Raw genomic sequence first — 57,671 nt, 5'->3', positions numbered from 1 at the left:
CGGCAAGGCGCTTCCCGACGCGAGATCGGAGGTGGCCTACGCGGCCGAGTTTTTCCGTTGGTATGCCGAGGAGGCCGTTAGGGCTCCCGGTGAATTTGGATCAGCACCTTCGGGCACAAACCAGATCATCGTCAGCCATGAGCCAATTGGTATCGCCGTATTGGTAACGCCCTGGAATTTCCCGGCAGCGATGGCGACCCGAAAAATTGCCCCGGCATTGGCTGCAGGCTGCACTTGCATCCTGAAGCCGGCAGCCGAAACGCCTCTGACGGCGCTCGCCATTGGAGAACTGATGCGGCAGGCAGGTGTTCCTGCCGGTGTCGTCAACATCGTTCCCACGAAAAAAGCCGGTCCTGTGGTCAGCGCAATGCTGCATGACAAGCGGGTTCGGAAGCTGTCGTTCACCGGCTCGACAGGCGTTGGCAGGATACTATTGCGCGAGGCCGCGGACCAGGTCGTCAGTTGCTCAATGGAATTGGGCGGCAACGCGCCTTTCATCGTATTCGACGATGCCGACCTGGAAACGGCGGTCGCCGGCGCAATGGTTGCAAAGATGCGCAACGGCGGTGAGGCTTGCACGGCCGCAAACCGCTTCTACGTCCAAAAAGGAATTTCTGCTGACTTCATACGCCGCTTCGCGGAGGAGATGGCAGCGCTCAACGTCGGGCCAGGACTGGCACCGGATACGCAGCTTGGCCCACTGATCACCGATGCCGCGGTCGCCAAGGTCGAGCGCCTGGTAGACGATGCGATAGCCAAGGGAGCCCGGCTGGTAACAGGCGGTAGCAGGTTGAGCGGCGAGGGTTTCTATTATTTGCCAACCGTTCTCGCCAATGTCTCTCCGGACGCGGAGATTCTTCGCGAAGAAATCTTCGGTCCGGTTGCGCCGGTGATTGTGTTTGATGCCGAGGACGAGGTCGTCGATCTGGCCAACGACACCGAATACGGGCTTGTATCCTATATCTTCAGCCGAGACCTCAAGCGTGTGCTTGCGGTCGCCGGCAGGCTGGAAAGCGGCATGGTCGGGATTAACCGCGGTGTCGTTTCCGACGCTGCGGCGCCGTTCGGCGGCATGAAGCAGAGTGGCCTTGGCCGCGAAGGCAGTCATCACGGCATGCTCGAATACCTTGAGACCAAGTACATCGCCGTCACCTGGTAGGTCGTCGCGAGCATGGCCGTTTGCTAGTTAGCAATCATGTACCGACGTCGGCAGGCTCCAAACACGGAACAATGCCGCGGGTGACTGCAGCAAGAATAGGAGAGATAAATGGCGCTACTGAAAACCATCGACCCCAATCCATCCTTCGAGCCGAAGCATAGAACTGCCGAGCCGGAACGCCTCATTGCGGGCAGCCCCGCCTTCAAGACGTGGCTGCAGGACACCGCCAAGGACGGCAAGGTCAATACCGGTGTTTTCGAGGCGACGCCCGGCGAAACGCACTCCATCAAGGGCGAAACATTTGAATTTTGCCATCTTGTACATGGTGTGATCGAACTGACGGAAAAGGACAAGGACCCGGTCATTTATCGCGCCGGCGACAGCTTCGTGATGAAGCCGGGCTACGTCGGGGTCTGGAAGACAATCGAGACGGTGCGGAAGATTTTCGTCACCGTCACCTGACTGTTCGGGCAAACGATGCCTTTTTTAAGGTGCTTCTTCATGCAAACGGAATCGATCGTTCTTGCGCCTTTCGAGGCTCATCATGTGGGCGGAGCCCTCGCGCTGTCGCGTGCAGCGGGTTGGGCGCACAGGAGGGAAGACTGGGAAATGATACGGTCTCTGAGCGAAGGACGCGTTGCGCTCGCCGGCGACCGGGTTGTGGGTACCGCCCTCATGACTCCCTTCGGCGACACCTGCTCTGCCATTAACATGATTATTGTCGATGAAAGCCAGCGTGGCCGGGGGGTGGGAAGAAAATTGACCACCGCCGTGTTGGAACTCGCTGGTGAGCGTGAATGCCGATTGACGGCGACGAATGACGGCTTGCCTCTATATGAAAAACTCGGATTCGTTGCGACGCACCAAATCCTCCGTCATCAAGGCATTGCCGGTCAGGTCGATGCTCCTGAGAATGTTGAGTGGATCGACCCTGGCGCGCTGCCGGCAATCAAAGCGCTCGATCGTATGGCATTCGGGGCCGGCCGTGACGCGATATACAACGTCCTGGCGAATGAGGGGAGTTTCGCCGCCATCCGGAAAGGTGATCGTATCGTCGCCTTTGCGGCAACGCGGTTGTTCGGAAAGGGTGAAGTCGTCGGGCCGGTCGTTGCGGAAAACTCGGAACAGGCGAGGGACTTGCTTGCCTTCATCCTTGCGGGCAAGGAAGGCCGCATTGTGCGAGTCGACATCCCTGAACAGACCGGCCTTTCGTCACAGCTCGAAGACTGGGGGCTGCCTCGCGGGGGCACCGTCGTTGCGATGGTTCGCGGCGCGGCGTGTCGATCTGATACACCGGCCGTTCAAACTTTCTGCCTTGCGAGCCAAGCCATCGGCTAACGTGAAAATCCGAAGTGCGACCCGGCGACATTGGTCAGATCTGGCTGCCACTGGGAAAAAAGCGTCTCACCCCAAAGGCGCCCGCGCGAGTGGCGATCACGAAGATGCACTGAAAATTCCGGCAAGGTCAATTATTCCAGTTCGCGCCAGACAAGACCGCAAACTCTCTTTCATCGGCCTTTACGTGTATGCTGCCCGCCAACAGGGGCGCCCATTCTGACGGGCTGCTCCTTAGATGCAATGCTGGCCTTCACCCACGGCATTGCCGCAGCGCTCGGAGAGCTGGCCGGATCTGAATCTGCGTTGGCGGTTTTCCCCTCTGCTTTGCTGTCGACCACGCAGTAGCCTTGAGCAGGCGCTCCCACTCTCGCAGCATCCACGGCTCCGCCGCCTCGAAATGGTAGCCACCCATGACCTGTTCTTCAGTCGTCGTCTATCATCATTCCAGCGGCACGAGATGCCGGCTGTCGAGGTTTGGACGCTGGAGCAGGTTTGCAAGCGGCACATGCACTTTAATCAGGGGCGATTTCAAGACGACGTAGGTGAAGTACTTGTCAATGCCGATCTCGAAATCGAGGAGCTGCTCCATGATCGTCTGATACTCGTCGATTCCGGCGGTGACAAATTTTACGAGATAGTCGTAGCTTCCCGAAACCAAATGGCACTCGATGACCTGATCGACCTTCTCGATAGCGCTGATAAATCTCGCGAAGTCCAGTTGACGGTGGTTTTTCAGCGTGATTTCGGTGAACACCGTCAGCGTCTGGCCCAGTTTTGCGCTATTGATCTGCGCAGAGTAGCCCTGGATATAGCCCTTCGCCTCCAGCTTTCTTACGCGCAACAAACAGGGACTTGGCGAGAGGTTGACCATTTCCGAAAGCTCGACATTCGTCATTCGGCCATTTGTCTGCAATGCGTTCAGTATCTTGATGTCAATCCGATCGAGTTTCATTGGCTAATTCCCGCTGATGAGGATGGCGCCGGCGAAATGGCTTCCTTGCTTTGTGATTGTTCCAAGTCATCGTCGGCCACGTGTCTCTAGAAATTCGAAGAGTGGATCGCGTCGCAGACGGCCTCGGTAACCTCCCGGGTAGTGGCTGAGCCGCCGACGTCGGGAGTAAGGATTCCGGCGCCGGTCACCCGCTCGACAGCGCGCATGAGGCGGACTGAGCCTTCCCGCTCGCCGAGGTGGTCGAGCATCTGGGCAGCAGTCCAGAATGCGGCAACCGGGTTAGCGATGCCCTTGCCGGCAATGTCGAAGGCGGAGCCGTGGATCGGCTCGAACATCGAGGGAAAGCGACGCTCCGGATCGATGTTCGCCGTCGGTGCAACTCCTAGACTACCGGCAAGCGCACCAGCGAGATCGGAAAGGATGTCGGCGTGAAGGTTCGTTGCTACGATGGTATCCAGGCTCTGCGGCTTGAGCGTCATCCGGACCGTCATGGCATCGACCAGCATCTTGTCCCACGTAACCTCGGGGAATTCCGCCGCCACCTCACAAGCGATATCGTCCCACATGACCATGCCGTGCCGCTGGGCATTGGACTTCGTAACGACGGTAAGCAACTTGCGTCGCCGCGATTGGGCCAAGCTGAAGGCGTAGCGCATGATGCGAGTGACGCCGACGCGGGTGAAGATGGCGACCTCGGTGCCGACCTCTTCGGGCAGGCCGCGATGAGCGCGACCGCCATGGCCAGAATATTCACCTTCGGAGTTCTCCCGCACAATCACCCAGTCGAGATCGCAATTACCGCAATTGCGCAGCGGCGAAGTTATGCCAGGCAGGATCTTGGTTGGCCGGACATTGGCGTACTGGTCGAAGCCCTGGCAGATCGGCAATCTGAGCCCCCACAGGGTAACATGGTCGGGAACATCCGGTGCTCCGACCGCGCCGAAATAGATAGCGTCGAATTTCTTGAGCTGCTCCAGTCCGTCCGACGGCATCATCACGCCATGTTTCTTGTAGTATTCAGATCCCCAGCTGAAATTTTCAAAGGCGAATTTTACGTCGCCGAGTCGGATCTCCAGGCGTGAAAGAACAGTCTGGCCAGCAGCGATCACCTCAGGTCCGATGCCGTCGGCTGGTATGGTTGCGATGGAGTATTCACGCATAAACTTCTCCGCAGCGTTATTTGGCTCAAGTTGACTGCCGGCGACCGTTGCCAGGCATGGGATTGGCGTCGAACTCGCGTCGCCGGCATCCTCAGCGCCGCCTGAGATGCGGTCTTTTCCGAAACGTCACATTCTCAGGGAGCGCTGGTCAGCGTTGATCGAGCAATTTGATCTGGAGATCTTCCCAATGCTCCTGGAATGCATCCCGCGCCGTATCGTAGTGACGGCTCCTCAAGCTGTTGATGAGCCGCTCGTGTTCTTCCGCCATTTCTTCAGCGGTGGAGTAGAAATCCTGCCGCTGTGCGAGAAGAAGCTCGATCTCGCCCTCAAGGTCCGAATAGGTCCGCTTGAGCCGAGGGCTACCGCTGGAGGCGATGATCGCGCGGTGGAAGTCGCGGTCCGCAGCAACCAGCAGGGATCTGTCTGAGGACAGCGTCGACCTGTGCATGACTTCGACCGCCTCCAGCGCCTGAGAGGGGATAATGCCGGTCAGCACGATCAGACGGATGGCCTCGCCCTCAATTGCGCCGCGCACTCGCGTTATATCGACAATATCGTCTGGCCCGAATTCGGGCACCACAAAGCCCCGGTTCGGTATCTGACGCAACAGACCTTGCGTGACGAGCACCTGGGCTGCTGTACGGAATGTGTGCCGCGAGGTCGAATGCTCTTCGCACATCTTCACGTCGCGTAGGAACTCGCCCGGTCGGAAGTCCCCCGACAAGATTCGCCGTCGCAAGGCGTGAGTCAGGATCTCCACTGCGCTGGCGGGCAAAGACTCGACGTTCATCTCTGGATCTTCGGCTCGGTTCTTGGCGGGCAGCGACGGCATGGCTTTGGCTTTGCTCGTTGTTTATGTCGTATACCTACGCCACATGCGGCAGCGCAGGGCAAGGGAGATGATATCGTACCTCCGCGCCGCATGCTGGCGGTTCCTAGATCTGCACCGACCGAAGCGCCTCGTCGACGCCTTCGAGCAAACGCGCCGCGTTGGCCGATGTGAAGATGAGCGGGGGTCTGATCTTCAGGATATGTGCGTCCGCTCCCGTCGCGGAAATGAGGATGCGCCCGTCGCGCAGGGCATTGACCGCCGCAAGCGCTCGGTCCATGTCGGGTGTTTTTCGGTCTCTGTCCGTAACGAGTTCGACGGCGAAATAGAGGCCGGCCCCACGAACATCGCCGACAAATTCGTATTTTTTCTGCAGGCTCCGGAGGCCGTCGAGTATTTCGCCGCCGACCTTGACGGCATTGTCCAACAGGCCTTCCTCGAGAATGGTGTCGAGCACGGCTCTTGCTGCGGCGATAGCGACGGAGTTGCCGCCAAACGTATTGAAGTAGCGCATGCTGGACCCGAATTCGGCAACGAGTTCGGGCCGCAGCACCACGCCGGCAACGGGATAGCCGTTGCCCATCGGTTTGCCCATCGTGACGATATCCGGATCGACCTTATGACGGCTGTGGCCCCAAAGATGGGTGCCGGTCCGCCCGAATCCGGACTGCACCTCGTCGGCAATGAACAGGCCGCCAGCCTTGCGCACAACTTCCGCCACCGGCGCTAATACGTCCGTCGGATCGACGTAGAGACCATCGGAGGAGAAGACGGAATCGGCGATGAAAGCCGCTATGCCGCCGCCATGCCGCTCCATGTCGGTGATCTGCCGCGCAACATCCTCCGCCATCCGCCGGCCGATTTGCTCGACGGGCAGACGATAGGAATCCGGCGCGGCGACCGTGCGAAGATAGGGATCCAATGCCGACTTCCTGCCGAGTGACGGCGAGATTGCCGCCACCGCGCCGCTGTTGCCATGATAGGCTTCCGCCGTGACGATGACGCCGGTTTTGCGTGTGTGGTAACGCGCAATCCGCAAGGCGAGATCGTTGGCTTCCGAGCCCGTGCATGTGAACATCGCGCATCCGGTCCGGCCGAGTTCGCCACCGAACGTATTGATCAGGGCTTCGGCATAGTCCAGCAGCGGCTCCTGCATGTAACGCGTGTGGGTACAGAGTACTTCGAGCTGCTTCTGGATCGCCTCGACGACACGCGGATGAGAGTGACCCAGCGACACCACGTTGTTGTAGGCATCAAGATATTCGTTGCCGTGCTTGTCATAGAGGAAGACGCCCTTCGCACGGGAGATCTCAACCGGCGACTTGTAGAAGAGCCGATAAGCAGGCCCGAGCAGCCTTTGTCGCCTGGCGACATGCGCCAGATCTTCACTTGTGAGATGAGACGTGTCCTGAGGGTTGAAGCCGTTTGGCATGTCGCCACGGAAGCCCTTGGGCAGGGTAGTCGCTTGTTTGGACATTGCTGTTCCTATCGTGTCAGAAGATCGGAAATCTGTGCGGTCGAAATTGAGTGAAACCACTCGAGGTGGGCCCAGCCGGCTTCTGTATTGCGCAGGATATAGCGGCTATTCTCGGGGAAGATCTCTGCGCGCCAGCATGTCAGCAGCGCACGAACCGCAAGGCGTCCCATCGACAGGAAGGGAATGAGCCGGAGCTCCTCATCCGTCAGTTCGGCATGGCGGAGATAACCGCGCAGAACATCGCGCGCTTCGTCGAACAGGTCTCGCCGGTTCCCATGGTCGAATGTTTTTGGCATCTGGTTCATCAACGCCGTGGAGACATCGACGGCGATGGCGGTACGAACCGCATCGCCGAAGTCGATGACGCCGGTCAGGAACTGTGGATTGGTGTGATCGACGACCAGGTTCGACGTATTGAAGTCGTTGTGGAGCACTTGCCGCCGGCACAGATCGAGCTTCGGCTTGATTTCGGCAAACCGCTCGAGCGCACGGACGGTCCAGGCCCGCTTGCCGCCCTCAGGGATGAAGCTCAACAGATCGGTGAGGTCGAGCAGATGGGTGACGTCCCATGCCACCGTCCGGTCGTCTGCGGGGTGCGAGAAATCGGCCATGGAATGACGCAGTTTTGCCAGGATTTCGCCGATCCGTTCACGCTGCGGGGCTGTGCAAGATGTCCGGTCAAGCGGGGTGCCGGCAAGGAAGGTAATAAGACGCACGACTCTCCGCTCGCCGCCACTCGTAGTGACGGTCGGCAAATCCGCCCCGTCGACATCGCGAATTGTGCGGGGAATTGGTAGGTCAGGGGCTCGCTGCTCCAAATGACGCATCAGCGACACCTGGAAATCGAGTTCCTCGATCCGCTCAGAAGGATGAGCGATCTTCAATACAAACTTCCCCTGGGCGGCACAGTCGAGGAGGAACGTGTCGTCCTTTTCTGTTTCAAAGCGAGTTGCCGAGCCGTGCGTGCCATATAGCCGCTCGGCAATTCGTTCGGCTTCCGCAGTGCCCACGGTATGGCACGCCTCGGAAAGCTCAGGGACGCGGGCTGGCCCGCATTGATGCTTGTAACCCATCTTCAAACTCATTCCTGTCCTGCCTCGGAAGGGCGGTTCGATGACCTCAGTATCCCATGCTTCCGTTTTTGTACAACAATTTTTTTCGCTGACGAATGGGATCAAGCTCAGTTTTTCCGATGATTTCAAGCTTAATCGACAAAGAACCCCTCTAGATACAACGACATATGTGGATGCTGAGGGCTGCTTTGGTGGCGAGGCGCACACGTCGTCGGGGAATTTGGGGGGGCGATGGTTCGAAAATTGTTGGACAATCAGTTGCCATTGCCTGAAAGTTATGCCAGTGTGCTCCCACTGGTCGGAATGCAGCGAACACGTCAGATTGATCCGCTTTGGTGGATTGGCCCGGCATCTGAAAAAGCAGAGGAAATTGACCAGATACGAAAAGGTACCTGCCGCGTCCGCATTGGGGTCCGTCGGGACCGCGACCTCTTTAGACAGGCGGCATGCCCGCCAAATGACCTTGGATAGGCACACCCGTGCCATGAAAATTGGAAGGAATACACGCGATGACCCAATTTCGACCGAAGTACGTGACCTTCGACTGCTACGGCACGCTCACCAATTTCGACATGGCCGGCGCAGCGCGACGCGTCTACAGCGAGCGCCTCTCCCCTGAAGCGATGGTCGCCTTCGTCGAGGCTTTCAGGGGCTATCGCCTTGACGAGGTGCTAGGCCCATGGAAACCGTTCGTCGAAGTGGTGCACAATTCGATCGAACGCAGCTGCAAACGTATCGGTATCCCGTTCAAACCCGAAGACGCGCAACGCATCTATGACGAGGTGCCAACCTGGGGTCCGCACCCTGACGTCCCGGCTGGCCTGTCCAAAGTGGCCAAGGAAATTCCGCTGGTCATCCTCTCGAACTCCATGAACAACCTGATCATGTCGAACGTGGAAAAGCTGGGCGCGCCCATCCATATGGTAATCACAGCAGAAGAAGTCGGGGCATACAAACCTCTGATGAAGGGCTTCGAATACATGCTCGACAAGCTCGGCTGTGGACCGGAAGACATTACCCATGTGTCGTCATCCTTCCGCTACGACCTGATGACCGCTTATGACCTGGGCATCAAGAGCAAGGTCTGGGTCAATCGCGGCCATGAGCCGGCCAATCCCTTTTACGAATACACCGAGATCAAGGACATCGGCGGGCTAGCCGCTGCCGTTGGCCTGGAGCCAGCCCTCAAGCGCGCCTGAAAAGCCAAGGTTCAGGCGCCGTTACGACGATGAGACCGGGGCGGTCCGTTCGCCCCTTCTCTATACGTTCGAAGGGGCAAGCATGGCCTTTCACCCTTCCACACCCGTGAGCTGCTGGCGTTAGAGGACGGTGTGATCCGAGCTTGACGCAACAACACGTCGGACTTAGGGCGCGTTTGTTGCGCGGCCGCTATCAATGTCCGCTTTCGAGTACCGAGGCTGTTCCTCAACAACTGTTTTTAGGGGCGCACAGCGGTCGTCCGCGAAGCGTGCGGGGAATGACTGGACCGGGTCGAGCGCGGACATCCGAAACGGCTACAACGCACTTTGACCGTTCACTCGTTCGAGAAGCCGGCTATGCCCTTGATCTCGGTAAACTCGTGCAGTCCGAACTTCCCGTATTCCCGACCGTTGCCGGATTGCTTGTAGCCGCCGAAAGGGGCGGCACTGTCCCAGGCGGCGCTGTTGAGGCGGACGCTGCCGGCGCGCAGCCTGCCTGCGAGCCCTCGCGCTTCCTTTGGATCGCCCTGAATGTACGCAGCCAAGCCGTAGGGCGTATCGTTGGCGATCGCGATCGCTTCATCCTCACTGTCATAACCGATTATCGACAGCACCGGGCCGAAGATTTCCTCCCGCGCTATCGTCATCTGATTGGTGACGCGGGCAAACACGGTTGGGCGCACGTAATAGCCGGAATTGAGGTGCGAAGGGCGACCAGGGCCGCCGGCGACGAGCTCCGCTCCTTCTGCGATGCCGCGTTCGATCAACGCCTGGATCTTGTCGAATTGGGCGGCGCTTGCGACAGGCCCGAGTTCGGTGCGAGGGTCAGATGGGGGGCCGACAACCAGCGCAGACGCCTCCCTCGCAGCGATCGAGCTTGCTTCGTCCATTCGCTCCGCCGGCACCAGCATTCGTGTTGGTGAGGTACAGGTCTGGCCGGAATTGCCGAAGCACCGGCGCACGCCGGCTGCGACCGCGGCTGACAAGTGGGCGCTGCGCAGGATGATGTTCGGCGACTTGCCGCCGAGCTCCTGATGCACTCGCTTGACGGTTGGTGCCGCCGCCTGCGCCACGGCAATGCCGGCGCGCGTAGACCCGGTGAAGGACACCATATCAACATCCGGGTGGCTGGCCAGCGCCGCACCAACCGTAGGTCCGTCGCCCTGAACGAGGTTGAACACCCCCTTCGGCACGCCCGCCTCATCCATGATCTCGGCGAAGATCACCGCGTTGAAGGGAGCAATCTCGGAAGGCTTCAGGACCATCGTGCATCCTGTGGCGAGCGCCGGAGCGACCTTGCAGGCGATCTGGTTGATCGGCCAGTTCCACGGCGTGATCATCGCGACGACCCCGATGGGCTCGTGGATGATGCAGGTGGTCCCCTGCATGTAGTCGAAGGCAAAGGTCTCGAAGGCCTTGAGCGTCTGTTCGAAATGGGTAGCGCCGATGCCGGCCTGCTCGGCTCTTGCCATGGCGAGCGGCGCGCCCATTTCCCGCGAGATGATGTCGCCGAGCTCGTCATTGCGGCGCTTCAGGATCGTTACAATGCGCCTTAGCAGTTCGACGCGCTCTTCCTTGGAAGTCTGCGAGAACGAGTCAAAGGCTCGCCGCGCGGCCGCGACCGCCTTTTCAACGTCGGCGGCACCGCCGAGTGCGATCGTGCCCATCGGCTGTTCGGTCGAGGGATCGATGACCTCGAGTGTTTTCGAAACGGAGGGCTCGACCCATTCACCGTCGATATAGAAGCTGTGGGCGTGTTTCACTGGTGGCTCCCTTGAATGGCTTGATCTATCCTCCCTCACGAATGAAATCGCCCATCCGTCCCGCGGTCGGACTATTTGCATTTGTGAAAGAGGATATGAGAATCGCAGACGTCGAACGGCGATCGGGATGGTGCACTGACCGAAGCTGAGGCCGATCACGGCGCCAGATTGTAAATCTCGGCAAGGTCGCTTAGATCCCAATTACCGCCGGACAGGACCGCACACACCTTCTCATCTGGCTTGACGTCTATGCCGCCGGCCAGCAGTGCTCCTATTCCGATGGAGGCGGCTGGTTCCGCGATCAATTTCGCGTCCTTGGCAAGGGCGCGCATTCCGGCAATGATGTGTTCGTCCTCAACAACAACAATCTCGTCGACATATTTTTCGATAATCGGGTACGGATTTTGACCCGGAACGCTTAACCTCAGACCATCCGCGATCGTGTTCTTTAACGGAAGCGATGTGCGCTCCTTGTTTTTCCGGCTGTAGAAATATTTCGGCGTCAAGGCAGGCTCTGCCCCGATAACACGCACCGATGGCTTGGTTTCTTTGATCGCCGTGGCGATGCCCGAGATCAGACCTCCACCGCCAAGGGGTACGATAACTGTGTCCACATCTTCCAAATCTTCGAGGATCTCGCACCCGATCGTTCCCTGACCAGCCATTACGACCGGGTCTTCGAAGCCGTGAATGACCGCATAATTGTTTCCTTCAGCGATCTCGTAGACTTTTCTCCATCTAGCAGCATTATCACCATCGAAAAGAATGACTTCCGCGCCAAGGGCTTCCGTATTCGCGATCTTGATTTTGGGTGTGGTGACCGGCAGCACCAGCAGCACTTTTACGCCGAGCATCTTGGCTGCGTAAGCGAGCGCCTGGGCGTGGTTCCCCGACGAGGTCGCAATGATCCCATTTGCGATCTCTTCTCGGGGCAGCGAGAGAGCCTTGTTCAGGGCGCCGCGGATCTTGAATGCGCCAGTGATCTGCAGGGTTTCCGGCTTGAGGTAGAGCTGACAACCAGCCGCTTTCTCGATTTTGTCGGCACGCAATAGCGGCGTGTGTCTCACGTGCGGCTTTAGCCGCTGCTGAGCTTCGCGGATGTCCTGAATGGTAGGGTAAGTGCGCATGGTCATTCCTCAAAAAACTGGAAGAAAGTGCCGACATTGTTCGCAATGGCGTTGCGATAAATTTTGCTGGCGGTCGTATTGTCTTGTATGGCCATGCCAGTGGAGTCGAAAATGGTGATTTCGTCATCACCTTCCCGTCCCGGCTTCCTCCCCAACAACACCTCGCCGATTTCGCCGTGGATATCGTCCCTGGCAATGATGTTTTTATCCAGCGGGTGCCAAGTCTCGCCCTTTTGCGTGCATTGTGAAAGCGAGTCGACGATGATTTTGGCGTTTCGGAAAAGCTCCGGATCCAGCTCCTGTTTGCCGCGCTGATCCGTGCCGATTGCAACGATGTGCGTACCGGGTTTTACCCATTCCGCTTCCACAAGGGACCCTTTCCCTCGGGTCGTTGTAATCAAGATGTCGGCCCGCTCGACCGCCTCCTTCTTCGAGCTTGCGACGGTGACGGGAATGCCGAATTCGCGCTCGATATCCGCCTTGTACTTGGAACTTGTTTCGTAGGTGCTGTCCCAGGCGTGGATCTCTTCGATCTTCATGATCTCGTTGATCGCCCGGATTTGCATTCTTGCCTGATTGCCTGTGCCGATCGACGCGATCGTCCTGGCGTTCTTTCTCGCCAGTGCCTTGACGGAGACGGCTCCCGCCGCCCCAGTTCTGAGGCCGGTGATCAAGCTGCCATCCATGATACAAATCAGCGCACAGCTCCTGGCGTCAAAGAGGAGAATGGTACCCATGCTGTTCGGCACGCCGTGTTCCGCCGGGTTGTTGGCGAACCCTCCCGAATGCGCCTTCATGGAGATGATTTCTGCAACTTTATCGTAGCCAAGCTTGAAGTCGATCTCGCCACGCAACGAGGGCAGATGAATCCCGATATAGTCGGGCTGTTCCACCTGATCGCTGCTGAAGGCCCTGTAAGCCTCTTCGACCGCGCCGATGACCTCGGTCATGCTGATGAGCCGTCCTACTTCACGCTTCTTGAGCAACAACGTTTTCATGCGTGACTCTCTCAATCAATTCATCGGATGCGTCGGCGCATTGCGACCCGACCTGCGCTGATCATATCAGGCCCAATGTGAGCCTATTGACCGTATTCGCAGGACCTCAGGCAGATTGTTTTATATCGCACGGCGATTTTGGCAGAGAGTACCGGCAGGCGTATCTTGGAGCTCGAAGCGAGTGCTGGAAGTATCCCGTCACAATGTAATATCGGTGAGTGATTGGGAGCTGACCCAGTCGATCGCTGCCGGCTACGTTGCCCAATGACAAGGTTCCCAGGATTGAACCCGTCCCGCTATGCGAAATCTTTGCGACGCAAGCCCCATACTTCACAGGGGCGCTTCCGTTTCCGCATGAGGAGTTGACCAGTATCTGTCTGCCTCGTCCGCGGATCACCGTGACCCAGCACTCACAAGTGCAAATGATGGTTCCCTCCAGCATTTTGTGCTGATGTTCTGCGGTTTCCGGGCCAATTCAGATGCGAGCGCCGGCTATGATTGATCATAACTTGAACAACTCCCCGCAAAGCAAGGACGACGCGCATGACCACTTTCCGCCCGAAATACATCACCTTCGACTGCCATGGTACGCTCATCAACTTCCAGATGGCGGAGGCCGCACGTGATCTCTACGGCGACAGAATGAGCGAGCAGAAAATGCTGCAATTCATCGCCGACTTTTCTGCGTACCGCCTCGATGAAGTCATGGCCGACTGGAAGCCTTATGCGGAAGTGGTCCATAACGCCCTGGCAAGGACCTGCAAACGAAACGGCATCGACTTCAAGGACGAAGACGCGCAGATGGTTTACGAACGCGTTCCCACCTGGGGGCCGCATCCTGACGTTCCGGCCGGCCTTGCCAAGGTAGCCAAGGAAATTCCGCTGGTCATTCTGTCGAATGCGATGAACTCGCAAATCATGTCCAATGTCGAGAAGCTCGGCGCGCCTTTCCACGCTGTTTATACCGCCGAACAAGCTCAGGCTTACAAGCCGCACTTCCGAGCCTTCGAATACATGCTCGATATGCTTGGTTGCGACCCGGAGGACATACTGCACTGCTCTTCCTCGTTCCGTTACGATCTGATGTCCGCACACGACCTCGGCATCAAAAACAAGGTCTGGGTCAACCGCGGTCACGAGCCGGCCAATCCCTATTACGGCTATACAGAGATTGCCGGGATTTCGGGTCTGCCCGGCGTCGTCGGGCTCTGAAGAATCCTGAATACGTCTGAATATCTCTCTTCCATCTCGGTTTACCGGAGAGAGGCCGAGAAAACGGATCACATCGCGGGGCGAGGTGATTTTAAAAGTCCGGCCCTAAATAACCATCCTGGAGGCGGAAAGGGCCAGCGCCAGCGGCAAACGCCCGACCTTTATGGGGTCGGGCACAGTGGTCCTGGATTCCATCCCGACAATTGCTTTTCGGAAGCATGCTGCCCGACTTCAAACATCGCGGGGCTCTTAGAGGCAGACATCACAGAGATCTTTCCGCGACTCGCCAGTGTCGATCGAGCTTTGCGGCCTCGTCGACATAACAAAGGACCGGTTCCGCGCAGGCTTTCATCATGGCGTCTGGTACGCCATGGGTTATTGCGGCCATCGGGCCAAGCCTTCGACCCATCTCGGAATGCTGGCCGCCGATGCGATCCTCGGCCGCAATCCGATGAAGGGGCTCGACTGGCCGTCCGTCCCGGACGCACTTCGGAACCCCTGGTTCCTGCCGCTGGTCGGCATGTATTACAAGGTGCTGGACAGCGTCGGCTAGAAACTACACTGGCCTTCTGCCATGATCACAGCCCGCCGACCTCGACTCTGGAGCCGTCAAAGAAGCGCGACAGCCGGAAGGGCGTGGGGTCGACGCAAGGCCTATCGTTCGCAACCAAGTCGGCTGCCAGGCGGCCGATGCCTGGGCCAATGCCGAAGCCATGACCGGAACCGCCAGCGGCCAGATAAAGGCCTTTCACATGATCGGACGCCGAGATGACCGGTACCGCGTCCGGTGTGCAATCCACATAGGCGCCCCAGCTGTCGGCTATTTCGATACCTGCAAGCGCCGGGAACTGCTGGGTGGCCGCCTTCAGGATAGCCGTGATCGTCTGGCGGCTCGGTCTGGGATCGAGAACACGGATCCGCTCGAAAGGCGAAAGCGTGTCCCCCTTCCAGCTTGCCAATGCTTCGGGTCCATGAAACATCGATCTCCCAATGCCAATCTGGACCGCCTTCAGTCGCTTCAGAAACATCGGCATGAACCAGCGCGCATAGCGCAGGCCTTGCGGCGTGATATCCAAGGTCGCCCTGCCGCTGATAGCAAGCGTGTAACTGCCATCCAGCCTGCGGGTCAGCGAGCACTCTGGTGTATAGATCGCCTCGCCGAGATTGGTTGTGGGGTGTGTACGAATTGCGGTCTGGCGCACGCTTGCCTGCGGGAACTGCACGCCATATTGGCGGCAGAACAGGGAGGCCCATGCACCGCCGGCATTCAGGACGGCCTGCGAGCTGATGATCCCTTTTTCGGTGATGACCCCAGCCACGCCACCGTTGACGATATCGAGGCCCCGTGCGGCGCATTCCTGATGGATAGTCGCTCCGAACTTGCGGGCACCGTTCGCGATCGTCGGCGCCGCAATGGCCGGCTCGCCCTTGCCATCATCGAGGGAATGGACGCCGCCGAGCCACCGGCGGCCTTGCGCGGGAATTCTGTCATGCGCCTCCCGGGCAGTTAGCATCCTCGTATTGACGTTGAATTGCCGGGCAAGGTCAAGCCATTGTTCCCATTCAGCCAACTGCTGCGGGTTGTCTGTCGCATAGAACAGGCCGCATTGGCGGAAGCCGACGTCTTCGTCGATTTTCGCAGCAAACTGGTCCCACGCCTGCATGGAAATCCCTGAGAGCGGCAGTTCGCGCTCATCCCGATTTTGCCGGCGGCACCAGCCCCAGTTTCTGCTTGACTGCTCACCCCCGACATATCCCTTTTCAATCAGAGCAACGGAGAGCCCCCGCTCTGCGAGAAAAAATGCCGCCGACGCGCCGATAATGCCGCCGCCGATGACGACGACGTCGGCCTTCGCGGGAAGCTCTTGATCGCTCTGTATGCGTTTGAGGAGTGGTGACATCGTGGCTGACCTGAATTCATTAGTCGGAGCTGTTTTCTGCCTGCCGCGCCGGAGCGTCTCGCGCGAGAACGGCGATCGCGTCGATCTCGACGAGATAGCCGTAGTGCAGTTCGGGTACCGGAACCACAGTGCGCGCCGGTCGCGCCTCTCCCAGCCGCGCTGCGTAAACCTGGTTGAAGCGCGGCCAGTTGCTGACGCCAACGATGTAGGCCGTCACCCTGACGAGGTTGGCCGGGCTGCCGCCTGCGGCTTTCAAGACCGCCAGCATGTTGTCGATCGCCTGCCTCGCCTGCGTCTCGAAACTATCATCGGGAAGCGGCGCCCCATCCGGCCGGATCGGGAGCTGCCCCGATATATAGAGATGCTCGCTCGACAGTTTGGCCTGGACATAATGACCTGCAGGGCGGGGCGCTAGATCGGTGTAGATGGTTACGACGGCCGACATCACCAGCCTCCGAAGCGCGGCCAGCATGCCTCAACTGCATGCGAGCCACCGCGGACAATATGATAGACTGAGTGCTGTGCTGCGGTTGCGCAAGCATGGTTCGGCAGGATCCGCATCCTGTCTCCGACCGCCAGATCAGGCAGACGAGCGTCCGATCCGGGTCGCACGGCGATGATTCCATGCTCCTGATTTGCATCGGCAACAATGATGTCGAGATAGGCGTTGCCCTCGAGGTCGCAGACGAGGCCGTATCCCTGATCGACGGCCTGCTTGCCGGTGCCACGGTCCCGCGACAGCGACATCCATCCGCCATCGGTGATGATCCAACCCTTCTCGCGCTGATGACCGATAACCGTCACCAGAACGCTGAGCGCGATGTCGTCGACTTGGCAAATGCCGATGCCTGCCATCACCAGATCGAAGAACACGAACACGCCGGCGCGGACTTCGGTCACTCCAGTGAGGTCCTTCGCGTGGTGGGCCGTTGGCGTCGAACCGACACTTACGACCGGGCACGGCAGACCTGCATGGCGCAGAAGACGCCCGGCATCAACAACGGCCAAGCGCTCGTCTTCCGCATAGCGCTGCTGCTCCGCGACGCCCCCGCCCTTGTAGCTATCCCCAGCGTGGGTCAGAACGCCACGCAGCTCCGCCCCTGCGGCCAGGACCTTGCCGATCTCCAGCAACTGAGGATGATTGGTCGGCACCACACCCGAGCGGTGGCCATCGCAATCGATTTCGATCATGGCTGGGATGCGCATTCCGGCGTCTCGGGACGCCGCGGCAACCGCCTGCGCCTGCTCGAGGCTATCCAGTACGACCACGAGATCGACGCCCTTGGAGCGCAGCTCGACGACACGTGCAAGCTTTGCCGGCGCGATGCCGACCGCATAGATCATGTCGCGAACACCATCGGCCGCGAATTTCTCGGCTTCCTTCAGCGTGGAAACCGTCGCCGGTCCCTCGGGCCCACTCATGACCCGCCGAGCCACGTCGATAGACTTCGCGGTTTTCAGATGCGGTCGAAGCGACACGCCCATGCCATCGAGCCGGTTCCTGAGACGGGTGATATTCCGGTCCATCCGGTCCGCGTCGAGAACCAGACAGGGCGTTTCAAGCGTCTGGAGGGTGGTCGTGGCCGCCAAGCGAGTGGAGGGGTCGAACGTCGTTAGATCCATCTTCTGATCTCCAAATTCGAATCCACCTTGTCGCTAAGCCGTAAAGATAGCAATTAATGGTCGGTGAAGGTTCGCTTCAGCCGGCTGTTAATGGTGACAGCGTAATATCACCCGCGTCAGCCTGAATCCGCGTGAGCACGTCGATCTCCTTCTCGATCTCCAACCGCAGATTGGAACTGCCTGAGAACGCCCCATTGAAAGCCGCAGTGCCGATGGTAAAACCTGCGGCTCCAGATCGTACGACGGCCGCCATCTTTTCAGGACTGTCGATCGATCCGGCAACGACGACAGGCTTCTCGACGGCTTCGCACACGCACGTCATCAACGCTTCGACATCGCCGTTGAAGCGATAGGCGAGCAGATCGAGACCGCTCACACCCTCGATCGCCGTCAATTGCCGGGCACTTGCCACAATTGTTTCGATCGTCCCTTCGAGCCTGCTCGGATGACCAACGATCTTACCGGGGAAGGGATAGTACTGGATGTTCCTCCCAGCGATAATTGGCAGTGCGACGTTCGGTCGGGTTCCACCCATCAAGATGTCGACGCCAAGGTCAACGGCCGCTTGCGCGGATCGGCGCTCACTCTCCTCGTCGAGGCTGACAACTTCCAAATAGAGCGTCGCACCCGCCTTCTTGATCGCCGAAGCAAGGCCCAAAAGTTCATCGAACGGGAGGCCAATATCCTTGAACCCCACATGTCTGATGCCTGCGGCAAGCACATCCTTGAGGCGCTCGGCCGCGTCGGCAACGGTCCGATCCTGGTTGGTCAGCATGAAAATGAAGTCGGGCGTCTGGGGCATCGAAAGCGCTCCTAGATTGCGTTGAGAAGCAGGGCCTGATCGAAGGCATAGCGAAGAGAGGAATGGTCGGCCGTGCCGTGGCCCGCGATGTCGAATGCGGTGCCGTGATCGACGCTCGTGCGAATGAAGGGCAAGCCGATGGTGACGTTGACGCCGTTGTCGATGCCGAAATACTTGACCGGAATGAGCCCCTGATCGTGGTATTGTGCAACAACGATGTCGAACTCGCCCTTGCGGGCCCGCATGAAAATCGTGTCTCCGGGCCACGGGCCGGAAGCATTTATTCCACATTCCTGAGCGCGCTTGATCGCCGGCGCGATGATGTCGAGATCTTCGCGTCCGAACATGCCGTTTTCACCGGCATGGGGATTGAGGCCGGCGACCGCAACGCGGGGGGAGGCTATGCCATAAGCCTTGCCAGCCTTGTGCGCCAATTCGATCGTTCTGAACACCGAATCCTGCGTCACCAGGTCGATTGCGTCGCGCAACGACACGTGGATCGTCACGAGAATGACACGCAACTCGTCGTTTGCCAGCATCATCGCGAACTTGTCGGTCCCGGACCGTTCAGCAAGGATTTCGGTGTGGCCCGGATAATTGAGCCCGCCCTTCTTCATTGCTTCCTTATTGATCGGCGCGGTCACAATCGCCCCGATGTTTCCTGCCAGCGCTTCGTCGATCGCTCTCACGACATAGTCGTAGCTCGCGCGCCCGGCGCGGGCGTCCACCTGACCGATCGGCATATCGTCGGGCAGATCCGAGACGTTGAGTACGGGTATGAGCGTCGTGCCTGGGACCGCCTCGTCGACCGACGCGATGGGCTGCACTTGGAGAGGAAGAGCCAAGGCCCGAACCGCGCGTTCCATCACCTTGGCGTCGCCGATCACCACCGCATGCTCCGGCAGTCCGTCTGCGAAAACGCGCGCGATGATTTCCGGGCCGATGCCGCAGGGATCGCCCATCGTTATGCCAACAGGTTTCTTCATTTCTTATCTCCAAGCCAGAGGCCCCGAAGCAACTCGGCTGATTTCAGCAGGATATTGGACGAGCCGAAGCCGCCCGCCTTTGTGATGATGTGAATAGGGTGGGGGCCGGTTGCGCGGCCCACCGGGATGCCGGGCTCCACCTCGCCGAGGAGTTTAACAGAGCCGATCTCAAGTTCGTTCAGCACGGATTCGGCGGTATCACCGCCAGTCAGGAAGAGTCCGGCCACCGGATGATGCTCCACAATCGCGCGAGCAGCCTTGCCAAGAGCGATTGCGATGGCCCGAGGATTGGCGGAAGCGCCACGGTGCGACGTGGTTAGAATAACATTACCGCTCGTTCCGGATCGTCTGTATTGGGCAGCGGCGTCTTCGGCCGCGAGGTTGGCAGAGGCAGACGCCACGTCGGCGTCGATGATGATCTGCCGGGTGTTGCCAGAGCTCATCAGCCGTGAGCATTGCTCGCGGCTCAGGGGGTTGACGCTGCCAATGACGAAGAGATTGAGCGCCGCCGCCAGGGGCAACAGTGTGGCGTCATCGGCGCGACCCACATATTCTGCCAGTGCGATTGCCAGTCCTGGAGAACCGCACCAAAGGATGGACTTCGGATCCGCCGCCGATTTCACCAGCCGGGCCAGATCTTCCTGCGCTATTGCATCGGCGATCAACAACTTCCGGTGATCTGCGGTCAGTTCGCCGGACTTCAACGCACTGATTTCCGCAAGCCCAAGGTGACGGATTTCCGCCTCTGGGATATCCGGAAACAGAGACCGAAGGTGCGAGTCCGCTATGGGGTGGAGCGGGTCCTTTGCAAACTCGGTTTCCTCCAACGGCACGCCATGAAGAAGCTGGCGTCCTCCTTCAGTGGTTCTTCCACCGGCGGGGAAAGCCGGAGCGACGACTGCGGTGGTCCGACCAGACGCCGCCAGGGCGGCCGTTATCTCAGCTCCAACGTTGCCGCGAATCGTGGAATCAACGGTATTGTAAAGGAGTTCCGCGGACGCCAGGCTTTTTGCTGCCTGCCTCGCCCGATCGGCAGCATCCTTCACGGATGCGGCCCGACTTGCCTTGTTGACAGAGATGATCGCGACATTTTCAGGCGACGATCGCCGGTAGTCGGTGAAGACAAGGCATCTGTGCCCCATGCTCACAAATGGTGAGGCGCCATCCGTTGCGCTCGTCAAATCATCGGCCAGGATTCCCACCCTCAAAATCGCTTTCCTATCGGTTTTTGCGTGACGACGAGGATATTAGCGCTATTGCTTTTGCCGAAAAAACGATCAATTCTGACCGATATCCGTCACTTTATTTCACAGATATGGCCGCACGATTCCCATCCTTATCCGCGCTTAGAGTGTTTGAAGCAGCTGCACGGCATTTGAATTTCGGGCGTGCCGGCGATGAATTGTTCGTCACGCACAGCGCTGTCAGCAAGCAGATCCGCTTGCTTGAGGAAGACTTGGGAGTGGCCCTTTTTGAACGGAGAAACAGGGCCGTTTTTCTAACTGCCTCAGGACGGCGTCTGCTTGGCACCATGAGCGAGGTGTTTCGCCAGATCAGTGAGTGTTGCGATGAAATCAAAGGCGGGGGGTCGGCGCCGCTGGTGCTCTCATGTGAGCCGACTTTCACGCAGCGCTGGCTGATCCGGCGCCTGCCGCAATTTAATGCACTTCATCCGGAGATTGAGGTTCATGTATTGGCCGCCGGCGGCCCTGTAAGCTTCGACAGGAGCCATATCGATCTGGCGCTCCGGAGAAGCGATTTCAGCTGGCCGCCGGAACTTTTCATGGAAACGGTGGTCGAAGAACGTGTCGGCCCCGTTTGCGCGCCAGGTCTTTTGGCTTCCGGCGGCAACGATATCATCTCCTTGCCTCGCATTCATTCGGCCACCCGTCGAGATGCGTGGACGCGGTACATCTCCGACAATCAGATCGCAGATCCAAATCCACCCGGTAGCCAGGTCTTCGAACATTTCTATTTGAGTATCGAGGCGGCAATCGCGGGGCTGGGTGCTGCGATCGGCCCGGAGCCGCTGGTCGCCGACGCCGTGGAAAGCGGGCAGCTGGTGGCTCCTCATGGGTTCTCCAGCAACGGCTATAGCTACATCCTGTTGAGCCGCCTTCCTTTCGAAGGCGATGCCAGGAAACGGAGCTTCCTGTCCTGGCTTCGTCGACAGTTTGCTTAGACCGCCGGCTGAATCGGCGACATCAGGATCGCGGCCGAGACGGCGGGCATGCGTCAACGCGCCAACACCAGATTTCAGACCAAGTTCTCAGATACTCGGACCGAGTATGTTCGTTCTGGCTTCAATGATGTGATCATACATGTTTCGCTCCGCCTCTCTGCTATCACGATCCTTTATTGCATCGAGAATCGCCTGATGGCTGACGATATAGGCCGTCATGCGCTCAGAGGTCAGCGACTGTTCCTTCATTTTTCCCCAGAGGTTCCCGGCGCGCACCGCGTGAATACCTTCATAGAGCGATGCCAGAAGGCCATTACGCGCGGCCTGGACGATAATGCGATGAAAGACGGCGTCCCATTTCTCAAATTCGCTCAAAGATTCCGATGCGTTGCCTCGCGCGATTGATTTCTGCATTTCTTCGACTTCCTGTCTGGTCGCGCGTAACGCTGCCAACGCTGCTATCTTGGGCTCTATGATCAGCCTCGCCTCGAAGACTTCCGCCGGATAGGTCCGCAATGTGTCTCCGTCACTGCTTGCCGGCCGACGGAGAGCGCTGGAACCTACACCGCTGCCGGCGATAAAGGTGCCTCTACCGACATGCCTGATGAGGCGACCTTCCTTCTCCAGCGAACTGAGCATCCTTCTGAGGGCGGTACGCGGCAGCCCCAGTTTCAGAGCCAGGTCCCGCTCGGGAGGCAGTCGATCTCCAGGCTCCAGGCCTTCCGCCTCAATGAAATCCTTCAACACCACGCTCATGTGCCCTCCGATAAAAATTTCTCGAAACCAATTTGATCTATATTGACACCAATGGCAAGACCAATCTTATATTAATCGCAGAACCAACGCCGATTGGTAGCGAATGGCGCTGAGGCCTAGAAACGGGCTGCGCACCGCTCGAGAGGTTATGAGCAATACGCTTAAAACAGCGGCCAAGCCTCAATGAAGAAGCTGCGCAACAAGGGAGTTATATCGATGGCCAATATGACCGAGGCTGTTAGAGCAGACGACGCAGCGCTTTCGGTGCGCGCCCTGACAGTCGACCTGCCGAAAGGCATGGAAAGGACTCATGCCGTCGAAAATGTATCCTTCGACCTCAAGCGTGGCCAGATCCTCTGCATCATCGGTGAGTCTGGATCGGGCAAATCGGTAACCGCAAACACAATCATGGGTCTCTTGCCCAAGATTATTCCGGTCTCTTCGGGTGCGATCAATCTCGACGGAACGACCATAGTCGGGGCGCCGGCAAAAAAGCTGCGCCAGCTGCGCGGCCGCGTCGTGTCCATGATCTTTCAGGATCCGCTTTCGGCGCTCAACCCGCTGATGACGGTCGGCGAGCAAGTTACTGAAGTGATGGCCGCGCATGGAGTGGGTACCAAGGTCTCGCGCCGTGATCGCGCCCTCGAATTGCTGACGGAAGTCGGCCTTCCCGATCCGGCACTGATGTACCATCAGTATCCGTTCAGGCTTTCCGGTGGTCAGCGCCAGCGCGTCATGATCGCCATGGCGCTGGCCCTTGAGCCGACCGTGCTGATCGCAGACGAACCCACGACAGCCCTTGACGTAACCACGCAGGCGCAGATCCTGAAGCTCATCCGCGACATTCAGCGCCGCAAGGGTATGAGCGTCATGTTCATCACGCACGACTTCGGCGTCGTCGCAGAAATTGCCGACAGCGTCGTGGTTATGGAGAAAGGGCGGATTGTTGAGCAGGGCACCGCCGACCAGGTTCTCAAATCACCCAGCCACCCCTACACCCAGCGCTTGATCGCAGCCGTTCCGCGCCTCACGGGCGAGGACAGGAAGCTCAAGGTGCAAACAAGCGACGAGACAATCCTGACCGTCAATGGCTTGTGCAAGACTTATCGCAGCGGCAGTGCGCTATTCGGAAGCCAGCGTGTCGTGCCTGCGGTGCAGGACGCCTCATTCACGTTGTCTGCTGGCCGCACGCTTGGCATTGTCGGCGAAAGCGGCTCCGGAAAGTCGTCGTTGGGCCGACTCCTGATCAAGCTTCAGGACAGCGACAGCGGTCAGATCCTGTTTGAGGGCAAGGACATCGTCAAGCTCTCTGAATCCGAGTTCCGGCCGCTGCGTCCGCGGATTCAGATGATCTTCCAGGATCCCTTTGCCTCGCTCAATCCGCGCTCCACCATCGGTCAGATATTGACCGTCGGGCCCGTCGCACATGGTATGCCCTACGCGCAAGCGCGCGACGAGGCGCGGGCGTTGCTATCCCACGTCGGTCTAGATGCGGGCGCCTTCGGCCGCTACCCGCACGAATTCTCGGGTGGTCAGCGCCAGCGCATCGGTATCGCGCGGGCCTTGATGTTCAAGCCCAAGCTGCTGATTGCCGACGAAGCAGTCTCCGCTCTCGACGTGTCGATCCAAGCCCAGATCCTCAAACTGCTTGACCAAATCCAGCGCGAGACCGGCGTATCGATGGTCTTCATCACCCATGATCTTCGTGTCGCCAGCCAGATCTGCGACGAAATTGCTGTGATGCAGAAGGGCCGGGTCGTCGAGCGTGGCCCGCCGTCTCAGATTTTCCTGAAACCGCAATCCGACTACACGCGTGAACTTGTGGCGGCAATCCCGGGAGAACGAAGCAGAGACAATTGCGAAAGTGCAATCGGCTCACGGCAGTAGGTTCCTAATGAGCAAAAAGAGAGGGAATGAAATGACAAAAGAGTCTACGACCAAAACGAATATTTCTCGGCGCGACGCACTACGCCTGATGGCAGCCGGCGGCATTGCATGCTTTGCTGCCCCAAACCTGATCGGCAAGCCTGACGTTGCCTCGGCAGCGGACAAGAAACCTGCGGGTCGCGTCGTGGTCGGGCTTTCGCAGGAACCGACCGTGTTCAATCCGCTCATGGCACATATCGAAACGGATGATGCGGTCCACTTCTCGCTCTTCGACGCGCTCTTTCGCATGGATCCGCAAGGCGTGCTCCAGCCCAATCTTGCGCTAGAAGTGCCCACGCAGAAGAACGGCGGCATCTCGGCGGATGGCCTGAACTGGCGCGTTCGCCTGCGTGACGATGTCCGCTGGCATGACGGCAAGCCGTTTACTGCTGAGGATGTGAAGTTCACCCTTGAACTGATCACCAATCCGAAATTCCGCGCCTGGCGCACAGGCGGCCATTCGCTGGTACGTGACCTCACGGTGGTCTCGCCAACTGAAATCACCTGGCGGATGGAGCAGGTCTTCGCTCCTTACCTGTCGTTTCTCACCGAGACCTTCATCGTGCCAAAGCACCTTCTCGAGAATGAGGCCGATCCGAACGCAGCAGCCTTCAACCAGGCACCCGTTGGCACCGGTGCCTTCAAGTGGAGCCAGCGTGTGGCCGGCGACCATCTCGAGCTGGCAGCGAACCCCGATTACTTCGGGGACGGCCCCTATGTCGAACAGGTTGTATTCAAATACATTCCTGACCAGACGGTGCTTTATACCCAATTCAAGAGCGGCGACATCGACCTTACAGACCAGGCGTACATCACGCCCGACCACTACGACGAAGCAAGCAAATTGCCGGGCCGCGTGGTGAGCCTGGTGCCAGGTGCCTCCGTCGAGTCGTTCTATCTCAATCTCGAACGGCCGCAGTTCAAGGAACTTGCGGTGCGTCAGGCACTCTATGCTGCAATGGACAGAGCGGCGATCATTGACGCGCTCTATTTCGGTGTGGTCACAACGACCGAAACCTTCATGCCGAAGGAGTCATTCTACTTCAATCCGAAGCTTCCGGCACAGGAATTCAATCTCGATGCCGCACGCAAGCTCCTCGACGATGCCGGTTGGGTGCCGGGGTCGGATGGGATCCGTGAAAAGAACGGCGTGAAGCTCGCGTTCAACAATTCGACGACGTCGGGCAACAATCTCCGTGAGCAGGTGCAGCAGTTCCTGCAGCAGACGTTCGCGGAAATTGGCGTGCAGATGACGATCTCGAATTTGCCGGCTGCCGTCATGTTTGGCGAATTCTGGCTGAAGTCACAGTTCGACACGGCCATCTCGGGCGTTACGCATCTGATTGCCGCGGACCCCGATGCAACCAATCGTCTTGCGAGCAGCGCGATTGCCGCGAAGGGTGGAAAGGGATCGAACGTCGGCCAGTATTCCAATCCGGAAGTGGATGCGCTGCTGAAGAAGGGGGCCCAGACCTTCGATCCGGATGCACGTCGTGAAATCTACTACCGTATCCAGGAAATCGTGCGTCAGGACCTTCCCTTCCTTCCTCTGTTTGCCGCCACCTATGTGGTTGGCAAGAAGGAAGGCCTTGAAGGCTGGGAACCGAATACGAACACGCGCACGGCATCCTGGCATGCTGCCGGCTGGCGCTGGAAGAGCTGAGTTAACCTCCCGCCGTCGCCGCCGCACCTCGCGGCGGCGACCTCTATCGGCGCTATCACAGGGAGAGCCTGAATGCGTAGCTTCCTACTTAACCGGTTCGCTCAGAGCCTCGTACTGCTCCTGATCGTTTCCGTCATCGGCTTCGTGGTCCTCAACCTGATTCCGGGCGGGCCCCTGGCACAATTCGGGCTCGATGCAAGCATGACGCAGGACGACCTGAACCGATTGGCGGAGCAGTTAGGCCTGAACCGTCCTCTGTGGATGCAGTATCTGGATTGGGGCTGGCGCCTGTTGAGAGGAGACTGGGGCCACTCATTCCGCGACGGAGCGCCGGTTCTCGAGGTGATTGGAAGACACCTTGTGGCAACGCTGCTGCTGATGGGATCGTCTACGGTGATAGCCATCGCTATTGGTACGTGGATCGGTGTTCGCGGCGCCATAAAGCGATATTCGGTTTTCGACTACATGGCGACGGTCGGTGCGATGGTGGCCCTCTCGATCCCGACTTTCTGGTTCGGACTGATCGGGATCTACGTCTTCTCGCTCAGACTTGGCTGGCTTCCAGCCGGCAACATGTACACGATCGGCGACGAATCCGTTCTGAACTATCTCCACCATCTTGTTCTGCCGAGCATCGTGCTCGCGCTCGTGCATGTGGCCATCTGGAGCCGCTACATGCGAACGGCTACTCTCGATGTTATCAATCAGGAATTCATCAAGACCGCTCGCGCCAAAGGATTAAGTGAGCGTCGCATCCTGATGAAACACGTCATCGGCAATGCCCTCCTACCGATGATCACACTCCTTGGGATGCAGCTTCCCAGCGTCCTTACGGGTGCTCTGGTCACCGAGACGGTGTTTACCTGGCCGGGCATGGGGCGCCTGTTCCTCGACAGCCTCGGCTACAGTGACTACCCGGTGGTGATGGGATTGCTCATGTTCTCAGCGATCCTTGTCGTGGTGTGCAACCTCGCCGCCGACATCGTTGTCGCCATCATCGATCCCCGTATTCGTCTGAGTTAAGCGCCATGAACGCTCATCAGGAGTCAGCCATCATGACTGCCATTGCCGCAAATTCGCCCCGGGAGCGCTGGTGGAACAGCCGAACTGCGCACCGTTTCATGAAGCACCATCTGGCCCTCATCGGGATGGTGATGATAGCCCTCCTGACGCTGGCATGCGTGTTGGGTCCCCATTTGTTGCCGTACGATTCCCTCTACATCGATTTGCGCGCCCGTTTCGCTCCGCCCCTGACAGGGCAGCATTATCTCGGCACGGACCCGCTGGGAAGAGATCTGGCCGCGCGGTTGTTCATGGCGGGGCGGATTTCGCTCTTGGTGGGCTTCTCAGCGATGCTGTTGTCGACGCTGATCGGAACCCTTGTCGGCGTGGTGGCGGGATATAGGGGAGGCTTGGTGGGCACCGTGCTGATGCGCGCAGTCGATGGCTTCCTTTCCTTCCCATCCATCTTCCTCGTGCTCGCTCTTGCCGCTGCGCTGAAGCCAAACCCGATCATGATTACCGTCGTTATCGCTGCCACAAGCTGGATGGAAGTTGCCCGCATCGTCGAGGCCGAGGTCCGCTCCCTGCGCGAGCGTGAATTCGTGCTGGCCGGCCGGATGTTGGGACTGAGCGCAACCCACATCATGTTTCGCGAAATCCTTCCCAATGCCATGGGTCCGATTATCGTCGCCGCGACCCTGACCGTCGCCAGGGCTATCCTGATGGAGGCTTATATCAGCTTCCTCGGCTATGGAATTCAGCCGCCGCTGCCCAGCTGGGGTAATATGCTGAACGGCGCACAGCAATATCTGGGGACCGCACCTTGGTTGGCGATCATTCCCGGCGCCGCCATCACGATTGCTGTCACAAGCTTCAATTTCATCGGCGACGGGCTGCGCGATGCGTTCGATGTTCGCGGTGATCATAGCTGAGAAACAGCATCTTGCCCGCGCCCAAAAGAGACATCCCCCGCCACACGCGCATGTGATGTCGGCGGAGCACATCAGACGTCATCGCCTCGCCCGAGCGTCGGGATGTTCCGTGACCACGACGGCAGATTCTTGAAATTTTATCATTCCGGTCCGGAGATGACTGGAGCACGATGCCAGAGGAATAGTGATTATGCCGGTCCAGGTTCAGAAAGTAAGTGATAGCGCCTCTTTTCCAACCCAGGTCGATGTTGTCGTCATCGGAGCGGGCATTGTGGGTACCTGCACAGCGTATGAGCTCGCCCGCAAAGGGGTATCCGTTGCCCTGCTTGAAAAAGGCATTGTCGGAGGCGAGCAGTCGAGCCGCAACTGGGGATGGGTTCGCCAGCAAAACCGCGATCTCTATGAGCTTGCGCTAGCCATGTACAGCCTGCGGCGCTGGGAGGAACTGAGCACTGAGACCGGGCGCGATCTCGGCTTCCGCCGAACCGGGATACTTTACTGCACCAAAAACGAAGCCGATGTCGCCCGCTGGGAGAAGTGGGGCCAGGCTGCGCGCCTCCAAGGATTTCACAGCCAGATCCTCAGTGCTTCCGAGGCCAATCAGCGAGCGTCGGGCGGTACGTCTTCATGGATTGGCGGCGTTTGGTCTCCGACGGATGGGCGAGCGGAGCCTAGCCTTGCCGTACCGGCCATCGCTGAGGCCGCGAAGGAAAACGGCGTATTGCTCCATCAAAACTGCGCCGTTCGAGGCCTAGATATTAGCAACGGCCGGGTAACAGGCGTGTGGACAGAGCGGGGACTTGTAAAAGCTGGTACCGTTGTTTGCGCCGGAGGGGCATGGGCTTCCCGGTTTTCTCATCGATATGGCATTGAGCTTCCCGTCGCAAACATCTCCGGGACTGCAATTAAGACGACCCCCGCGCCCGAGATCATTCAAGCAGGATGTCTCTCGGCGTCAAACTTCGTGTTGCGGCGCCGGACAGACGGCGCCTACACGATCGCCGTGCCGGGACGAGGCACGCTCGACATTACGCCGCGGGGGATGCGATACGCGTATAAATTCTACCAGATGTACCGCAGCAAGATCGGCAAGAAGTTGAAGTACCGTCTGAACAGCAGCTTCTGGAATGGGCCCGATGCTATCAGCAGCTGGGAGAACGATGAAGTCTCGCCGTTCGAGAAGAACCGCATTCTTGATCCTGCGCCTGACCGCAACCTCGTGAAGCTAGCATTGAGGAACCTCGAACGCGAATACCCCGCGCTCAAGGGAATCGGCGTTGAGCGCGCGTGGGGAGGACTCATCGATACTTCGCCAGATCTCGTCCCTGTTATTTCGAGAGTGGAGCAACTGCCTGGTTACGTGATCGCGGCGGGGTTCAGCGGACACGGCTTTGCTATCGGACCGGGGGCAGGCCGGCTGGTGAGCGAGATCGTCATGAACGAGACCCCGATCACTGACATCTCACCCTACAGGCTGAGCCGCTTCAGCGACGGCTCGGCAATCAGACGGCCGGAAATGATGTAATGGTCGACGTAAGTTTGCGGTCCAAGACGCGGCTGTCACTGTGCCTATAAACCGGCCTCAGACCGACAAATGGGTTGGGACATCAATAAGACAGAACTGGCTTCAAGCTTCTCTTGGAGCGGGATCAATTTCCAGAAGCCAATCACAGGGAGCTAATCAGTGGTCCTCGATCGCTACACCGTGCCGCGTCTCATTCGCGAAGAAGCATTCATAGACCGGGATAAGTACCTGAAATGGTATGAGGAAAGCATTGAAAATCCAGCCAAGTTCTGGGGCAAGCACGGCAAGCGGATCGACTGGTTCAAACCTTATACCAAGGTCAAGAACACCTCCTTCACCGGCAAGGTCTCGATCAAATGGTTCGAAGACGGCCAGACGAACGTCTCCTACAATTGTATCGACCGCCATTTGAAGACGAATGGCGACCAGGTGGCGATCATCTGGGAAGGGGACAATCCCTATATCGACAAGAAGGTCACCTATAACGAACTCTACGAGCATGTCTGCCGGACAGCGAATGTGTTGAAGAAGCATGGTGTCAAGAAGGGCGATCGCGTCACCATCTACATGCCGATGATCCCCGAAGCAGCCTATGCGATGCTCGCCTGCGCCCGCATCGGCGCGGTGCATTCCGTCGTCTTCGGCGGCTTCTCGCCAGAGGCGCTGGCAGGGCGCATCGTCGATTGCGAATCCACCTTCGTCATCACCTGCGACGAAGGCGTGCGCGGCGGCAAGCCGGTGCCGCTGAAGGACAATACCGATACGGCGATCCATATCGCCGCCCGACAGCACGTCACTGTCAGCAAGGTGCTGGTCGTGCGCCGCACCGGTGGCAAGACCGGCTGGGCGCCCGGCCGCGACCTCTGGTATCACCAGGAGATCGCTACGGTGAAGCCGGAATGCCCGCCGGTGAAGATGAAGGCGGAAGATCCGCTGTTCATCCTCTACACCTCAGGTTCGACCGGCAAGCCGAAGGGCGTGCTGCACACGACCGGCGGTTACCTCGTCTATGCATCGATGACGCATGAATATGTCTTCGACTATCATCACGGCGATGTCTACTGGTGCACGGCCGATGTCGGCTGGGTCACCGGTCACTCTTATATCGTCTATGGGCCGCTCGCCAACTGCGCGACGACGCTGATGTTCGAGGGCGTGCCGAATTTCCCGGATCAGGGCCGTTTCTGGGAAGTGATCGACAAGCACAAGGTCAACATCTTCTATACGGCGCCGACGGCGATCCGCTCGCTGATGGGCGCCGGCGACGAATTCGTCACGCGCTCCTCCCGCTCTTCGCTGCGCCTGCTCGGCACTGTGGGCGAACCGATCAATCCGGAAGCCTGGGAATGGTATTACAATGTCGTCGGCGACAAGCGCTGCCCGGTCATCGACACGTGGTGGCAGACGGAAACCGGTGGCCACATGATCACGCCGCTGCCGGGCGCGACCGATCTCAAGCCGGGTTCGGCGACGACGCCGTTCTTCGGCGTCAAGCCTGAGCTGGTCGACAATGAAGGCAAGGTGCTGGAAGGCCCCGCCGACGGCAATCTCTGCATCGCCGACAGCTGGCCGGGCCAGATGCGCACGGTCTATGGCGACCATGACCGCTTCATCCAGACTTATTTCTCCACCTACAAGGGCAAGTACTTCACCGGTGACGGCTGCCGGCGCGATGCGGACGGCTATTATTGGATCACCGGCCGCGTCGACGACGTGCTCAACGTCTCCGGCCACCGGCTCGGAACGGCGGAGGTTGAGTCCGCCCTCGTCTCGCACAATCTGGTTTCGGAAGCGGCGGTCGTCGGCTATCCCCATGCGATCAAGGGCCAGGGCATCTATTGCTATGTGACGCTGATGGCCGGTCACGATGGTTCGGACACGCTTCGCCAGGAACTGGTGAAACATGTACGCGCCGAAATCGGCCCGATCGCCGCGCCCGACAAGATCCAGTTCGCGCCCGGCCTGCCGAAGACCCGCTCCGGCAAGATCATGCGCCGCATCCTGCGCAAGATCGCCGAGGACGATTTCGGTGCCCTCGGCGACACTTCGACGCTTGCCGATCCCGCCGTCGTCGACGATCTGATCGCCAACCGGCAGAACAGGGCGACTGCTTGACGAAGAGCGGCTACCTTCCCCACGCGACGTTCATTCCCCTTACGGGTTAGTGAGAGACTGTCGGCCGACGCGTCTGGGAGGTTGGGTCTCAGCCCGTTTATTGTAAATTGGAAGCGCCCCGAAGATGCAGCTGGACACCAGCTCTCACATTGGCTGATTCTGCAGGGGAGGGGAACTTGCCGAAATTCTGAACTCAATCGCGATTGATCAACCACAGCGATGAGTGTTGACTGTCCACTGCAGCAGCCGGTGGGCCGCATTGCGATCTGCATATTGGTGCTGCTAAACCGCGAGGCGCCCGTTGTGCTCGAACCAGATTAGAGCTTTGGTATTTCGACGCGATCCTCTGGTCTAGCTCAACGCATGGCCCGCAAGGCCATATACCGCCGGTTCGTTCGCCTTTCGGTTCAGGAACGGGCCGCCTTTGGACATGGTCGTAACGGTCTCGGAGATAGCCAGCCGGCTCTGTTGAAGAAAGTGGGCAAACGGTCCTTTTTCTCGCGTATCGACGCGGGCGAATTGGCCAGTGAGGTCTTTCAGATGCACGGCCGCGAGATGGATCGCGTCACGATCATTGCTCGCGACGACAGGGCCGACTACATGACCGCGCCCGAACTCGCGGCACATCGAATAGCCTACCATTGCACCCTCACGCCGGAGCACACAAATAGATGCGCCTTCTGAAAGGAGTGTAAGCAGTCGACTCCTATCCGTTCCGAAGGCGAACGTGTCCAAGGCGAAGATCTCTTCAATCTTATCACGCGGCAGTTCACTTAATTCAGCGTCCAAAGGTGGCAGTGCGGGAAGCGCCGCAGCGACGTCTCCCTGATGCTGGTAGACCGTTGCTTCCGCTGTGAAACCGAGTGACACATAGAGCTTATGGGCGGCGATAGTCGAGTTCAGCGCCAGCCTGCGCTCGCCGCACTGCTCGAACACTTGCTGCATTAACCAGCGGCCGGTCCCCTGCGCCTGCGTGCGGGGTGATGTGATTACCACACCGATGGTGGCGAAATCGTCTCCGTGGGGAAACCACATTGCACTTCCAAAGACGCGTCCAATTCCATCGACGGCCGCGATACCGCGGCCGGCGCGGCGCAGGAACTCCCAATCCTTGAAGCGGTGCGGCCAGCCGACACCCGTCGACAGGGCATGAAGCAAGCTTACGTCAACACTATTGATATCCTGCGCGATTAATTCAAACGATTTCAGGCGCACCGACTTTTGCATTTTCGCTTATTCCGCTCCCTTCTCCCCATCGTCTACGTCAGCTCAACGCGGCACCGCGGCGTCTTCCGATCCTTGGATCAGCCTGCCATCCTACTACAATATTTACATGCGGAGAGCGGCAGGTTCGGCTTACTCTTAGCGATTTTTCGAAATTTTCAGCCAAAACGGACGGCCGTTCAACAGGAAACGACTTACCTCTCCCCCAGATGCCATCCAGATCAGTCCCAAGGTATATTGTGATCCCACAGGAACCGCTTAGGCCACAAGCGTGGCTTTCGAAGCAGCCGGTGCCGGGGCAGAACGGACTGTCAATGGTAACTTGGGGCCTGGGCAAAAGACGTCTCGCCCAAGATCCGCGTGAGTGACCGCTGGCGATGAGCCACGGCGGCACGCCACTGGAACATCGCTTCTATGATCTTACGGGCGCAACGCTGGAGGCCGAAAAATCCTGAAGCGCTGCGTAGCTTTAGCGTTAACAGAATATCCTTTGGTTTGCGGCTTACAATACAGGCGATCATTGCGAAACGCGTTCACTTGTGCCGCACTCCTCCGGCACAAGCAGGCATATACTCGATGAATTCCGATCGGATGAGCATAAGGGCTTGCTGCGATGAAATTTGCTTCCTATTGGCATGATACTTCCACTCCATTTGCAGGAGGCATCGCGGGTCCGGTTTCTGGGGATTTCGAGGTTGCGGTGATCGGTGCGGGCTTCACGGGCCTGAATGCTGCGCGCAAATTGGCGCAATCCGGCAAGAAAGTTGCTCTGCTGGAAGCCGAGCACGTTGGGTATGGTGCGTCCGGGCGCAATGGCGGGCACCTGAACAGCGGTCATTTCGCAAGCTTCGGCGCCGCCAGGCAGCATCTCGGAGAAGACCGGGCGCGCCGCTTGTGGCGGGCCTATGACGACTCGATCGACATGATCGAATGTATCATCGAGGAAGAAAAGATCGCCTGCGAATTCCGCAGGGGCGGCAAGCTCAAGCTAGCTTCGAAGCCGTCTCACGTCAGTAAGCTGCAGGCGATGTCGGAAGAAATCCGTCGCGAAGTCGACCCATCAGTCGAGTGGCTGACACGCGAGGACCTCCGCAAGGAAGTGATATCGGACGCCTTTCATGGTGGAGTTCTCTACCCGAAATCCGCAATGATGCACATGGGACGCTACGCCAACGGCGTGGCGGAGGCGGCCTGCCGCCACGGTGCGGCGATCTGGGAGCGGAACCCGGTCACCGCCCGGGAGCGCGCGGAGAATGGTTGGCGGCTGACCACACCGACCGGCTCACTCACAGCCCGCCAGGTCATCCTGGCGACCGATGCCTATACGCCAGGCGTGTTTAATTATTTCCGCCGAAGACTGATGCCAATCGCTTCCTTCATCATTGCGACACGCCGGCTCACCCCGCAGGAGGTCGCTGCGACAGTTCCGGGTAACCGCAACTTCACCAATTCTCTCAATATCTCCAACTATTTCCGCCTCACGCCGGACAACCGCATGCTGTTCGGGGGGAGGGCGAGATTTTCGGCCGTGTCCAATCAGAAAACCGACGTCAGCTCGGGCCAGCTTCTGCGCCAACAGATGGTGAGCATCTTTCCGCAGCTCGCTGACGTCGAGATCGACTATTGCTGGGGCGGCCTCGTCGGGTGCACCCAAGACCGTTTTCCTCGGGCGGGCAGTGCCGACGGGGTGTTTTACAGCATGGGTTATTCCGGTCATGGAGCCCAGTTGTCGACTTACATGGGTAGTGTGCTAGCGGATTTAGTCATGGGCCGTAAAGGTGGCAACCCGCTAGAGGGTTTCGATTGGCCCGCCGTTCCGTTTCATACCGGAAATCCGTGGTTCCTGCCTATCGTGGGCACCTACTACCGCGCAAAGGACCTGCTGTTTTGATCGATCTTCGCCATTCTATCATCGCCCTGAAAACGACTACTGTCTGGGATCGTGTCGTGGCCGGCGATCACTCCACTCGAGAGCCAATTACCACAGTGATCGCTTCAAGTTGTCGAGGATGGCTTGAGCTTCTTTGTAGGTTGAAGGCAATCATCAATGGCGCCTCGGCATCCGTTTGCGGGTACCTGAGGTGAATGCGTAAACTTGATCTCTCAGTGTTTCACCAGCAGGGGAGCATGTCCTCCGCCATACCGAAGACACGCCACGGTCCATCGGCCTTCTCATTCTTCTCAGCATTACGAAATGAGGTAGCTACTCGACAGCACGACGACCGCGGCCGGCGCAGTTATCCTGCGTTATGAGTTGGTCGAGGCGTGACCTTCACCGGCCGCAGCAATGCCGCGGCCATCAGGTGCCGTGGCTGGAAGGATTTGCGAGAAGTAGACCGGTCAGGATTGGAGATCTCGAACAGAAGATCTTTTGCGGCTTGACGCCAAATCAAAGTTACTTAATCTAAGTATCAACAGGACCCGCTGGGAGGAGGGGCGCGATCCCTATCGCATCATCTTCATCTCCCAAAGCCATGATTCCCGATCGCGCGCCGCCGATTTTCAACAGGATAAGCCATGCCGCTCACCATTGCCCAACGCCTCGATAGTCTGAAGGTCCGTATCGCCGAGCTCGCGCATTGGCGGGACCGGTATAGCAGCCCGATCGATGGCTGGACCTTCGAGGCCGAGCCGATCGCCCATCAGCAGGACTGGCCGCATCGTCAGGGCGTGGTGCATTTTGCTGCGAGCGCTGAAGCGCCGCAGAGCTGGCCGCTCGAAGATATTCGCCTGCAGCTCGATCTCGGCGGTGAGAGCCTGATTACGCTCAGCTATCCCGACGCTGAAAGCGAAACATTCGGCCTCGATCCCTATCACCAGGAATTCCCGGTGAAGGACCGACGCTTTTCGATCGCGGCGGAAAGCGTCGCCCGCTTTCCTTTCGGCGAGCCGAACCGGGCGCCGCGGCTGAACAAGGCCCGGCTGATCTGGCTCGACGGTCCCGTTCACCGCCTGCATCTTCTCCTGAAGCAGATCGCCGAGGCGGTCGGCGCGCTCGGCGAGCATGAGGTCGTGCCGCATCTGGTCGGCGCCGCGGAGCAGGCCTTGCGCAGCCTCGACTGGCCGTCGGATACAGCGGCCTACATCTCCCGCACGTCGGGCGCCGTCATGCAGCAGAAGATCTGGGAACTGCCGGAGCTTGTTTCCGATCCGGCCGGCCTCACCGACGAGCAGAGCGCTTCGGCCGCCGCTGCCTTCGAGGTCCTGACGGTGCGGTTGAAGGAGCTGCAGCAGCGCTTCCCCCCGAATGGGGAACTGGTGCTGACCGGCCACGCGCACATCGATCTCGCCTGGCTCTGGCCCTATCGCGAGACGCGGCGGAAAATGCGGCGCACCTTCAACACAGCGCTCTCTCTGATGGAGCGCTCCGCTGAATTCCGCTTCAACCAGTCGACCGCCCATTATTACGCGCAGATGGAAGAGGAGGACCCCGAGCTTCTAGAGCGCATCAAGAAGAAGGTCGCGGAGGGGAAATGGGAAACCGTCGGCGGCATGTGGGTCGAGCCCGATACCAACATGCCGACCGGCGAAAGCCTTGTGCGCCAGGTGCTCTACGGTCAGCGTTATTTCGAAAAAACCTTCGGCGCCCGCCACACGGTCTGCTGGCTGCCGGATTGCTTCGGCTTCTCCGGCGCGCTGCCGCAGATCTTGAGGCAGGGCGGCATCGACAGCTTCTTCACCATCAAGGTCAATTGGAGCGAGACCAACCATATCCCCTCCGATCTCTTCTGGTGGAAGGGCCTCGACGGCAGCCAGGTGCTGACCCACACCTTCGACAATCCGATGCAGGGCTACAACGGCTTCGTGCAACCCGATTGCTACCTGCCGACGTGGAAGAATTTCCGCGGCAAGGCGCAGCATCACGCCTCGCTTCTCGCCGTCGGCTATGGCGACGGCGGCGGCGGGGTGACGCCTGAAATGGTGGAGCGCGAAGTGCAGCTGCGCGATTTTCCCGCCATTCCGCAAGCGCGCTGGGGCACGGTCAAGGGCTTCTACGAGCAGGCGCATCGCAGCGCATCGGAGAAGAAGCTCCCCGTCTGGGACGGCGAAATCTATCTCGAACTGCATCGCGCGACGCTGACGACGCAAAGCGGCGTCAAGCGCAAGCACCGCCAGGCCGAACGCGCGCTGATCACCGCCGAGACCCTCGCTTCGCTAGCCCATATGCTCGGGGCAGAAAAGCCGAAAAGCCTCGAGGCGGATTGGCGCGTGGTGCTGAAGAACGAGTTCCACGACATCCTGCCGGGTTCGAGCATCCGCGAAGTCTATCAGGATGCGGAGCAGGAACTCGGCGGCGTCATCGACCACGCCAAGGCCGAGCAGGCCAAGGCTTTGCAGACCCTTTCGGCCAATTTGCCGAAGGGCGGGGTCGCTGATGCCCTCATTGTCGTCAATCCCTCGCTTGCGCCGCGGCCGGTGAGCGCCACGCTTGCCGACGGCACGGTACTTTCGGCCGCCGATATCGTCGCTCCCTTATCGGTCGCAGTCTTCGACAGGCAGGCGCTGAAGCCGGCGGGTGGGCTGAAGGCCGGCGCCGATCGCCTCGAAAACGATCATCTCTCGGTCGTAATCGGCAAGGACGGGGCTATTGCCAGCCTCATCCACAAGGCGAGCGGCCGCGAAGCGGTCGCCGGCTCAGCCAACCAGCTCTGGGTCTATCCGGTCGACAAGCCGCGCAACTGGGATGCCTGGGATATGGACGCCGATTACGCCGAAAAGGGCGTCCGCCTCGAAACCCCCGAAAGCATCAGCCTCGTCGAAAGCGGCCCGCATCGTGCGGCAATCCGCGTCATCCACCGTTACCGGCATTCGAGCGTCACCCAGACCTATGTCTTGAGGGCCAACGCCAAGCGGCTCGACATCGAAACGACGATCGACTGGCACGACCGGCGCACCCTGCTGCGCACGCTGAACCCGGTCGACGTGCAGGCTCGCAAGGCGACCTTCGAATGCGCCTTCGGCGTGGTCGAGCGGGCGACACACACGAATACCTCCTGGGAGCAGGCGATGTTCGAGGCCGCCGCCCATCGCTTCGTCGATCTCAGCGAGCCCGGCTTCGGCGTGGCACTCCTCAACAATGCCAAATACGGCCACAGCGCCCGCGGCAATGTGATCGGCATGAGCCTGGTGCGCGGGCCGATTTATCCCGATCCGCTCGCCGACGAAGGCGAGCAGAGCTTCACCTACGCGCTGATGCCGCATGAGGGCGCCTGGCATGAAGGCGGCGTCCTCGACGAGGCGCTCGATCTCAACCAGCCGCTGGTGACGGCCGAAGCCAGCGGCCTTTCCGCCGGCAATTTCGCGCCGCTTGGCGTCGAGGGCACTCCGGTCGCACTTTCGGGCCTGAAGCCTGCGGAGGAGGGCGAAGGCCTGATCCTGCGCCTTTATGAACCGGCCGGCCGGCGTGGCCGACTTTCCCTCGCCCTGCCTTCCGGATGGGCGGCGTCGCAGCCGCTCAACATTCTGGAAGAGCGTATGGAGCGTAAAGGCCCCGCCGACATCATGCCCTTCGAGATTCGGAGCTGGAGGTTGCGAAAGGGCTGATCAACCATCCGCGACGTGCGGTATGAACGGGACAAACTGGACAAATTGGTCATTTGATACTATATCAGTTCATCTAAGAACGGAGATAGTCTCATGGCTGGTTCTGAGGTCCGGCTGCATCGTGCCCGTCAGGCAAGGGTCGCCGACCGCGTCGCCGCCAAAGTTGCCGACGTGCTGAAAGCCGACGCCGCATTCGAGTCCGGCTCGGCGGCCCTGTCTGCCAGTATTGCGGGCGCGGCGGCTGCGGCCATCGTCGATCTTCCCGTCAGCGTAAGGCGCGAGCTTAGCAAGCGCCAGGGCGAACTTGCCCGCCGCATTCGTGGCCTGGTGGAGACGTTCGGCGATGCGCCTGCCGGCGGCAAGATCGTGCTCGAGATTCCGAAAACCGTGGAGCCTTCCGCCGGCGAAGGACTGGGGAAGATCGTTACGGCCGAGGAGGGCGCGCGGTTGCTAGGCGAGCTTGCGGTCGCCCGCAGGCTTGAGGATTGGGCCGGGCCGGTTGCCGGCGCCAGCCAACTCCAGCGCGATTTTGGAATTGCGCGCTCCACGCTCAATCGCTGGCAGCATGCCGGCGAGGTGATCGCACTGTTGAAGGGAACGAGAAAGCACGTCTATCCGATCGAACAATTCATCGACGGGCGTCCCGCAAGGGGCATAGCAACGGTCGCCGCTCTCGTGTCCAATCAGCGGGTGGCATGGCTGTGGCTTTGCCAGCCGAACCCCATGTTGGGCGGGCGCAGGCCCATCGACCTCCTGAAACAGGATCGGGCTGACGAGGTCATCGACGCGGCTCAGACCTATTTCGCCGTGCAATGAGACTCGACAAAACTATCCTTCAGCGCCTCGCCGTCCGGGCTGAGGTCACCGACTATGTCAGGATCATCGCGCGCGCCCATGCCGGAACGCCGCTCGGCATGGGTTTCGGCAAGTCGCGGTTTTCGAGCCCCAAGGACAAGTTCCGGCTGCTCTACCTCGCTCAGGACCCCATGACCGCGGTCGCGGAAACGATTGTTCGCGACCGCTTTCAAGGTAGGGCCGAGCGAGTGATATTCCAGGAGGAGTTCGACCGCTATTCGATCGCCGCCGTCCGAAACCCGGGCCCGCTTTTTCTACTCGACCTGCGCTACGAAGGCGCAAACCTGCTCGGTGTCTCGACGGATGCCGTTCGGGCACGGGCGCAGGCGAGCGGACGCCGGCTCAGCCAAGACATCTACGATCGCACCGATTTCGACGGCATTCTCTACATGTCGCGGATCACCAACAAGCAATGCGTTGCCGTTTATGACCGCGCCACCGCCGGCCTCGAGGCGGATAGCCCCGCATTGGATCTGCCCCGCCTGTCGGCGCTCGGCCTCATCCTCGATGCGCTGCAGGTCGCCGTCATATCAAGGGAATAATCCCGCTCGTCGAGAAGACGTTCCGCAGTCGGCGGACGCGACGCAGAGCGAGCCAGCTGTCATATCCACGTCCTGCGCTCGCTATCCCATCGAAGGTGCGGACTCGGCCAAGGCGATGGCGACGAAGGCTGAGGAAGAGGCCGATGCCTCCGCTGCCCTCGTCCTATACGTCACTCGCTGTCGGTCTGTTGACCATTATCACGTTGATCGGCGCCGCTGTTTTTGGCGCCCGCGTGATCGTAAAGCCGATCGGCGAGATCACCGCAAGCATGAGCGGTCTAGCTGAAGGCAATCTCGATGCCGACATCCCATTCGCCAACCGGCGTGACGAAATCGGCCGGATGGCCCGCGCCGTCTAAGTCTTCAAGCAGAACGACGCCGCCGCGCGAAGGTCATTGAAATGCAGAGGAACGTCGATGTGGTCATCACGGCAGCGGTCACCGGCGACTTCACGCGACGCGCCGCCGCGGAATACGGCTACGAGGATCTCAACAGTTCGCATTGGGCGTTAATGAACTCGCCGCCGCCGAATCTGGCATTCTCCGGCTTACGGTCTTTGGGCGCCCGTCGCGGCAACGTAGACGGAATAGAGTGAGCGCGTTGCGGCTATGAACAGACGGTTGCGTCCGGGGCCGCCGAAGGTCAGGTTGGCGACGGTCTGAGGGACGCGGATCTTGCCGATCAGCTTGCCTGCCGGATCGAAGCAGTGCACGCCGTCACCGGCACTGGACCAAAGGTTGCCGTTCACGTCGGTCCGGATGCCGTCCGGAAGGCCGGTGTCAATGTGGCAGAAGACGCGGCCGTTCGCGAGCCTGCTGCCCTCGACCACATCGAAGGCGCGGATGTGTCGCGGCAGGCTTTCGTCGTGGCTTGCTGCCGAGTCCGCGACGTAGAGGATCGTCTCATCAGGCGAGAAGGCGAGGCCGTTCGGCTGGATGAAATCAGTGATGACGGCGGTTAGCTGGCCGGTCGCCGGGTCGAGCCGGTAGACGTTGCGCGTCGCCTGCTCGGGCTCAGCCTGATAGCCTTCATAATTCGACATGATGCCGTAGGTCGGATCGGTAAACCAGATCGTGCCGTCCGATTTCACCACAACGTCGTTCGGCGAATTGAGCCGCGCGCCCTCGAAACGGTCGGCGAGCACGGTGATCGAGCCGTCGACCTCGGTGCGCGTGACGCGGCGCCCGCCATGTTCGCAGGAGACGAGTCTGCCCTGGCGATCGCGCGTGTGGCCGTTGGTGAAGTTGGATGGCTGCCGGTAGATGGAGACGCTGCCCTCGGGCGTCCATCGCAGCATGCGCTGATTTGGAATATCACTCCACAGAAGCTGGTTCGCATCGTTGAACCAGACAGGACCCTCTGCCCAGCGGCAGCCTGAATAGAGTTCGTCGAGACCGGCGCTGGTGACGATCAACTGCCGGAAGCGCGGGTCGTGGATTTCGTAGATGCTGGCCTCGGCCATGGTGGTCTTCCTGATTATCGCATGCCGGCCCGGCGACCGCCGGCGAGCATGATCACGCTGATGATGATGAGGCCGGTCATGATGAGGCGGATGCCCGCGCCGAGCCCATAGGTGTTGAGCATGGAGACGACCAGGAACATGAAGAGCGACGCGCCCCAGATGCCTGGCACGTTGGAATCGCCGCCGGCAACCGCTGTGCCGCCGATCACGACGACGGCGATCGAGGTCAGCAGATATTCCGAGCCCATATTGAGTGCTGCGCCGCCGGAGAAGCAGGCGAGCAGATAGCCCGCGACGGATGCGAGCACGGCGCAGAAGAGGTAGGTGACGAAGCGCGTGCCGTCGACCGGAATGCCGGCCATGCGTGAGGCGGGCATGCTCTGGCCGATCGCCGAGATCCAGCGCCCGTAGATCGTCTTCTCGAGCAGGAACCAGGCTAGCAGCGAGATGAGTAACGCGACGATCGCCACGTTCGGTACGCCAAGCGTGTTCGTGGTGGTGAATTCGGCAAGCACGCTGGGCGGCTTGATGCGCAAGCCACGGTTCGTCCAGATCGCCGCGGACTGCACGATGAAGCTCATGGAAAGCGTGGCGATGATCGGCGGAATGCGCAGCGCCTTGATGAGCGCGTAATTGCCGAGGCCGACGACGAGGCCGATGAGGATGGCGACAAGAAGCCCGGGCAGGATCAAGCCGTTTTCGACATTCATCAGTTTCAGCGCCACCGTACCGGCAAGTGTCATGGTGGCGGGAACCGACAGATCGATGTTGCCGGGGCCGAGCGTAATGACGAACATCTGGCCGATGCCGACGATCACCGAGAAGGCGGCGAAGGTGAGTGCTGCCTGCGACAGGCCGAGCGTGCTGGCGCCGAGGGTCACCATGATCGTCAGGAACCAGACGATGAAGGCGGCAAGCCATGACCAGATCCAGGCTTTGCCGAAAAGACTGAGGAGGGGCGTCATCGGCGGCGTTTCTCCCGTTTTTCCAGCCGGTTCAGCATGAGGCGAAGCGCGAGCACGATGATCAGGATCGCGCCCTGGGCTCCGATCTGCCAATCGGGCGAGATGCGCAGGAAGGAGAGGAACGAGCCGGCGAGCGTAAGCGTCAGCGCGCCGATGACGGCGCCGACAGGGGAGACGCGGCCGCCGATGAACTCGCCGCCGCCGAGGATCACGCCGGCGATCGACAGCAGCGTATAACGCAGCGCGATATTGGCATCGGCCGAGGTGGTGAGGCCGACGAGGGCGATGCCGGCAAGCACCGCGAAGAAGCCGGCAAGTCCATAGGCGATGGCCCGCGCCCCGACAATCGACCAGCCGGCCCGCTCGACCGAGCGCTGGTTGCCGCCGATGCCGCGGATCAGCACCCCGAGCGAAGACCGCATGACCAGAAGATGGGCGACGGCGGCTATGATGATGCTGGCGACGATCGCCATCGGCGCCAGCGGCGGCTTGACGGTCATCAGAGAGCGCACCCAATCCGGCGCCTGCCCGCCCGGCGCCGGCAGCAGCAATACGGCAAGTCCACCCCAGACGAAGCTCATGCCGAGCGTGACGACAATGGACGGCAGGTCGCGCAGGTAGATGATGACGCCGAGGGCCGCATAGGCCGCGATCGCTCCCGCCAGGATCAGGATGCCGGTCGCCGGGTCGTCGCGCAGAAAGGTCGCGCTCACACAGGCGACGAAGCTGACGAAGGTGCCCATCGACAGATCGAGATCGTTCACCGTCATCACAAGCATCTGGGCGATCGTCGCAAGCGCGATCGGCACAGCGAGATTGAACAGCAGGTTGAGGCCGACATAGCTCATGGCGCGCGGCTGCAGCCAGAATACGGCGGCGAGCAGCAGTGTCAGCGAAAGGGCGGGAATGGCAAGACGCAAGGCGTCGGATGACAGCCGGACCATCATGCGGCGACCCCCTCGAAGGATGCGGCGATGATGTTCGTCTCGTTGACGGCGTCGCCGGCAAGTTCGGCAGTGATGCGGCCTTCGCGAAAGACGTAGACGCGGTCGCAGAGACGCACTTCGTCCATCTCAGTCGAATACCAGATGAAGGTGCGGCCGCGCGAAGCTTCGTCGCGGATGATGGCGTAGACCTCCTGCTTGGTTCCGACATCGACGCCACGCATCGGATCATCCATGAGGACGACCGGCGCGTGCGTAGCAAGGGCGCGGGCAAAGAGCACCTTCTGCTGATTGCCGCCGGAAAGCGACAAAATGCGGTTGGCCATGTCGGGCGTACGGATTTCGATCCGCCGCCTCCAGTCGGCGCCCTTGGCCTCCTCTTTATCAGCGGCAATGAGGCCACGCCGCGACAGGTCACTGAGCGAGGCGACGGAAAAGTTGCGCAGGATGCTCCAGAGTTCGAAGATGCCGTTGAGGCGTCGGTCGCCGGCGACGAAGGTGACGAGCGGATCCCGCTCGGGCAGCCAGTTGCCGGACTTGGCGGCGTGCAGGGCAAGCAGAAGCTCGGTCTGCCCGTGGCCGGCAAGACCTGCCAATCCGATGATCTCGCCCTTGCGGGCCGAAAAGGGACGGCCCGCCGTCTGATGGGAGAGAACGAGCGGAGCGGCGGATTGCTCGCGCGCCGGGCGCTGCCCCGTCTCCTCCTTCGCAACGCTGCCCATGGCCTCGACCAGACCATGATGGTCGAAGCCGTGGGCGGGGCGTTCGGCAACGACGCGGCCGTCCTTCATGACAATGATGCGGTCGGAGGTTTCGAGGACCTCGTGGAGGATATGCGAGATAAAAATGACGGAGCCACCGGCCGCGACGAAGCGGCGGACATGGTCGAGCATCTGACGGGCGAGGCTCGCGTCGAGCGAGGAGGTCGGTTCATCGAGGATCACCAGCCGCGGCGGGGTGCCGGCGTCGGAAAAGGCCATCGCGATCTCGACCATCTGTCGCTCGGCGATCGAAAGGTCTCCCACTGCCCGACCGCTGTCGATGCCGTGGCCGGGGAAGACCGCATCGAGGCTCTTTTCGATGATTTCTGCGGCGCGCCTGCGCCAGCCGAAGCCGCCTAGATCGCGGTGCATGATACGCGTGTTCTCGACGATGGAGAGGTTGGGGCAGAGCGAAAGCTCCTGGAAAACGCAGCGCACGCCGCGCGCTCGTGCCGCGTTGATGCCGTAACGCTCCAGCCGCTCGCCATCGCTCGACACACTTCCTTCATGGGGGGTGAGGCCGCCATTGATCACGCTGACGATGGTGGACTTGCCGGCTCCATTGTGCCCGACCAGCCCGACGCACTCGCCCGACATGACGCGGAGCGTGACGCCGTCAAGCGCCCTGACCGCGCCGAAACTCACCTTGGCGCCATCGACGGCGATCACCGCCTTCAATACCTCATCCATGCTGCCCGCCACATCTGCTCGGAAGGACTGCCGCGCGGCCATTTTCGGCGCGCGCGGCAATCGCCGGGAGAGTTACTTTGCCGACTCGATGACCTTGATCGCGTCTGCCTGCGTGTATTCCACATTGGCGACGCCGCCGGCCTGGGTATTGGCGAGGTTCGTTTCGAGATTGTCCTGGTCGATGCGCAGGAACGGCACGACGAGATCCTTCTTGACCTGCTTGCCGTCGAGGATCTGCTGGGCGACCCAGAAGGCGAGGGTGGAGACGCCGGGCGCGATGGACACCGACATCGTCTCGTAGCCCTTGGCGTCCTTCTGTTCCTTCCACCACTTCAGCTCGTCTTCGCGGTTGCCCATGATGATGATCGGCATCTTCCGGTCGGTCGCGGCGATCGCTTGTGCGGCCCCATAACCGTCGCCGCCCTGCGTCACAACGCCGACGATGTCAGGCAGGCTCGGCAGGATGCCGGCGACGGCCTTCTGCGCCACGTCCTGCGCCCAGTCGCCGTGAACGGAGCCGACGATCTTGAACTGCGGGAACTGCTTGACGCCTTCGTGGATGCCGGCCGAGATCTCGTCATCGACGAAGACGCCGGCAAGGCCGCGGATCTCGAGCAGATTGCCGCCCTGTGGGAGTTTCTTCGACAGATATTCCACCTCGCTGCGGCCCATTTCCTTGAAATTGACAGCGATGCGCCAGGCGCACGGTTCGGTGACGATGCCGTCGAAGGAAACGACGGTGATGCCTGCGTCGCAGGCTTCCTTGACCGCGCCGTTCAGCGCCGTCGGCGAGGCGGCGTTCAGCACGATCGCGTCATAGCCCTGCAGGATCATGTTTTGGATCTGCGCCGCCTGTTCCGTCGCCTGGTTCTCGGCAGTGGTGAAAGGATCGGCCGCGGCAACGACGCCTGATTTTACGGCTTCGCCCGTCACCTTGCTCCAGCTCGTCAGCATCGCCTGGCGCCAGGAGTTCCCGGCATAATTGTTGGAAAGAGCGATCTTCTTGGCCGACGTGTCGGCAAAGGCGGATACGGGCATGGCGGCGCAAGCAATAGCGGCCGATGCCAGAAGCATCTTACGGATTGTCATGTCTTCCTCCCTCATGATCGCGCCGGTCGGCGGATCGCTTCACTCCTGCCGGCCAAACCAGACCCGAGTGAAAATTGTTCTTGCACTGAGCTTCCTCCTCTCAGTAAGGGCAGGATGCGGGAGATCGGCCTGCCTGTACAGGGGCAAGGCGGCAACTCGTTTGCGGGTTTTGCGCAACAAGCTGCGGGTTTACGCAAGACGGCGGCCCATTTGCGGGCGCTTACTGGGAAACGATCACGCCGGGTTGAGGAGCCTGTCGTGACGGGGGAGGAACTGACAATGCTGCATCTCGCACCGGCAGCCCTGTTCGACCACTATCTCGGCATTTCCCGGCTGCTCGCGGGCCAGCTCGACTTCCGCTCGGCGATCCGATCGGTCGCTGCCGAGGTCGCCCACATCATCCCCCACGACCATCTCGACGTCTGCGTGCTGCTCGAAGGCGGCAACTATCACACGGCCTATGAAACGGGCATCGAGACCGCCTGGGGCGAGATCGCCGGCGCGCCTGTCGTCAACAGCCCCATCCGTTCGCTGCTGCGAGGTGAGGTCGATTTTCTGCTCACGGACGATGCCATGACAGACCCGCGTTTCCATTTCGAGGGCGCGTTCAAGCGGCCGATCGTCGAACAATCGCTGAGGAGCCGGTTGCATGTGCCGATGAAGGTGCAGGGCACGATCATCGCGGCCCTTTCCTGTTCGTCTCACAGGGCGGGCGTCTATACGATGGAGGACGTCGAACGCGCCCGCATCATCGCCGATCTGCTGACGCCCTATTTCTTTGCGCTGCAGGCGGCCGAGCAGGCGCAACGCTCGGCGATCGTGGAGGCGGAGGCACGCGCCCGCGAGGAGGGGCTGCGTCAGGGCGCGCTGAAGCTGACCGAAGCCCTGGAGCAGGAACGCCAGCGAATCGGCATGGATCTTCACGACCAGACGCTTGCCGACCTGACGCGGCTTGCCCGGCGAATCGACCGGCTGTCGCGCAACGGCGAGGTGACGCCCGAGGCGCTCGAACCCGTTTCGCGATCGCTGCAGCATTGCATGCAGGATCTGCGGCAGATCATCGAGCAGGCAAAACCCTCCGTGCTCCAGCTCTTCGGCCTCGCTCAGGCGATCGAGCATCATCTCGACCGATCGACCCGCGACACCGGGTCGGGCATCGAATGGGGTCTCGTCGACGAGACGAATGGGGCGCTCGAAAGGCTGGAGCCGACCGTCAGCGTCGCCTTGTTTCGCATAGCGCAGGAGGCGATCAACAATGCCGTGCGCCATGCCGCCCCGCTGGCGATCATGGTGCGGCTCGAAGCCGACGACGAACAGCTGGCGATCGAAATCTCCGACGACGGAACCGGGCTTGCCAAGACGCGGGGACGGATCGGCGGCGGCATCGACAATATGAAGACCCGCGCGCGGCTGATCTCGGCGCGCTTCACGACCGGCCCCGGCCATAATAATCGCGGGACCGCGGTGCGCGTCGTGCTGCCGCTGGCGCCGAGCGGCCCGGCGGGCGAGCCGGACTGAGGAGAAAGAAAAGATGAAGGTTCTGATCGTCGAGGACGACCCGCTGCACCGGTCCTACCTGCATGAGGCTGTTAACGCCGCCCTGCCGGAATGCGACACGGTGATCGAGGCGGAGAACGGAACCATCGGTGAGAAGCTCGCCCGCGACCACAAGTCGGCGCATATCGTCATGGACCTGCAGATGGCGAGCCGCAACGGCATCGAGGCGGCGCGCACGATCTGGAAGGAGCGGCCGGAAACCCGCATCCTGTTCTGGTCGAATTATTCGGATGAGGCTTATGTGCGCGGCGTCTCGCGCATCGTGCCGGATGGCGCCGCCTATGGCTATGTGCTGAAATCCGCCTCTGACGAGCGATTGAAGCTTGCGCTGCGCTCGATCTTCATCGAGAGCCAGTGTGTCATCGACCGCGAGGTGCGTGGTCTGCAGCAGAAGAGCCTCGGCCAGACCAACGGCTTCACCGATTCCGAATACGAAATCCTCGTTGACATAGCCCTCGGTCTGACTGACCGGGCCATCGCCAAACGCCGGAGCCTGTCGTTGCGCAGCGTGCAGAACCGCCTGCAGCAGCTCTATGACAAGCTCGACGTCTATCAGACGGCTGGCGACGACCACGAGGACGGCCGCTTCAATCTCCGCGCCCGCGCCGTCACGATTGCTTTCCTGCGTAAACTTCTGAATTACAGCGCTCTGGAACGCGCTGAGGCGGAGCTGCAGGAATGGCTTGATGGAAAGTAATTTCCCGAAGGATCGGCGACATAAGCGAGCTTTTCTTTTGGGGCGCAGCCGTTTCAAGGCTGCTGCTTGACGCTCGATACACTCGACATCAAAATCGCGGTTTCGAAGGTGAGCCGGCTGTACCGCTTTCACATCGTCGCTCGCCTCAAAAGGATTGGCCACGGGGATTGACCAGCCGCCGACTGACACCGCTGGTCGCAAGCTTGCGAGGCAACGCAGTGAATAAATTGTTCTCAGCAGCCGGTTCTTCTCGCGACAGCCCATCCCAGCGCTGGAAGTTCCCGTTGCTGAGCAACCGCCGCCCGTTACGTCGGCCGCTGTTGCTACTCGCCCTGCTTGTCGCAACGATTGCGGTTTCTTACCTTGACATCCGCCAATCCGAATCTCCAACCGAGGACTTGGGAAAGGGAGCGCTCAACAAGGCTGCCCCTTCCCCACGCCCAACCGTCCACTCTGATCCTGCTGCTTCTTTTCTTCATCCGACGATATCCATATCGCGGCATCTGATGGAGGTCCCAAAGCTCGACCTGGCAAGTCAGTTTCTGCGAATGTGGCTGGTCTCGGGCGCCAATATTTGCAGCGCTCTTCGAGAGGCCGGCATAGAGGTGAGCGAATGGAAAGCCGCATCGATGCGCAATCGCGACTATGAATGTTATTTTCAGCGCATCTACGAACGGGACGAAGTGAGGCCGCTGAGCTCAACCTTCCTCAGGATTCGTGGAGATGAGACGGGTAATATTGTTGAGATCCGCGCCAAGATCGTCGGACCGAAGATTGATGCTGAGGGACTTCTCGCCCCTGAAGTGCTGCGCATTTTCGAGATCATCGTGAAGCAGGCATGCTGGCGAGATTTTGAAGATGCGCTTGCGTCGATCCGAAGACTTCGCGATGTCGAGGCCGAACGATTCGGCTCTTATCTCAGCTTCACGCGCGAAGCCGACAGCGAAAACAGATTTAGTTTTGCTCTAGGCCTCAAGGCAGCTCCGGGTTCGCAGGCAAGAACCAGGGCGTATTTTTCGGCAGACCGGTGGCTGGCCACCACGGATCCGCGCATCCCGCGGACATCATCCGCATCGATCGCAATGGCGCGTTCAGATCAGCCGATGGCACTCAATGGCGGAGCAGGTGCCGGCTCCGATTCAAAACCGAGCCGGAACTGCGGCTGAGCGTCAAAGCCCCCAGCGTTGTGAGTAGGGAAAGTGTACCCGCCTCGGATATGACGCGACAGCGGATCAGCGCGACAGGCTGGCTGCCGGTCGAAAAGCGTCGGCTCGGGCGGTGCAATTCTCGACGACGAAATCCACGAAAGCGCGGACTTTGGGCGAAAGCTGGCGATTGGACGGCCAGACCAGCGAGAGCGAGCCGAAGGGCACCATGAAGGAGGTGAGGACGGGGATCAGGCTTCCCGTTCGCATATGCGATGCCGCGACATAGACGGGCAGGTGGGCAAGGCCAAGACCATCCTGCGCTGCCCGCAGCCCCGCGTCCGTATTGTTGAACGTCAGGCTTCGCGGCAGAAGCAGCCGCTCGTACGGCGTCTTGAAGGCCCATGACGCGATACGGCCGCTGGATGGGTATTTGAAATGAATACAGGCATGCCGGGAGAGATCGGCAGGTGTCTCCGGTTGTCCATGGCGCTCGAAATAGTCGGGGCTGCCGCACACGACGAAATGCTGATCGCCAAGGTGGCGGGCGATCAGCCGCGTATCGGCAAGCTCGCCGCTCCGCACCACGACATCCAGACCCTCTTGAACCAGGTCTATGACCCTGTCTTCGAAATCCACATCCAGATCGATTTCCGGGAAGCACTCGGCAAAGGCCGGCAGTATCGGCATCAGCAGATGGTGTCCGACGATGTGCGGAACGCTGACGCGCAGGCGGCCCCTTGGGCGCTCCCGGCTATGCAGGACGGTTGCCTCTGCGTCCTGCATATCGTCGATGATGCGCTTGTAGCGCTCGTAAAGGACCGCCCCTGCGTCGGTCAGGCTGATGCTGCGCGTCGTCCGGTTGAAGAGCCGCACACCGAGCCGGCTTTCAAGACGCGCCACGGCCTTGCCGATCGCGGACGGCGAAACGCCGGCAACGCGCGCGGCTGCGACATAACTCTGCTGTTCGGCTGCATGAACGAAGGCGAAGAGGTTCGCGAGACTATCCACGGTAAGATCCGATTAGAGACATTTTGTCCTTTATGTAAGGCCACCCGGGGCAGTTGATCAATATTGCGTAACAAATATCCTTTGTTCGACAACGGGAACGGATTGGCCTGCCAAGATAAAGGGAGTGGATGGCATGCGGGACTACGCGAGAGAGTTGCCGGAACACACGGGCATATATATTGGCGAGAACGACCTTTTCCTGGAAATCTTTCGCGGGGACGATCACTCGGATGAGGCCGATCGACCGCCTCTGCTCTTTGTCCATGGCGCCTTCACCGGCAGCTGGATGTGGAGCAAGTATATTCCCCACTTCATGGCGGCGGGGTGGGATTCTTACTGCATCAATCTGCGAGGTCACTACAAAAGCAGGTCGGTGGATTTCACGAAGGTGGAATTCGAGAACTATCTTGAAGATATTCGTGAGGCGATTTCCGCAATCGCTGGGGAATGTGTTGTTCCTCCTGTTGTGATCGGTTTCAGCATGGGCGGAATCCTCAGCCAGAAGCTGGCAGAAAGCGCTAGCATTGCCGGGCTGATATTGATCGATTCCAGCATCTCCAGGCAGGTGCATGACGAGGTGCCCTACCAGGATCTTGCGCCTGAAATAGCTGGGGTCGTCATTCCCGCGCCGGCGCGTGACGAGCAGTCCAGCCCTGACGAGACGCCCGACGATATTGCCTTCCAGCGGAAGTACCTGTCGATGGAATCCGCCAGAGCCTTCGGTGTCTTTTCCTTCCATTTCGGAGCCGAGGGGATTTCCATCGACGGCAGCAAGATCACCTGCCCCAGCCTGGTCATCTCAGCTGTCAACGACGCAGCCGCCGACCGGCGAGGGCAGGCGATGGCACGGCACATCGGCGGCGAGTATCTCGGTCTTTGGGGCACGACGCATACGGGTTTGCTGGTCGGCCAAAGGTACCACGAAGCCGTCAGCCGCATCATGATCTGGCTCACGCGCTTCGATGAAAAGAGAGTTCATCCCTCCAGACCGAGGCTCGCCAGCAGGCGGTCGACATAGCCTTCCAGACCATCGACCATATCGAAGCGATCGGGATCGCGCAGCCAGAGCATTTGCAGGCCGTCCATCACGGCGATCAGTTCGGCCGCTATCACCTTGCTGTCGATCCTCTTGTCGATCGAGCCATCGGCTATCGCCCGCTCGAAAGTCGCGGCGATGTCCTTCTGCATCTCCGCAGTGCGAGCGAGAAACCACGCCTTGGCGGGGTGATCCTTCATCAGGCTTTCGGCATTCAGAATCGCGAAGGCCCTGACGACCTCGATCATTTCGGCGTTGCGGCGGAAGATCTCGACCATGCCCTTGAGCAGGCCGCGGACATCGGAGCAATAGTGCCCGATGAAATCGGCGCTATCGAGATCGCGCTTGGCGAGGATCGCGAGCAGCAGATCGACCTTGGTGGGGAAATGGTGCAGCAGGCCGGGCAGCGACAGGCCGACATCCCGGGCGATATCGCCGATCGCGGCATTCTGATAGCCATCTTCGGCAAAGCGCCGCATCGCCGCCGCCAGGATTTCCGCGCGGCGCTCCTCTCCTTTGGGGGATCGACGCCGTCTTTTCTCGTCCTGTCCCGTCTTCCGTTCTGCCATTATTTCTCCCGTCGGCCTCTTTTAACGGCGATGCGCCGATCCGCAATGCTCCGGCCGTCTTCTTCTTACATCAGCTCCGTCAGCTTGACATAATAAAAATACCGAGTAATCGGTAGGTTTAACAGACGGTGCTCGCAGTCTTTGAACGGGAGGTTTGCATGATCGATTCGATTCTCGACGAGATGACGCTCGAAGAACAGGTCTCGTTGCTGTCGGGCGCCGATTTCTGGACGACCGTGCCTGTCGAGCGGCTTGGCGTGCCGAAGATCAAGGTGACGGACGGGCCGAACGGCGCTCGCGGCGCGGGCTCGCTGGTCGCCGGCGTCAAGGCGACCTGCTTTCCTGTCGCCATTGCGCTCGGCGCCAGCTGGAATCCCGATCTCGTCAGGCAGATGGGGGTTGCCCTTGCGCGCCAGGCAAAGAGCAAGGGAGCGGCCGTGCTGCTCGCGCCGACAGTGAATATTCATCGCTCCGGCCTCAACGGCCGCAATTTCGAGTGTTACTCCGAAGATCCGATGCTGACATCAGAACTCGCGGTCGCCTATATAGAGGGCGTGCAGAGCGAGGGGATCGCGGCGACCATAAAACACTTCGCCGGCAATGAATCCGAGATCGAGCGGCAGACCATGTCGTCCGATATCGACGAGCGGACGCTGCGCGAAATTTATCTTCCGCCCTTCGAGCAGGCGGTGCGCCGCGCCGGCGTCATGGCGGTCATGTCCTCCTATAACCGCCTCAACGGCACCTATACGAGCGAGCATCAATGGTTGCTGACCAAGGTGCTGCGCGAGGAATGGGGCTTCGACGGCATCGTCATGTCCGACTGGTTCGGCTCGCATTCCACGGCCGAGACGATCAATGCCGGCCTCGATCTCGAAATGCCGGGCCCGGCGCGCGACCGCGGCGAGAAGCTGGTTGCGGCCGTGCGCGAAGGCAAGGTGGAAGCCGCCACCGTGCGGGCGGCGGCGCGGCGCATGCTGCTGCTGCTCGAGCGCGTCGGCGCATTCGAGAACAAGCCCGATCTCACCGAACGGGCGGTCGACCTGCCGGAAGACCGGGCGCTGATCCGGCGCCTCGGTGCCGAAGGCGCGGTGCTCCTCAAGAATGACGGCATCCTGCCGCTTGCCAAGACCTCGCTCGATCGGATCGCCGTCATCGGACCGAATGCGGCGAGCGCCCGCGTCATGGGTGGGGGCAGCGCGCAGATCGCCGCGCATTATACGGTGAGCCCGCTCGAAGGCATTCGCGCCGCTCTTTCCAATGCCAACAGCATCAGCCACGCCGTCGGCTGCCGCCATAACCGCCTGATCGACGTGTTCAAGGGAAAGATCACCGTCGAATATTTCAAGGGGCGCGGCTGCAAGGGCACTCCGCTTCACGTCGAGACCGTCGACAAGGGCGAATTCTTCTGGTTCGAACTGCCGTCGGGCGAACTCGACCCCGCCGATTTCTCCGCCCGGATGGTGATGCAATATGCGCCTGAGGAGAGCGGCCAACATGTCTTCGGCATGACCAATGCCGGACTGGCGCGGCTCTTCGTCGACGGCCGATTGATCGTCGACGGCCATGACGGCTGGGTGCGCGGCGAGAATTATTTCGGCACCGCCAATGACGAACAGCGCGGCGCGGTGACGCTCGAAGCGGGCAGGCCCTACGAAATTGCCGTCGAATATGAGCCATCCACGGCGAACGAGGAGGGCATCAACCTCATCGCCGTCCGCTTCGGCGTCGAAAAGCCGCTCGGCGCGGCCGACATCAAAGTCGCCGTCGAAACAGCCCGCAATGCCGATGTCGCGCTGCTCTTCGTCGGTCGCGACGGCGAGTGGGACACGGAAGGGCTGGATCTGCCCGATATGCGGCTACCGGGGCGGCAGGAGGAGCTGATCGAGAAGGTCGCCGCCGCCAACGCCAACACCGTCGTTGTGCTGCAGACCGGCGGTCCCGTCGAGATGCCCTGGCTCGGCAAGGTCCGCGCCGTGCTGCAGATGTGGTATCCCGGACAGGAACTCGGCAATGCCGTTGCCGACGTGTTGTTCGGCGAAGCCGAGCCGGGCGGCCGCCTGCCGCAGACCTTCCCGAAGGCGCTTGCCGACAATTCCGCCATCACAGGCGATCCTGCCGTTTATCCCGGCAAGAATGGGCATGTGCACTATGCCGAAGGCGTCTTCGTCGGCTACCGCCATCACGATATTAGCGCCGTCGAACCTCTCTTCCCCTTCGGTTTCGGCCTTAGCTATAGCCGCTTCCGTTGGGGCGAACCGCGACTCTCCGCAGGAGAAATGGATCCTGAAGGCATAACCGTCAGCATTGACGTCACCAATACAGGCGACCGGCCAGGCTCGGAACTGGTCCAGCTCTATGTACGCTCGCCGTTAGCCAAAGTGGAACGGCCGGACAAGGAACTGCGCGCCTTCGCAAAGCTCTCGCTGGAACCCGGCGAAACAGGCACAGCCGTTATGAAGGTTCTGCCGCGCGATCTGGCCTATTTCGATATCGAGGCCGGCGCCTTCCGGGCCGAACCGGGTGATTATCACCTGGTCCTGGCGGCGAATGCCGCCGATACAAGATTCGTGCTCCACCTGCCGTCACCGGCCGGCTACGTGCTGCCGCCGACCTCATGATTCCGATGTCGAACGGCCAGGCGCCATTGGTTGAGCTGAATGAAAACAGTGCGCAAGAGGCGCTCCGGACTGCCGGGTAAAGCAGGCCGAAATTTTTTAGATTCTCCTCTTGAATGGAAAATCATGCGCAACCAGATCATCGTCGTCGGCAGCGCAAAAGCGGGCCGACGATCAGAGGGGAGACGCAGGTTTCCGACGCGTCTCCAACCCATGTTGCTTTACGGAGGATATGGCTATGAGAAACGAACTTGATTTCGCCCCCCTTTACCGGTCCAGTATCGGATTCGATCGTGTCTTCAATCTCCTGAACAATGCGCAGCGCCTCCAGGCGATCGAGACCTGGCCGCCTTATGACATCGTCAAGACGGGCGAAGACGACTATCGCATTCAGATGGCGGTGGCCGGCTTCGCCGAAGGTGACCTCGACATCACCCAGGAGCGCAACGTGCTGGTGGTGAAGGGGCAAAGGGCCGACGGCAAGGACGGCGAGTATCTACATCGCGGCATCGCCGGGCGCGCATTTGAACGCCGCTTCGAGCTGGCCGATCACGTCAGGGTCGAGAACGCCTCACTGACGAACGGTATTCTCTCGATTGCGCTGAAGCGTCAAGTGCCCGAAGCCATGAAGCCGCGCAAGATCGCTATCGGAAACGGCTCCTTTCAGCAGGCGCCTCTTCAGATCGAAGCCGAACGTCAGGTGGCTTAAGGAGAGCTTCTCGATGAAGTCCCGGATAAAGCCGTTTATCGTGGAGATCAGGAAACGTCGCGGAAGCAGCGCGAAAGATGCGGCAAAGCCTCTGTTTTTGAAGTCGCTGGGCAAGTTCCGCAGCGCAGGCCCGGTTTCTGAAGCGCGATCCTGAACAAGGCTTCTACCTCAATTTGGGGCCGGCGTCATGTGCCGGCCCATGTGCACAAATGATGCGGACCGAGTTTGCTCGAACTCTCACCTGCGACGAGATCGTTGCGTTTCGCGCCCGCTCCTTACGGTCCGTCTCTGCCGTGATTGTGACGACGTTCATCGCTTTCAATTGGTCATGTCTTGACTTTCAATCGGTCATCTTTGCCGCCCTTGCGCTCGCGATATGAGGGCTTGACGTGTTCGTGCTCCGGGCGATGACGGATCGAACTGGGACGAGCGACATTCTTCAAACTGGCACGAATGGCCCCGCCCCTGACCCCCTAGCGCTTTTCGATCGCAGCTCACATTGTCCATAGAAGTGATAGCGGGGCGGCTTGTAGCTTTTCTCCGAATGGAGTCACTCGGTCGTGGTCGTGTAAGACGAGCCCTCGCACGAAACGATCGCCGACCGCCTCTTGTAACTGGCGCAAGCCGCGAAAATCGTCAGGCTTCACCGTTGCCGACGCCTTTACTTCTATCCCAACAACCCGGCCGCGCCGATCCTCGACGATGACATCGATTTCATCTTGGTCTCTAGTGCGGTAGTGGGAGGAGGAAAATCATTAGCCGTGTTCTCGGCCAATTTAAAAGTCTAAGCCCGGCTAATTTTAATCTATTCCACGGCTAGATTAAAGCGCTGACGGTCTTAGTCTAATCGCGCGACCGTCAAATTACAGGCGTTCCGGCGCGGATGAAGATCGAAATACGCCGGTGTTCAATGAGAACTTCCAGGTCTACGGCGTGGCAAGGTCTGGCGGCAGGTGGCAAGCTGGACCGCCCATGCAGATTTCGTCCTCGATGCCTCGAACTAGACGCTTCATGATCGACGGCCCGTCCATCGCGGCCTCATCCACCATCCTGACGGGGGCGTGCAATAGATGTACTAAGCAACCTTTGTTCGGCCCGTCCCGGAAAGTTCATCTGCGATCAAACCGCATCCGGCTGGGCGCGCAGATTGGTGACGACGCGCCGGTTCTGCACCTTGCAGGAGCGCTCCGTGCAGTCGCGGACTTCGCGGTCGTTTCCGTAGCCCTTGGCCCACATGCGCTTGGGGTCTACGCCCTTCGAGGCGAGATAGGCCATCGCCGCATCGGCGCGCTTCTGCGACAGCGTCTGCATATTAGAGGCGGAGCCGGAATCGTCGGCAAATCCCTGCAGCTTGAGCAGCCAGGTCGGGTTCCTGTTGAGCCAGGCGGCCTGGTTGTCCAAGGTTGCCATGGCGACGGTATCGAGCGCGGCGGAGTCCTGCTTGAAGTAGATCCGTCGGCCGACATTGAGAATGAAATCCTCCTCGCTACCAGCCGCAACGTTCTCGAAACCCGGGGCGGGGTCGTTGGTCTGGCCGGTCATCGGCACCGCGGCCGGTTCTTCCAGGGAGGCGACCTCGGTGGTGGAGCAGGCGGCGAGCGCCAAGAGCATGGCTGCGCCGGCAAGGCGCTTGGTGTATCCGATCATAGCAGACATAGGGGTGATATTCCTCATTCGACCGGAGTTGTTTCGCTAACCTGAGTGGCGCCCTCAGCCTGGTCGGCAATATGCGGCAGAACCTGTACGGCCGTGCCGATGGGGCAGCGCTGGTAAAGATCGATGGCGTCTTCGTTGAACATGCGGATACAGCCGCTGGAGGCGTCCTTGCCGATGCTCCATGGCTCCAGCGTGCCGTGGAACCGATAGCCGGTGTCGACGCCATCGCGATGCAGATACATGGCGCGAGGGCCGAGCGGGTTCTTCGGTGAGCCACCCGAGACGAATTCCGGCAGTTCGGGATGGCGCTTGCGCATCTCCGGCGGCGGCGTCCAGCGCGGCCAGAGCGATTTGGCGTCGATGGTGGCGCGGCCGAACCATTTGAAGCCTTCGCGGCCCACCCCGACGCCATAACGTATGGCGGTCTTGTTCTCCATGATCAGGTAGAGAAAATGGTGCCTTGTATCGACGACAACGGTGCCGATCGGCTCACTGCTAAAATACTTGACGACCTGGCGATGCCAGCGCTTGTCGATTTTAGCGAAATTGGTGCTGCGGAATGTCACGCCGTTATCGACGGCTGTGCCATCGAAATAAGAAGCTGCCGCGGCGGCTGCCGGTTTGCTGACGGCGCCGGTCCCAAGCAACGCCAATCCACCGAGCATAATACTCCTGCGTGTCCACACCATCGGCTAAATCCCCCCTGAAAGCCAACAAGCGAAGTGGCAGTAAACCAGATTTTTTATTTGCCTCAATAGAAAACTCCTCTCCCTATCAAGATCGATAGAGAATCTAGGGTCGCCTGATGCTGTATTGCTTCGGTCGTTACTCCGGGCGGGAGAATGTTATGCCGACTGCGTACGGATCCGCAAAGGACAGGAGGCGCGGCCGGAGCCT

49 protein-coding genes and 3 pseudogenes (1 of these 52 only partly in view) are annotated in these 57,671 nt (G+C 60.1%); 26 read left to right on the top strand and 26 right to left on the bottom strand.

What is annotated here, in order from left to right:
- From PH551_RS21780 to PH551_RS21770, 3 genes are all read left to right on the top strand, one after another.
- On the top strand, window positions 1–1,159 hold the 3' portion of the coding sequence (locus tag PH551_RS21780; protein WP_285194933.1) for an NAD-dependent succinate-semialdehyde dehydrogenase. Its footprint begins 344 nt before the window's first position; the window shows 1,159 of its 1,503 coding nt (coding positions 345–1,503); the start codon falls outside the window, past its left edge; its stop codon occupies window positions 1,157–1,159.
- Window positions 1,160–1,267: 108 nt separating this feature from the next.
- Window positions 1,268–1,621: a cupin domain-containing protein gene (locus PH551_RS21775; protein ID WP_285194932.1), complete on the top strand. Its 354-nt coding sequence runs from the start codon at window positions 1,268–1,270 to the stop codon at window positions 1,619–1,621.
- 39 nt (window positions 1,622–1,660) lie between these two features.
- Complete coding sequence (locus PH551_RS21770; RefSeq protein WP_285194931.1) at window positions 1,661–2,497, top strand: GNAT family N-acetyltransferase; 837 nt, start codon at window positions 1,661–1,663, stop codon at window positions 2,495–2,497.
- A gap of 439 nt (window positions 2,498–2,936) precedes the next feature.
- Here the strand turns inward: PH551_RS21770 and PH551_RS21765 are convergent, their stop codons facing one another.
- The 5 genes from PH551_RS21765 to PH551_RS21745 all read right to left on the bottom strand — a co-directional run bounded on the left by PH551_RS21765 (window position 2,937) and on the right by PH551_RS21745 (window position 8,000).
- Window positions 2,937–3,449, bottom strand: a complete 513-nt coding sequence (locus tag PH551_RS21765) for an Lrp/AsnC family transcriptional regulator (RefSeq protein ID WP_285194930.1) — start codon at window positions 3,447–3,449, stop codon at window positions 2,937–2,939.
- 86 nt (window positions 3,450–3,535) lie between these two features.
- On the bottom strand, window positions 3,536–4,609 hold the full coding sequence (locus PH551_RS21760; RefSeq protein WP_285194929.1) for a tartrate dehydrogenase: 1,074 nt from the start codon (window positions 4,607–4,609) through the stop codon (window positions 3,536–3,538).
- A 148-nt stretch (window positions 4,610–4,757) separates the two neighbouring features.
- Entirely contained in the window at window positions 4,758–5,441 is a 684-nt protein-coding gene (locus PH551_RS21755) for a GntR family transcriptional regulator (protein WP_285194928.1), read from the bottom strand.
- A 103-nt stretch (window positions 5,442–5,544) separates the two neighbouring features.
- Window positions 5,545–6,915 carry an aspartate aminotransferase family protein gene (locus PH551_RS21750; protein WP_285194927.1) on the bottom strand — a complete coding sequence of 457 codons (1,371 nt, stop codon included), beginning with the start codon at window positions 6,913–6,915 and terminating at the stop codon, window positions 5,545–5,547.
- 8 nt (window positions 6,916–6,923) lie between these two features.
- A complete protein-coding gene (locus tag PH551_RS21745; RefSeq protein WP_285194995.1) occupies window positions 6,924–8,000 on the bottom strand; it encodes a phosphotransferase in 1,077 nt (358 codons plus the stop codon).
- A 497-nt stretch (window positions 8,001–8,497) separates the two neighbouring features.
- Here PH551_RS21745 and PH551_RS21740 point away from each other — a divergent pair, with 497 nt between their 5' ends.
- Window positions 8,498–9,187, top strand: coding sequence for a haloacid dehalogenase type II (locus PH551_RS21740; RefSeq protein WP_285194926.1), 690 nt, complete (start codon window positions 8,498–8,500; stop codon window positions 9,185–9,187).
- A 335-nt stretch (window positions 9,188–9,522) separates the two neighbouring features.
- Here PH551_RS21740 and PH551_RS21735 read toward each other — a convergent pair whose 3' ends face one another.
- From PH551_RS21735 to PH551_RS21725, 3 genes are all read right to left on the bottom strand, one after another.
- Window positions 9,523–10,950 carry an aldehyde dehydrogenase family protein gene (locus tag PH551_RS21735; protein ID WP_285194925.1) on the bottom strand — a complete coding sequence of 476 codons (1,428 nt, stop codon included), beginning with the start codon at window positions 10,948–10,950 and terminating at the stop codon, window positions 9,523–9,525.
- 155 nt (window positions 10,951–11,105) lie between these two features.
- A complete protein-coding gene (locus tag PH551_RS21730; RefSeq protein WP_285194924.1) occupies window positions 11,106–12,083 on the bottom strand; it encodes a threonine/serine dehydratase family protein in 978 nt (325 codons plus the stop codon).
- On the bottom strand, window positions 12,080–13,075 hold the full coding sequence (locus tag PH551_RS21725; protein ID WP_285194923.1) for an ornithine cyclodeaminase family protein: 996 nt from the start codon (window positions 13,073–13,075) through the stop codon (window positions 12,080–12,082). Before PH551_RS21725 ends, PH551_RS21730 begins: the two co-directional genes overlap by 4 nt.
- Window positions 13,076–13,618: 543 nt before the next feature.
- On the opposite strand from PH551_RS21725, the gene PH551_RS21720 reads away from it, so the two are divergent.
- Both PH551_RS21720 and PH551_RS21715 read left to right on the top strand, forming a co-directional pair.
- Window positions 13,619–14,287, top strand: coding sequence for a haloacid dehalogenase type II (locus tag PH551_RS21720; protein ID WP_285194922.1), 669 nt, complete (start codon window positions 13,619–13,621; stop codon window positions 14,285–14,287).
- A gap of 255 nt (window positions 14,288–14,542) precedes the next feature.
- Window positions 14,543–14,840: pseudogene (locus PH551_RS21715) on the top strand (FAD-dependent oxidoreductase); the annotation flags it as partial.
- Window positions 14,841–14,865: 25 nt separating this feature from the next.
- Here PH551_RS21715 and PH551_RS21710 read toward each other — a convergent pair.
- The 6 genes from PH551_RS21710 to PH551_RS21685 form a co-directional block, all read right to left on the bottom strand.
- A complete protein-coding gene (locus tag PH551_RS21710; RefSeq protein WP_285194921.1) occupies window positions 14,866–16,188 on the bottom strand; it encodes an NAD(P)/FAD-dependent oxidoreductase in 1,323 nt (440 codons plus the stop codon).
- Window positions 16,189–16,207: 19 nt separating this feature from the next.
- Window positions 16,208–16,633 carry a RidA family protein gene (locus PH551_RS21705; RefSeq protein WP_285194920.1) on the bottom strand — a complete coding sequence of 142 codons (426 nt, stop codon included), beginning with the start codon at window positions 16,631–16,633 and terminating at the stop codon, window positions 16,208–16,210.
- Entirely contained in the window at window positions 16,633–17,811 is a 1,179-nt protein-coding gene (locus tag PH551_RS21700) for a DSD1 family PLP-dependent enzyme (RefSeq protein ID WP_285194919.1), read from the bottom strand. Before PH551_RS21700 ends, PH551_RS21705 begins: the two co-directional genes overlap by 1 nt.
- A 76-nt stretch (window positions 17,812–17,887) precedes the next feature.
- On the bottom strand, window positions 17,888–18,613 hold the full coding sequence (locus PH551_RS21695; protein ID WP_285194918.1) for a beta/alpha barrel domain-containing protein: 726 nt from the start codon (window positions 18,611–18,613) through the stop codon (window positions 17,888–17,890).
- An 11-nt stretch (window positions 18,614–18,624) separates the two neighbouring features.
- The gene (gene pdxA, locus PH551_RS21690; RefSeq protein WP_350223859.1) at window positions 18,625–19,599 is read right to left on the bottom strand and encodes a 4-hydroxythreonine-4-phosphate dehydrogenase PdxA; all 975 of its coding nucleotides are present in this window, start codon (window positions 19,597–19,599) and stop codon (window positions 18,625–18,627) included.
- The gene (locus tag PH551_RS21685; RefSeq protein WP_285194993.1) at window positions 19,596–20,801 is read right to left on the bottom strand and encodes a four-carbon acid sugar kinase family protein; all 1,206 of its coding nucleotides are present in this window, start codon (window positions 20,799–20,801) and stop codon (window positions 19,596–19,598) included. Before PH551_RS21685 ends, pdxA begins: the two co-directional genes overlap by 4 nt.
- Between PH551_RS21685 and PH551_RS21680 the strand changes: the two genes are divergently transcribed.
- Complete coding sequence (locus PH551_RS21680) at window positions 20,768–21,781, top strand: LysR substrate-binding domain-containing protein (protein WP_285194917.1); 1,014 nt, start codon at window positions 20,768–20,770, stop codon at window positions 21,779–21,781. The two genes, PH551_RS21685 and PH551_RS21680, sit on opposite strands and share 34 nt — an antisense overlap.
- Window positions 21,782–21,868: 87 nt before the next feature.
- Here PH551_RS21680 and PH551_RS21675 read toward each other — a convergent pair whose 3' ends face one another.
- On the bottom strand, window positions 21,869–22,537 hold the full coding sequence (locus PH551_RS21675; protein WP_285194916.1) for a FadR/GntR family transcriptional regulator: 669 nt from the start codon (window positions 22,535–22,537) through the stop codon (window positions 21,869–21,871).
- Between the two features lie 216 nt (window positions 22,538–22,753).
- Between PH551_RS21675 and PH551_RS21670 the strand changes: the two genes are divergently transcribed.
- From PH551_RS21670 to acs, 6 genes are all read left to right on the top strand, one after another.
- On the top strand, window positions 22,754–24,424 hold the full coding sequence (locus tag PH551_RS21670) for an ABC transporter ATP-binding protein (RefSeq protein ID WP_285194915.1): 1,671 nt from the start codon (window positions 22,754–22,756) through the stop codon (window positions 24,422–24,424).
- 31 nt (window positions 24,425–24,455) lie between these two features.
- On the top strand, window positions 24,456–26,126 hold the full coding sequence (locus PH551_RS21665) for a peptide ABC transporter substrate-binding protein (RefSeq protein WP_285194992.1): 1,671 nt from the start codon (window positions 24,456–24,458) through the stop codon (window positions 26,124–26,126).
- A 72-nt stretch (window positions 26,127–26,198) separates the two neighbouring features.
- Entirely contained in the window at window positions 26,199–27,149 is a 951-nt protein-coding gene (locus tag PH551_RS21660; RefSeq protein ID WP_285194914.1) for an ABC transporter permease, read from the top strand.
- 32 nt (window positions 27,150–27,181) lie between these two features.
- Window positions 27,182–28,060 carry an ABC transporter permease gene (locus PH551_RS21655; RefSeq protein ID WP_184459206.1) on the top strand — a complete coding sequence of 293 codons (879 nt, stop codon included), beginning with the start codon at window positions 27,182–27,184 and terminating at the stop codon, window positions 28,058–28,060.
- Between the two features lie 190 nt (window positions 28,061–28,250).
- The gene (locus tag PH551_RS21650) at window positions 28,251–29,585 is read left to right on the top strand and encodes an NAD(P)/FAD-dependent oxidoreductase (RefSeq protein WP_285194913.1); all 1,335 of its coding nucleotides are present in this window, start codon (window positions 28,251–28,253) and stop codon (window positions 29,583–29,585) included.
- A gap of 159 nt (window positions 29,586–29,744) precedes the next feature.
- Window positions 29,745–31,700, top strand: coding sequence for an acetate--CoA ligase (gene acs / locus PH551_RS21645; protein WP_285194912.1), 1,956 nt, complete (start codon window positions 29,745–29,747; stop codon window positions 31,698–31,700).
- A gap of 351 nt (window positions 31,701–32,051) precedes the next feature.
- On the opposite strand, the gene PH551_RS21640 is transcribed toward acs, so the two are convergent.
- Window positions 32,052–32,927, bottom strand: a complete 876-nt coding sequence (locus PH551_RS21640; RefSeq protein ID WP_285194911.1) for a GNAT family N-acetyltransferase — start codon at window positions 32,925–32,927, stop codon at window positions 32,052–32,054.
- 610 nt (window positions 32,928–33,537) lie between these two features.
- Between PH551_RS21640 and PH551_RS21635 the strand changes: the two genes are divergently transcribed.
- From PH551_RS21635 to PH551_RS21615, 5 genes are all read left to right on the top strand, one after another.
- Window positions 33,538–34,815 carry an NAD(P)/FAD-dependent oxidoreductase gene (locus PH551_RS21635; RefSeq protein ID WP_285194910.1) on the top strand — a complete coding sequence of 426 codons (1,278 nt, stop codon included), beginning with the start codon at window positions 33,538–33,540 and terminating at the stop codon, window positions 34,813–34,815.
- A 626-nt stretch (window positions 34,816–35,441) separates the two neighbouring features.
- Entirely contained in the window at window positions 35,442–38,468 is a 3,027-nt protein-coding gene (locus PH551_RS21630) for an alpha-mannosidase (protein ID WP_285194909.1), read from the top strand.
- Between the two features lie 93 nt (window positions 38,469–38,561).
- Entirely contained in the window at window positions 38,562–39,284 is a 723-nt protein-coding gene (locus PH551_RS21625; RefSeq protein WP_285194908.1) for an antitoxin Xre/MbcA/ParS-like domain-containing protein, read from the top strand.
- On the top strand, window positions 39,281–39,865 hold the full coding sequence (locus PH551_RS21620) for an RES family NAD+ phosphorylase (RefSeq protein ID WP_285194907.1): 585 nt from the start codon (window positions 39,281–39,283) through the stop codon (window positions 39,863–39,865). The genes PH551_RS21625 and PH551_RS21620 overlap by 4 nt, the downstream gene beginning before the upstream one ends.
- Window positions 39,866–40,008: 143 nt before the next feature.
- Window positions 40,009–40,224, top strand: coding sequence for a HAMP domain-containing protein (locus PH551_RS21615; protein ID WP_285194906.1), 216 nt, complete (start codon window positions 40,009–40,011; stop codon window positions 40,222–40,224).
- 188 nt (window positions 40,225–40,412) lie between these two features.
- Here PH551_RS21615 and PH551_RS21610 read toward each other — a convergent pair whose 3' ends face one another.
- From PH551_RS21610 to PH551_RS21590, 5 genes are all read right to left on the bottom strand, one after another.
- A complete protein-coding gene (locus PH551_RS21610) occupies window positions 40,413–41,327 on the bottom strand; it encodes an SMP-30/gluconolactonase/LRE family protein (protein ID WP_285194905.1) in 915 nt (304 codons plus the stop codon).
- A gap of 14 nt (window positions 41,328–41,341) precedes the next feature.
- On the bottom strand, window positions 41,342–42,292 hold the full coding sequence (locus PH551_RS21605) for an ABC transporter permease (RefSeq protein WP_285194904.1): 951 nt from the start codon (window positions 42,290–42,292) through the stop codon (window positions 41,342–41,344).
- Entirely contained in the window at window positions 42,289–43,239 is a 951-nt protein-coding gene (locus PH551_RS21600; protein WP_183698474.1) for an ABC transporter permease, read from the bottom strand. The genes PH551_RS21605 and PH551_RS21600 overlap by 4 nt, the downstream gene beginning before the upstream one ends.
- Complete coding sequence (locus PH551_RS21595) at window positions 43,236–44,687, bottom strand: sugar ABC transporter ATP-binding protein (protein WP_285194903.1); 1,452 nt, start codon at window positions 44,685–44,687, stop codon at window positions 43,236–43,238. The genes PH551_RS21600 and PH551_RS21595 overlap by 4 nt, the downstream gene beginning before the upstream one ends.
- Before the next feature lie 72 nt (window positions 44,688–44,759).
- Window positions 44,760–45,776: an ABC transporter substrate-binding protein gene (locus tag PH551_RS21590; protein WP_085781836.1), complete on the bottom strand. Its 1,017-nt coding sequence runs from the start codon at window positions 45,774–45,776 to the stop codon at window positions 44,760–44,762.
- Window positions 45,777–46,055: 279 nt separating this feature from the next.
- Here PH551_RS21590 and PH551_RS21585 point away from each other — a divergent pair, with 279 nt between their 5' ends.
- The 3 genes from PH551_RS21585 (at window position 46,056) to PH551_RS21575 (ending at window position 49,196) form a co-directional block, all read left to right on the top strand.
- Window positions 46,056–47,294: a GAF domain-containing sensor histidine kinase gene (locus tag PH551_RS21585; protein ID WP_085781835.1), complete on the top strand. Its 1,239-nt coding sequence runs from the start codon at window positions 46,056–46,058 to the stop codon at window positions 47,292–47,294.
- A gap of 13 nt (window positions 47,295–47,307) precedes the next feature.
- Complete coding sequence (locus PH551_RS21580; protein WP_183698471.1) at window positions 47,308–48,030, top strand: response regulator transcription factor; 723 nt, start codon at window positions 47,308–47,310, stop codon at window positions 48,028–48,030.
- 284 nt (window positions 48,031–48,314) lie between these two features.
- Window positions 48,315–49,196 carry a DUF6030 family protein gene (locus PH551_RS21575; RefSeq protein ID WP_285194991.1) on the top strand — a complete coding sequence of 294 codons (882 nt, stop codon included), beginning with the start codon at window positions 48,315–48,317 and terminating at the stop codon, window positions 49,194–49,196.
- A gap of 66 nt (window positions 49,197–49,262) precedes the next feature.
- Here the strand turns inward: PH551_RS21575 and PH551_RS21570 are convergent, their stop codons facing one another.
- Entirely contained in the window at window positions 49,263–50,186 is a 924-nt protein-coding gene (locus PH551_RS21570) for a LysR family transcriptional regulator (RefSeq protein ID WP_285194902.1), read from the bottom strand.
- Between the two features lie 133 nt (window positions 50,187–50,319).
- Between PH551_RS21570 and PH551_RS21565 the strand changes: the two genes are divergently transcribed.
- Entirely contained in the window at window positions 50,320–51,204 is an 885-nt protein-coding gene (locus PH551_RS21565) for an alpha/beta hydrolase (protein WP_285194901.1), read from the top strand.
- Here the strand turns inward: PH551_RS21565 and PH551_RS21560 are convergent.
- Window positions 51,162–51,791 carry a TetR/AcrR family transcriptional regulator gene (locus PH551_RS21560; protein ID WP_285194900.1) on the bottom strand — a complete coding sequence of 210 codons (630 nt, stop codon included), beginning with the start codon at window positions 51,789–51,791 and terminating at the stop codon, window positions 51,162–51,164. The genes PH551_RS21565 and PH551_RS21560 overlap by 43 nt on opposite strands.
- Before the next feature lie 158 nt (window positions 51,792–51,949).
- Between PH551_RS21560 and PH551_RS21555 the strand changes: the two genes are divergently transcribed.
- From PH551_RS21555 to PH551_RS21545, 3 genes are all read left to right on the top strand, one after another.
- Window positions 51,950–54,412 (top strand): glycoside hydrolase family 3 C-terminal domain-containing protein, encoded by a 2,463-nt coding sequence (locus PH551_RS21555; RefSeq protein WP_285194899.1) that lies wholly within the window; start codon window positions 51,950–51,952, stop codon window positions 54,410–54,412.
- A 235-nt stretch (window positions 54,413–54,647) separates the two neighbouring features.
- On the top strand, window positions 54,648–55,118 hold the full coding sequence (locus tag PH551_RS21550) for an Hsp20 family protein (RefSeq protein WP_285194897.1): 471 nt from the start codon (window positions 54,648–54,650) through the stop codon (window positions 55,116–55,118).
- A 13-nt stretch (window positions 55,119–55,131) separates the two neighbouring features.
- Window positions 55,132–55,272: a hypothetical protein gene (locus tag PH551_RS21545; protein ID WP_285194896.1), complete on the top strand. Its 141-nt coding sequence runs from the start codon at window positions 55,132–55,134 to the stop codon at window positions 55,270–55,272.
- Window positions 55,273–55,612: 340 nt separating this feature from the next.
- On the opposite strand, the pseudogene PH551_RS21540 reads toward PH551_RS21545, so the two are convergent.
- Window positions 55,613–55,849, bottom strand: a pseudogene (locus PH551_RS21540) (ATP-binding protein); the annotation flags it as partial.
- A gap of 198 nt (window positions 55,850–56,047) precedes the next feature.
- On the opposite strand from PH551_RS21540, the pseudogene PH551_RS33045 reads away from it, so the two are divergent.
- Window positions 56,048–56,185 (top strand): annotated as a pseudogene (locus PH551_RS33045) (IS3 family transposase); the annotation flags it as partial.
- A 52-nt stretch (window positions 56,186–56,237) separates the two neighbouring features.
- Here the strand turns inward: PH551_RS33045 and PH551_RS21535 are convergent.
- Window positions 56,238–56,774: an OmpA family protein gene (locus tag PH551_RS21535; RefSeq protein ID WP_285194895.1), complete on the bottom strand. Its 537-nt coding sequence runs from the start codon at window positions 56,772–56,774 to the stop codon at window positions 56,238–56,240.
- Window positions 56,775–56,788: 14 nt separating this feature from the next.
- Window positions 56,789–57,463, bottom strand: a complete 675-nt coding sequence (locus tag PH551_RS21530) for a L,D-transpeptidase (protein ID WP_183698467.1) — start codon at window positions 57,461–57,463, stop codon at window positions 56,789–56,791.
- Window positions 57,464–57,671 lie beyond the last annotated feature (208 nt).

It is taken from the genome of Rhizobium atlanticum (genome assembly GCF_030182485.1).
In the GTDB taxonomy this organism is placed as follows: Bacteria; Pseudomonadota; Alphaproteobacteria; order Rhizobiales; family Rhizobiaceae; genus Rhizobium.
This window is presented reverse-complemented; position numbering and strand designations above follow the sequence as displayed.

Excerpts from the sequence above, each read along its gene's own strand:
- PH551_RS21705 (WP_285194920.1), bottom strand. The coding sequence starts at position 16,633 with ATGTCGGCCGTCGTAACCATCTACACCGATCTAGCGCCCCGCCCTGCA.
- PH551_RS21730 (WP_285194924.1), bottom strand. The coding sequence starts at position 12,083 with ATGACCATGCGCACTTACCCTACCATTCAGGACATCCGCGAAGCTCAG.
- PH551_RS21610 (WP_285194905.1), bottom strand. The coding sequence starts at position 41,327 with ATGGCCGAGGCCAGCATCTACGAAATCCACGACCCGCGCTTCCGGCAG.
- PH551_RS21670 (WP_285194915.1), top strand. The coding sequence starts at position 22,754 with ATGGCCAATATGACCGAGGCTGTTAGAGCAGACGACGCAGCGCTTTCG.
- PH551_RS21565 (WP_285194901.1), top strand. The coding sequence starts at position 50,320 with ATGCGGGACTACGCGAGAGAGTTGCCGGAACACACGGGCATATATATT.
- PH551_RS21745 (WP_285194995.1), bottom strand. The coding sequence starts at position 8,000 with ATGAGTTTGAAGATGGGTTACAAGCATCAATGCGGGCCAGCCCGCGTC.
- PH551_RS21755 (WP_285194928.1), bottom strand. The coding sequence starts at position 5,441 with ATGCCGTCGCTGCCCGCCAAGAACCGAGCCGAAGATCCAGAGATGAAC.
- PH551_RS21620 (WP_285194907.1), top strand. The coding sequence starts at position 39,281 with ATGAGACTCGACAAAACTATCCTTCAGCGCCTCGCCGTCCGGGCTGAG.
- PH551_RS21765 (WP_285194930.1), bottom strand. The coding sequence starts at position 3,449 with ATGAAACTCGATCGGATTGACATCAAGATACTGAACGCATTGCAGACA.
- PH551_RS21655 (WP_184459206.1), top strand. The coding sequence starts at position 27,182 with ATGACTGCCATTGCCGCAAATTCGCCCCGGGAGCGCTGGTGGAACAGC.
- PH551_RS21675 (WP_285194916.1), bottom strand. The coding sequence starts at position 22,537 with ATGAGCGTGGTGTTGAAGGATTTCATTGAGGCGGAAGGCCTGGAGCCT.
- PH551_RS21700 (WP_285194919.1), bottom strand. The coding sequence starts at position 17,811 with ATGGATCTAACGACGTTCGACCCCTCCACTCGCTTGGCGGCCACGACC.
- PH551_RS21590 (WP_085781836.1), bottom strand. The coding sequence starts at position 45,776 with ATGACAATCCGTAAGATGCTTCTGGCATCGGCCGCTATTGCTTGCGCC.
- PH551_RS21560 (WP_285194900.1), bottom strand. The coding sequence starts at position 51,791 with ATGGCAGAACGGAAGACGGGACAGGACGAGAAAAGACGGCGTCGATCC.
- PH551_RS21750 (WP_285194927.1), bottom strand. The coding sequence starts at position 6,915 with ATGTCCAAACAAGCGACTACCCTGCCCAAGGGCTTCCGTGGCGACATG.
- PH551_RS21630 (WP_285194909.1), top strand. The coding sequence starts at position 35,442 with ATGCCGCTCACCATTGCCCAACGCCTCGATAGTCTGAAGGTCCGTATC.
- PH551_RS21650 (WP_285194913.1), top strand. The coding sequence starts at position 28,251 with ATGCCGGTCCAGGTTCAGAAAGTAAGTGATAGCGCCTCTTTTCCAACC.
- PH551_RS21585 (WP_085781835.1), top strand. The coding sequence starts at position 46,056 with ATGCTGCATCTCGCACCGGCAGCCCTGTTCGACCACTATCTCGGCATT.
- PH551_RS21640 (WP_285194911.1), bottom strand. The coding sequence starts at position 32,927 with ATGCAAAAGTCGGTGCGCCTGAAATCGTTTGAATTAATCGCGCAGGAT.
- PH551_RS21550 (WP_285194897.1), top strand. The coding sequence starts at position 54,648 with ATGAGAAACGAACTTGATTTCGCCCCCCTTTACCGGTCCAGTATCGGA.
- PH551_RS21595 (WP_285194903.1), bottom strand. The coding sequence starts at position 44,687 with ATGGATGAGGTATTGAAGGCGGTGATCGCCGTCGATGGCGCCAAGGTG.
- PH551_RS21660 (WP_285194914.1), top strand. The coding sequence starts at position 26,199 with ATGCGTAGCTTCCTACTTAACCGGTTCGCTCAGAGCCTCGTACTGCTC.
- pdxA (WP_350223859.1), bottom strand. The coding sequence starts at position 19,599 with ATGAAGAAACCTGTTGGCATAACGATGGGCGATCCCTGCGGCATCGGC.
- PH551_RS21555 (WP_285194899.1), top strand. The coding sequence starts at position 51,950 with ATGATCGATTCGATTCTCGACGAGATGACGCTCGAAGAACAGGTCTCG.
- PH551_RS21725 (WP_285194923.1), bottom strand. The coding sequence starts at position 13,075 with ATGAAAACGTTGTTGCTCAAGAAGCGTGAAGTAGGACGGCTCATCAGC.
- PH551_RS21665 (WP_285194992.1), top strand. The coding sequence starts at position 24,456 with ATGACAAAAGAGTCTACGACCAAAACGAATATTTCTCGGCGCGACGCA.
- PH551_RS21635 (WP_285194910.1), top strand. The coding sequence starts at position 33,538 with ATGAAATTTGCTTCCTATTGGCATGATACTTCCACTCCATTTGCAGGA.
- PH551_RS21695 (WP_285194918.1), bottom strand. The coding sequence starts at position 18,613 with ATGCCCCAGACGCCCGACTTCATTTTCATGCTGACCAACCAGGATCGG.
- PH551_RS21535 (WP_285194895.1), bottom strand. The coding sequence starts at position 56,774 with ATGTCTGCTATGATCGGATACACCAAGCGCCTTGCCGGCGCAGCCATG.
- PH551_RS21580 (WP_183698471.1), top strand. The coding sequence starts at position 47,308 with ATGAAGGTTCTGATCGTCGAGGACGACCCGCTGCACCGGTCCTACCTG.
- PH551_RS21545 (WP_285194896.1), top strand. The coding sequence starts at position 55,132 with ATGAAGTCCCGGATAAAGCCGTTTATCGTGGAGATCAGGAAACGTCGC.
- PH551_RS21710 (WP_285194921.1), bottom strand. The coding sequence starts at position 16,188 with ATGTCACCACTCCTCAAACGCATACAGAGCGATCAAGAGCTTCCCGCG.
- PH551_RS21600 (WP_183698474.1), bottom strand. The coding sequence starts at position 43,239 with ATGATGGTCCGGCTGTCATCCGACGCCTTGCGTCTTGCCATTCCCGCC.
- PH551_RS21605 (WP_285194904.1), bottom strand. The coding sequence starts at position 42,292 with ATGACGCCCCTCCTCAGTCTTTTCGGCAAAGCCTGGATCTGGTCATGG.
- PH551_RS21770 (WP_285194931.1), top strand. The coding sequence starts at position 1,661 with ATGCAAACGGAATCGATCGTTCTTGCGCCTTTCGAGGCTCATCATGTG.
- PH551_RS21760 (WP_285194929.1), bottom strand. The coding sequence starts at position 4,609 with ATGCGTGAATACTCCATCGCAACCATACCAGCCGACGGCATCGGACCT.
- PH551_RS21775 (WP_285194932.1), top strand. The coding sequence starts at position 1,268 with ATGGCGCTACTGAAAACCATCGACCCCAATCCATCCTTCGAGCCGAAG.
- PH551_RS21615 (WP_285194906.1), top strand. The coding sequence starts at position 40,009 with ATGCCTCCGCTGCCCTCGTCCTATACGTCACTCGCTGTCGGTCTGTTG.
- PH551_RS21720 (WP_285194922.1), top strand. The coding sequence starts at position 13,619 with ATGACCACTTTCCGCCCGAAATACATCACCTTCGACTGCCATGGTACG.
- PH551_RS21530 (WP_183698467.1), bottom strand. The coding sequence starts at position 57,463 with ATGGTGTGGACACGCAGGAGTATTATGCTCGGTGGATTGGCGTTGCTT.
- PH551_RS21740 (WP_285194926.1), top strand. The coding sequence starts at position 8,498 with ATGACCCAATTTCGACCGAAGTACGTGACCTTCGACTGCTACGGCACG.
- PH551_RS21625 (WP_285194908.1), top strand. The coding sequence starts at position 38,562 with ATGGCTGGTTCTGAGGTCCGGCTGCATCGTGCCCGTCAGGCAAGGGTC.